This window comes from Deltaproteobacteria bacterium (genome assembly GCA_021737785.1).
GTDB lineage: Bacteria > Desulfobacterota > DSM-4660 > Desulfatiglandales > Desulfatiglandaceae > AUK324.
On sequence record JAIPDI010000032.1, the window covers coordinates 1 to 57,671 of the forward strand.

41 protein-coding genes and 1 pseudogene (1 of these 42 running past the window's edge) are annotated in these 57,671 nt (G+C 55.8%); 25 read left to right on the top strand and 17 right to left on the bottom strand.

The window, feature by feature from the left end; all coding sequences use genetic code 11:
• Positions 1-1,054: 1,054 nt before the first annotated feature.
• The 11 genes and pseudogenes from K9N21_15630 to K9N21_15680 all read right to left on the bottom strand — a co-directional run bounded on the left by K9N21_15630 (position 1,055) and on the right by K9N21_15680 (position 14,219).
• Positions 1,055-1,135 (bottom strand): annotated as a pseudogene (locus tag K9N21_15630) (SEC-C domain-containing protein).
• 180 nt (positions 1,136-1,315) lie between these two features.
• Positions 1,316-1,585 (bottom strand): hypothetical protein, encoded by a 270-nt coding sequence (locus K9N21_15635; GenBank protein ID MCF8145347.1) that lies wholly within the window; start codon positions 1,583-1,585, stop codon positions 1,316-1,318.
• Positions 1,586-1,627: 42 nt separating this feature from the next.
• The gene (locus K9N21_15640; GenBank protein MCF8145348.1) at positions 1,628-2,011 is read right to left on the bottom strand and encodes a GxxExxY protein; all 384 of its coding nucleotides are present in this window, start codon (positions 2,009-2,011) and stop codon (positions 1,628-1,630) included.
• Between the two features lie 392 nt (positions 2,012-2,403).
• Entirely contained in the window at positions 2,404-3,282 is an 879-nt protein-coding gene (locus K9N21_15645) for a CoB--CoM heterodisulfide reductase iron-sulfur subunit B family protein (protein ID MCF8145349.1), read from the bottom strand.
• Entirely contained in the window at positions 3,279-3,869 is a 591-nt protein-coding gene (locus tag K9N21_15650) for a 4Fe-4S dicluster domain-containing protein (protein MCF8145350.1), read from the bottom strand. Before K9N21_15650 ends, K9N21_15645 begins: the two co-directional genes overlap by 4 nt.
• A gap of 654 nt (positions 3,870-4,523) precedes the next feature.
• The gene (locus tag K9N21_15655; protein MCF8145351.1) at positions 4,524-6,755 is read right to left on the bottom strand and encodes a hydrogenase iron-sulfur subunit; all 2,232 of its coding nucleotides are present in this window, start codon (positions 6,753-6,755) and stop codon (positions 4,524-4,526) included.
• 4 nt (positions 6,756-6,759) lie between these two features.
• Complete coding sequence (locus tag K9N21_15660) at positions 6,760-8,028, bottom strand: CoB--CoM heterodisulfide reductase iron-sulfur subunit A family protein (protein ID MCF8145352.1); 1,269 nt, start codon at positions 8,026-8,028, stop codon at positions 6,760-6,762.
• Between the two features lie 531 nt (positions 8,029-8,559).
• Positions 8,560-10,443, bottom strand: a complete 1,884-nt coding sequence (gene aprA / locus K9N21_15665; GenBank protein MCF8145353.1) for an adenylyl-sulfate reductase subunit alpha — start codon at positions 10,441-10,443, stop codon at positions 8,560-8,562.
• 19 nt (positions 10,444-10,462) lie between these two features.
• Positions 10,463-10,897 (bottom strand): adenylyl-sulfate reductase subunit beta, encoded by a 435-nt coding sequence (gene aprB / locus K9N21_15670; protein ID MCF8145354.1) that lies wholly within the window; start codon positions 10,895-10,897, stop codon positions 10,463-10,465.
• 182 nt (positions 10,898-11,079) lie between these two features.
• Positions 11,080-12,297 carry a sulfate adenylyltransferase gene (gene sat / locus K9N21_15675; GenBank protein ID MCF8145355.1) on the bottom strand — a complete coding sequence of 406 codons (1,218 nt, stop codon included), beginning with the start codon at positions 12,295-12,297 and terminating at the stop codon, positions 11,080-11,082.
• Between the two features lie 632 nt (positions 12,298-12,929).
• On the bottom strand, positions 12,930-14,219 hold the full coding sequence (locus K9N21_15680; protein ID MCF8145356.1) for an ATP-dependent 6-phosphofructokinase: 1,290 nt from the start codon (positions 14,217-14,219) through the stop codon (positions 12,930-12,932).
• Positions 14,220-14,683: 464 nt separating this feature from the next.
• Between K9N21_15680 and K9N21_15685 the strand changes: the two genes are divergently transcribed.
• The 6 genes from K9N21_15685 to K9N21_15710 all read left to right on the top strand — a co-directional run bounded on the left by K9N21_15685 (position 14,684) and on the right by K9N21_15710 (position 18,333).
• Entirely contained in the window at positions 14,684-15,112 is a 429-nt protein-coding gene (locus K9N21_15685; protein ID MCF8145357.1) for a hypothetical protein, read from the top strand.
• A gap of 20 nt (positions 15,113-15,132) precedes the next feature.
• Positions 15,133-16,332: a YeeE/YedE family protein gene (locus tag K9N21_15690; protein ID MCF8145358.1), complete on the top strand. Its 1,200-nt coding sequence runs from the start codon at positions 15,133-15,135 to the stop codon at positions 16,330-16,332.
• 123 nt (positions 16,333-16,455) lie between these two features.
• The gene (locus K9N21_15695) at positions 16,456-16,695 is read left to right on the top strand and encodes a sulfurtransferase TusA family protein (protein MCF8145359.1); all 240 of its coding nucleotides are present in this window, start codon (positions 16,456-16,458) and stop codon (positions 16,693-16,695) included.
• Positions 16,696-16,853: 158 nt separating this feature from the next.
• Positions 16,854-17,162, top strand: coding sequence for a hypothetical protein (locus tag K9N21_15700; GenBank protein ID MCF8145360.1), 309 nt, complete (start codon positions 16,854-16,856; stop codon positions 17,160-17,162).
• Positions 17,163-17,629: 467 nt separating this feature from the next.
• Entirely contained in the window at positions 17,630-17,923 is a 294-nt protein-coding gene (locus K9N21_15705; GenBank protein ID MCF8145361.1) for a hypothetical protein, read from the top strand.
• Positions 17,924-18,159: 236 nt separating this feature from the next.
• Entirely contained in the window at positions 18,160-18,333 is a 174-nt protein-coding gene (locus tag K9N21_15710; GenBank protein MCF8145362.1) for a hypothetical protein, read from the top strand.
• A gap of 204 nt (positions 18,334-18,537) precedes the next feature.
• Here the strand turns inward: K9N21_15710 and K9N21_15715 are convergent, their stop codons facing one another.
• Together K9N21_15715 and K9N21_15720 are read right to left on the bottom strand one after the other, a co-directional pair.
• Positions 18,538-19,881: a sigma-54 dependent transcriptional regulator gene (locus tag K9N21_15715; GenBank protein ID MCF8145363.1), complete on the bottom strand. Its 1,344-nt coding sequence runs from the start codon at positions 19,879-19,881 to the stop codon at positions 18,538-18,540.
• 19 nt (positions 19,882-19,900) lie between these two features.
• A complete protein-coding gene (locus K9N21_15720; GenBank protein MCF8145364.1) occupies positions 19,901-21,457 on the bottom strand; it encodes a PAS domain-containing protein in 1,557 nt (518 codons plus the stop codon).
• Between the two features lie 321 nt (positions 21,458-21,778).
• Between K9N21_15720 and K9N21_15725 the strand changes: the two genes are divergently transcribed.
• From K9N21_15725 to K9N21_15790, 14 genes are all read left to right on the top strand, one after another.
• Positions 21,779-26,215 (top strand): FAD-dependent oxidoreductase, encoded by a 4,437-nt coding sequence (locus K9N21_15725; GenBank protein ID MCF8145365.1) that lies wholly within the window; start codon positions 21,779-21,781, stop codon positions 26,213-26,215.
• 122 nt (positions 26,216-26,337) lie between these two features.
• Complete coding sequence (locus K9N21_15730) at positions 26,338-26,538, top strand: hydrogenase iron-sulfur subunit (GenBank protein MCF8145366.1); 201 nt, start codon at positions 26,338-26,340, stop codon at positions 26,536-26,538.
• A 21-nt stretch (positions 26,539-26,559) separates the two neighbouring features.
• Entirely contained in the window at positions 26,560-26,769 is a 210-nt protein-coding gene (locus tag K9N21_15735) for a hydrogenase iron-sulfur subunit (GenBank protein MCF8145367.1), read from the top strand.
• Positions 26,769-27,719 carry a 4Fe-4S dicluster domain-containing protein gene (locus K9N21_15740; protein MCF8145368.1) on the top strand — a complete coding sequence of 317 codons (951 nt, stop codon included), beginning with the start codon at positions 26,769-26,771 and terminating at the stop codon, positions 27,717-27,719. Before K9N21_15735 ends, K9N21_15740 begins: the two co-directional genes overlap by 1 nt.
• A 142-nt stretch (positions 27,720-27,861) precedes the next feature.
• Entirely contained in the window at positions 27,862-28,899 is a 1,038-nt protein-coding gene (locus tag K9N21_15745) for a 4Fe-4S dicluster domain-containing protein (GenBank protein MCF8145369.1), read from the top strand.
• A gap of 217 nt (positions 28,900-29,116) precedes the next feature.
• The gene (locus tag K9N21_15750) at positions 29,117-29,959 is read left to right on the top strand and encodes an FAD/NAD(P)-binding protein (protein ID MCF8145370.1); all 843 of its coding nucleotides are present in this window, start codon (positions 29,117-29,119) and stop codon (positions 29,957-29,959) included.
• A 549-nt stretch (positions 29,960-30,508) separates the two neighbouring features.
• Positions 30,509-32,521, top strand: coding sequence for a PAS domain S-box protein (locus tag K9N21_15755; protein MCF8145371.1), 2,013 nt, complete (start codon positions 30,509-30,511; stop codon positions 32,519-32,521).
• A 334-nt stretch (positions 32,522-32,855) separates the two neighbouring features.
• Positions 32,856-33,449: a response regulator gene (locus K9N21_15760; protein ID MCF8145372.1), complete on the top strand. Its 594-nt coding sequence runs from the start codon at positions 32,856-32,858 to the stop codon at positions 33,447-33,449.
• Between the two features lie 60 nt (positions 33,450-33,509).
• The gene (locus tag K9N21_15765; protein MCF8145373.1) at positions 33,510-34,385 is read left to right on the top strand and encodes a methylenetetrahydrofolate reductase; all 876 of its coding nucleotides are present in this window, start codon (positions 33,510-33,512) and stop codon (positions 34,383-34,385) included.
• 130 nt (positions 34,386-34,515) lie between these two features.
• A complete protein-coding gene (locus K9N21_15770) occupies positions 34,516-37,158 on the top strand; it encodes a molybdopterin-dependent oxidoreductase (GenBank protein MCF8145374.1) in 2,643 nt (880 codons plus the stop codon).
• Positions 37,155-37,643, top strand: a complete 489-nt coding sequence (gene nuoE, locus K9N21_15775) for an NADH-quinone oxidoreductase subunit NuoE (protein ID MCF8145375.1) — start codon at positions 37,155-37,157, stop codon at positions 37,641-37,643. Before K9N21_15770 ends, nuoE begins: the two co-directional genes overlap by 4 nt.
• Before the next feature lie 3 nt (positions 37,644-37,646).
• Complete coding sequence (locus tag K9N21_15780; protein MCF8145376.1) at positions 37,647-40,778, top strand: FAD-dependent oxidoreductase; 3,132 nt, start codon at positions 37,647-37,649, stop codon at positions 40,776-40,778.
• Positions 40,775-41,425: a methylenetetrahydrofolate reductase C-terminal domain-containing protein gene (locus K9N21_15785; protein MCF8145377.1), complete on the top strand. Its 651-nt coding sequence runs from the start codon at positions 40,775-40,777 to the stop codon at positions 41,423-41,425. Before K9N21_15780 ends, K9N21_15785 begins: the two co-directional genes overlap by 4 nt.
• A 319-nt stretch (positions 41,426-41,744) precedes the next feature.
• Positions 41,745-42,632 (top strand): methylenetetrahydrofolate reductase, encoded by an 888-nt coding sequence (locus K9N21_15790; protein MCF8145378.1) that lies wholly within the window; start codon positions 41,745-41,747, stop codon positions 42,630-42,632.
• 5 nt (positions 42,633-42,637) lie between these two features.
• Here the strand turns inward: K9N21_15790 and K9N21_15795 are convergent, their stop codons facing one another.
• Together K9N21_15795 and K9N21_15800 are read right to left on the bottom strand one after the other, a co-directional pair.
• Complete coding sequence (locus K9N21_15795; protein ID MCF8145379.1) at positions 42,638-45,343, bottom strand: DEAD/DEAH box helicase; 2,706 nt, start codon at positions 45,341-45,343, stop codon at positions 42,638-42,640.
• A 237-nt stretch (positions 45,344-45,580) separates the two neighbouring features.
• Positions 45,581-47,200, bottom strand: a complete 1,620-nt coding sequence (locus K9N21_15800; protein MCF8145380.1) for an acyl-CoA dehydrogenase family protein — start codon at positions 47,198-47,200, stop codon at positions 45,581-45,583.
• Between the two features lie 304 nt (positions 47,201-47,504).
• On the opposite strand from K9N21_15800, the gene K9N21_15805 reads away from it, so the two are divergent.
• Complete coding sequence (locus K9N21_15805; GenBank protein ID MCF8145381.1) at positions 47,505-48,194, top strand: glycosyltransferase family 2 protein; 690 nt, start codon at positions 47,505-47,507, stop codon at positions 48,192-48,194.
• Between the two features lie 143 nt (positions 48,195-48,337).
• On the opposite strand, the gene K9N21_15810 is transcribed toward K9N21_15805, so the two are convergent.
• Positions 48,338-49,339, bottom strand: a complete 1,002-nt coding sequence (locus K9N21_15810) for a (Fe-S)-binding protein (protein MCF8145382.1) — start codon at positions 49,337-49,339, stop codon at positions 48,338-48,340.
• 125 nt (positions 49,340-49,464) lie between these two features.
• Here K9N21_15810 and K9N21_15815 point away from each other — a divergent pair, with 125 nt between their 5' ends.
• Positions 49,465-51,717 carry a molybdopterin-dependent oxidoreductase gene (locus K9N21_15815; GenBank protein MCF8145383.1) on the top strand — a complete coding sequence of 751 codons (2,253 nt, stop codon included), beginning with the start codon at positions 49,465-49,467 and terminating at the stop codon, positions 51,715-51,717.
• On the top strand, positions 51,714-52,187 hold the full coding sequence (locus K9N21_15820) for a 4Fe-4S binding protein (protein MCF8145384.1): 474 nt from the start codon (positions 51,714-51,716) through the stop codon (positions 52,185-52,187). The genes K9N21_15815 and K9N21_15820 overlap by 4 nt, the downstream gene beginning before the upstream one ends.
• A gap of 155 nt (positions 52,188-52,342) precedes the next feature.
• Here the strand turns inward: K9N21_15820 and cls are convergent, their stop codons facing one another.
• Complete coding sequence (cls, locus tag K9N21_15825; GenBank protein ID MCF8145385.1) at positions 52,343-53,788, bottom strand: cardiolipin synthase; 1,446 nt, start codon at positions 53,786-53,788, stop codon at positions 52,343-52,345.
• 254 nt (positions 53,789-54,042) lie between these two features.
• Between cls and K9N21_15830 the strand changes: the two genes are divergently transcribed.
• Positions 54,043-54,528, top strand: coding sequence for an NUDIX hydrolase (locus K9N21_15830; protein ID MCF8145386.1), 486 nt, complete (start codon positions 54,043-54,045; stop codon positions 54,526-54,528).
• Positions 54,510-57,671, top strand: partial view of an AsmA-like C-terminal domain-containing protein gene (locus K9N21_15835; GenBank protein MCF8145387.1) — the 5' portion only. It continues 315 nt past the right edge of the window; only the first 3,162 of its 3,477 coding nucleotides appear in the window; it begins with the start codon at positions 54,510-54,512; the stop codon falls past the right edge of the window. The genes K9N21_15830 and K9N21_15835 overlap by 19 nt, the downstream gene beginning before the upstream one ends.

A 57,671-nucleotide genomic window follows, 5' to 3' on the forward strand; every position in this document is an offset into this window, starting at 1 on the left:
ATCATGCTTTTCACCTACAATGGGTTAACAACTGGTCTATTTCTATACCAAAATGTAGGGCAAAAAGCAAGCTAAAAATGAGTCTATTTACAATTATTTCAATCGTTTAATTAACTTTTACTTTTTACGAGACCATCAAGCTTGATATTAAAAAAAATCTCTCACAGAGCCCACTGAGGCACAGAGTTTTTTGATCAGAATCCTTGAGAGGAGGATTCTGATCAAACCCTGACATGCCATGGCAAAGAAAAATTCAATCTCTGTGATCTCTGTGCGCTCAAGCGAAGCGGGTGTGAGACATAAAAATATGACCATCTACACGCATGGTCCCGTTGTACCTGCAACCATCGATTCAGCCGATAACTTATTGGCCGACTCAATCTTTTTTCACTCTGGAGCCGATATACCCCGGCCGTTCGCAGATGAGGGCGTCGATCTCGGCGCTGCGTTCGCTTAGAAACCGCATGATCCGGTCGGATTTGGACTTCACGATCACCGGGTCCTGTCGCTCGATGTCCGAACCCTTAATGAGCATCTCGTTCGCATAGAGATAAGAGACGATCGTATCATCGGCATCCAGCTCCACATCGAATTTTTGCTGAAGATAGTCCAGCCAGTAGCCGAATTCATGGGGATGCTCGATATGTTCCACCGGAACCCCCATGTCGAAACTGATGGGCTTGGCCAGGCCGGGCATCAGCTTTGAGCCCCCCAAATAGTCGAGGAGGTGGGCCAGTTGATGCACCAGAGCGCTGTCGCTGATCTCCGGGGATATGGCAATATAGAGGTTTTCGGGGTCGGTCGGCTGTGTTTTCAGGATATTGACAAAGACCCCGCCGGTCCCCCCCTCTTCTTTTCCCTCGGTCTTGTGATGAAACAGGTCCAGGGCCTTATACGCATCCAGATCAATAAATTTCACGCCTGCAGTCACCCCGGTCAGCTGCCGGATATCCAGTTCTTCCAGCATCTCCTGGGACCGGCCATACCGGACATTCGGCAGTTCCGTAATCCGGGCGCTCATTTCAGGAGAAAACTCCCCCATCCCGTCCAGGGTAAGTTCGTCTTCCCTGCCCAGATGGCAGTTTTTGAATTTCTTCCCGCTGCCGCAGGGGCAGGGATCATTTCTTCCGATTTTTTTCATGGGATTAAGGGACCCCAAAAGGACTGAAGTGACAAAAGGGACAAAAAGAAGCGGAGGGGACCCGAGGAAATGCTGCTGAGGCCCCCACCCGGGAGTGAACTCTACACGCCACATCTAATTGACAAACTTCGTTAACTTTAAACACTTTAGCTCACTTTAGGCACTGTCTTTTTGTCAATCCTCAATAATCCGGTCTTTGAGCGCATCATAGGACCAGCACGGCAAGGGACCGGCGGCCCCTGTCCTCGGGTTGAGGCTGTGCCGGTACGAGGCCTTGGCCTCCTGTGTTTCCATCATATGCTCCCATCCCCGCTTGAAATAGGGGCATTCATCATTAAAGCAGACCCACAAAAAGGTATCGGCCCACGTGGAATCGGCCGGGGGCTGCCACCTTTTCATCTCGACGTTGCAGTGCTTACACTTGGGGTTTTCCTGATCGTTCATATTTTCTCCAATCGAATTTCATATCACACAGAGAACACAGGGTCACAGAGGTTTATTTATTATTCTTGAGATACCATCCTTAAGAAGAACTTCATTGAAATTAATCAGCAGGCCGATTTCCTTTTCAGCCAGTCGCAGATACGTCAACAACTGTTTCTTGTGAACAGGTTTGACTGTCTCGACAGATTTCAGTTCAACAATTATCACGGATTCAACAAGCAAATCAATACGAAATCCAAGATCCGTGATTTTCTGATCGCGATAAAAAATAGGGAGTTCAACTTCTGATTCGACCCTTATTCCCATACGATCCAACTCTATCACCATACACTTCTGATAGACGGATTCGAGGAGTCCAGGGCCTAAAGCTTTGTGTACTGCAATTGCAGCCTGGATAATTTGCGATGTAATGAAATTCAGATCCATCGCATCCCATCTCGCACAAAACCAAAAAAAAAGAAACATCACACAGAGAACACAGGGTCACAGAGAAAAATCCTTGATTCTTTTCTGCTAATACTCTGTGCCTCTGTGGGCTCTGTATGAGAACAGGTTGTTCATTCTGATTGGACCTTTAGCCCCATACGGTCCAACTCTATCACCATACACTTCTGATAGACATCTCGCACAAAACCAAAAAAAAAGAAATATCACACGGAGAACACAGGGTCACAGATAAAATTCCTTGATTCTTTTCTGCTAATACTCTGTGCCTCTGTGGGCTCTGTGTGAGAACAGGTTTTTCATTCAAAAAAAAACCAAATCCCTTCCGCCCCGGGACAGGGATCTGGTTTTTTTTAATCCATACGCATGGCAGTTCACCCGATGGCGGCCTGTAATATGCCTTCGGGGGGGATGATATTGTAATTGAGGGCCGCATCCTTTTTAAGATCCATACCGAATGCCACGGCCATCAACTGGGTCAGGTAGACGATCGGGATATCAAAATCGGTCCCGTATGCGTCGTTGATCCGGCCCTGATACATCTCTAAATTCATGGCGCACATGGGACAGACCGTAGAGATCAGTTGTGCGCCGTGCTTGCGGGCGTCTTCCAGGATATTTTTCACCAGCTTCATGCAGTAGTCGATCTCGGGGAGAAAAATGCCCGACCCGCAACACTGGATCTTCTTTGGAAACGGCACCGCCTCTGCACCCAGGGCCTCAAGGAGGCGATCCTCCACCACCGGTTTGTTGACGCTGTCGTATTCCCCGTAGGGCCTCACCGACTGGCATCCCACATATCCGGCCACCTTAAGTCCATTGAGCGGCTTGACCACCCTTTCCCGGATCCGGTCGACCCCGATATCATTATACAGCACATCCTGGATATGCCGCACCTTGATGGTCCCTTTATACTTCAGGCCCCCCTCGGCAAGACACTCATTCACCTGCTTCAGAAGTTCCGGATCTTCCTGAATCTCATGATTCACCTTGACCATCTGTATGTAGCAGGAACTGCAGGGCGCAACAATGTCGTAACCGGCATGGGCCTCTGCCAGGGCCAGATTTCGGGCGTTCAATACCTTGATGGCCAGGTCATTGGCCCCGGCATAGGAGACGCTCGCCCCGCAGCAGTTCCAGTCCTCGATCTCCTCGAATTCCATGCCCAGGGCCGCGCAGGCGGGTTTCAGCGAGACGAGAAAATTGGCCCCGGTACCCTCTAAACTGCATCCCCAGTATAAGAAATATTTCATGCGATGGCCCCTCCTTTTCCTAACCGTTCCGCCTTGTCCAGCATCTTCCGGAGGGACTGAATCCCTTTGATCTTTGGTTCCGGGAGGAGTTTCATCCTCCGGTGAAGCATCAATTTGATGCCGATATCCATAAAATTGAGCATCCCCTTGACGCCCTCGATGAGCCCTCCGGAAAAAAAGACCCGTCTGGGCAGGTCCTTTTCGTCAATGCGGCCCAGCCTGTAGACCTGTTTCCAGAATTCCCCTCCAAAGGCGGCCGTGTCTTTCCTGGGGACATACCCCTGCTTGAGGGCATAATGGGCCAACCCGTGCATGACATCCATGACCGGGATCGCTCGCGGACACTTCACCACGCAGGTGTAACAGGAAGTACAGAGCATAATGGACTGGCTGTTTAAGACCTCTTCCCTCTTGCCCGCCCGGATGAGCCCGAAGATCTGCCTCGGGGGATAATCCATATGCTCCCTCAGGGGGCACGACCCCGCACAGACGCCGCAGTTCATGCACATCTTGATCTCATCTCCGGCATCCACATTCCGGAAGACCTCCTCGGCAAACGAGGGATCGTAGTTGACCTTGTTTTCCATAAGCAACCCCTTTTAATTGAATATTGATGATTGCTGATTGACGATTGAGGGTTCTCGGTGCAGGATGTCCCCTTTCTTACCTACACGGATCAACATAAACCTAACGCAGCACAACCACAACCAAAAAATATCTCACACCCCGGTACCATTTTCCGAAGCTACCCCAGAGCAATCGGTCCTCCGGAATTGCACAGGGCATGCGGGGTAAACAGAGACACCCCGGTGAAACAAGAGTGAAAAACGGTTTCACAGGGCACCGCTTAGCGGCATCTTCGACAGGCAGAGACACAAAGAAACATATACTCTTTTGCTTACATTCTGTTGGCGTATAGAACTCCCGTCCGCCAGGACCTGGCCTGTTTTGATCATGGGATCCTTCTTCCAGGATCAAAACAAAACAATACCCCTCTTTGCGGCCTTCGCGTACTTGGCGGTTCAATTCCTGAATTCCTGAATCCCTGCTACCATCCCTTATAAGGATTTTCTTGCTTTTTGTAATAGAAACCCAGGAAATAAGGCACTGCTAATGGGGCGTAGCCGCAACCAATCCCGCCAAGGCCGGACCTACACAAAGCCGTAAGGGCTTTAAAACAATACCCCTCTTTGCGGCCTTCGCGCACCTGGCGGTTCAACCCCATAATTCCTAAATTCCTGCTACCACCCCTTATACGGGTTGGGTCCGACCTCCTCGAGTTTGGTCATGAATTCATCGATAATGCCGGGAATCCTATGATAATCGGTGATCCCCACCTCCTCAAACCTCACCCGGTCCGACTCCAGGGCCAACCGGTCCAGGGTCTCGGACACCTTGCCCAGTCTCGTATTGGCCAGTTCGCTCCCCTTGACAAAGTGGCACTGGTAATCGTCTCCGTGGCGGCACCCGAACAGGAGGATGCCGTCAATGCCCCTGGAGAGCGAATCTGCAATCCAGACCAGGTTCATGGAACCGAGGCACCTCATGGGAATGAACCGGATATAGGGGCTCCATTTCATTCGCTTGATGCCGGCCATATCCAGGGCAGGGAGGGCGTCGTTTTCACAGACCAGGCAGAGCACCCTAGGCTTTTCTTCGTCCTCTTCAGGGACATGCACCGTCTTGATCATGTTTCCGATCATCCCCACCGAGTAGTTCTTGAACGAGATGATCCGCTCGGGGCAGGCCCCCATACAGACGCCGCACCGCCGGCAACGGGTGGGATTGGGAAGAGGGTTGCCCTTTTCGTCTTCGTTGATGGCCCCGAAGGGACATTCCTCCGTGCATCGCTTGCACTGGGTGCACCGCTGCATGTTGAACTCGGGAAAGGTCATATCCCCGGCCCTGGGATGGACCGCCTTCCCCTCGGCCGTGGCCTCGGTACACTGGATCGCCTTCATGGCCGCGCCCGCGGCATCTTCGATGGCCTTGATCGTCTCCATCGGCCGCCGAATACAACCGGCCGCATAAATGCCGGTCCGCCGGGTTTCATAGGGGAAACAGATAAAGTGGGAATCCGGGAACCCATATTTCAGGGTGGGGAGTTCAGGACCCTGGCGATAGGCCAGGTGAAGGGCGCTGTTGGCAAAAAACCCGGTGTCGGGCGCCACTTCGATCATCCCGTTTTCATCGGCCCCTTCGGTATCGGAGGGCGCCTTGATCCTGGGGGTGGTCACGGGCCTGGAGGCCGGGACCATGCCGACCGCCAGTACAACCATGTCCAGGTCTTCGATCTTGACCTTATCGCCCAACAGCTCATCATCGGCCTCCACAAAGAGCTTGCCCCCGGCCTCGCCCACCTCTGTGGCCGCGCCTCGAATAAATACATTCCCGTCGTTCTGGGCCTTTCGATAAAAATCCTCGGACTGCCCCACCGTGCGGATATCCTTATACAGGATATAGTTCACTGCCTCGGGATTCTGCTCCTTCAAATAGGTCGCCTGCTTCATGGAGACCAGACAGCAGACCGATGAGCAGTAGGGGAGGTGGTCGGGATCCCTGGATCCGGCGCACTGGATAAAGAGGACGTTTTTGACGTCGCCGCCGTCCGACGGCCGCGTAATCTTTCCTGCCGCGGCCATCTCTTCCATCTCCACATTGGTGACCACATCCTTGAACTTGCCGTACCCCAGATGCCCCAATTTGTTGGCGTCATAGGGGACCCAGCCCGTGGCCTGAACAACGGCCCCGACCCTTTCCGTGGCGCTGTTTCCGTTGGCCTTGATATCAACTGAAAAGAGGCCCGGGCCGCCGCTTATTTTTTCCACCGTCGCAGAGGTATAGACCTTGATCTTGGGCTCGTCTTCCACCGACTGGATCAACGCTGCCGCGTTGTTGTCTGAAAGCGCTTTATAGGGAGAGGTAATGGTGCTTTTCATCCTGCCCAGAAAGCCCCCCAGCTTGTCCTCTCTTTCCACCAGGATGGCCTGGTATCCCGCACTGGCCGTTTCCAGGGCCGCGGTCATTCCGGCCAGACCCCCGCCCACCACCAGGATGTCTTTGGAATATTCCTCCTCGGCCTTATACGGCTGAACCCACTGGGTGTCTTTGGCCTGAGAACAGCCCATCCGGAGATTGTCTTCAGCCAGCATCTGGGTGTCTTCCTCTCCCGGGGCCTGGCTCCAGGCCACCTGTTCCCTCAGATTGACCCGCTGAACAATCACATCGTGACCGAAATTAAACACATCATAGTTGACCCTGTAAGAACATGCGGCGATAACGACGGTGTTGACCCCCTCGTCCTGAATATCTTTTTTGATAAGGTCGACACCTTCCTGGCCGCACAGAAAAGGGTGGTCCCTGATGATATCGATACCGGAGTCCGCGGTACCCTCTTCCTTGAGCTGCTCTATATTCAGGGCATCTCCGATGCCGCAGCCGGTGCAAATATAAACTGCCGTCTTTTTGTCCATCGAGTTACCTCCTCGCGATTGATTGGATAGCCTTTAAGGCCCCTGCTGTGGCGTCCTGTACGGACGAAGCGACATCGGTGGGTCTTCTGACGCACCCCGCGCCGTAAATACCGGGCTGCTCCGGATTGTTGATAAGGAATCCGTACTCATCGTAGGAAACATCGGGAGCCGGTTCAATTTCGATCCGGTTGGGCACCATGCCGGTGGCCAATACCACCATATCGAAGTTCATGAGGATCTGCTCCCCGGTCCGGGTGTTTTCGCCTTCCAGGATCAGATTTCCGGTCTCCTCGTCCTCGGTGATATTGGCGATCTTACTCTTGATAAAGGCCACCTTTTCATCCGCCTGGACCTTGACATAGAAATCCTCCAGCCTGTCCAGGGCCCTGATGTCTATGAAGAAGATCGTGACCTCGCAGTCGGGCTGCTGTTCCCTGAGATAGGTGGTGTGCTTAAGCGACGCCAGACAGCAAATGCCCGAGCAATAGGGGAGATAGTTTTCGTCCCGGGACCCGGCGCACTGGACAAAGGCGATGGTCTTGGGTTCTTTCTTGTCGGAGGGCCGCAATATCTTCCCCTCTGTAGGTCCGTTCGGGGCCGCCATCCGCTCCATCATCACATTGGTAATCACGTTTGGGTACTCGCCGAAACCGTAATAATCGACCTTTGCGGCATCATAGGGGTTCCATCCCGCGGCCCAGACAATGGCGCCGATCTTCAGATCAAAGGTGGTCTCCTTCATATCCAGATCGATAGCGCCGTATTCACAGGCATCGAGGCATTTCTTGCCTTGGTCGGTCCCCACGATGGAGGGATCCAGGATATATCTCATGGGAAATGCAAATTCATGGGGAAGGTAGGCGGCCTTGATCTTGTCCATACCGTAATTAAACGGGTTGTCTATTTCGGCCTCGCATACCTCGGCGCATTTGCCGCAGCAGGTGCACTTCTCATTCACATACCGGGGGGCGAGTTTGACAGTGACATCGTAATCCCCTTCGCTCCCGGTAATGCCCGCGACCTCGGCCATGGTAAAAAAACGGACCTTGGGATTCTGTCTCATGCGCCGGAAATTGATCTCCAGTCCGCAGTTGGGCGGACACAGCTTTGGAAAATACTGGTATAGCTGGGTCACCCGGCCACCCAGATAGGGATTCCGCTCGACCAACACCACGTCATGACCGGCCTCAGCCGCTTCCAGTGCCGCCGTAATCCCGCTCATGCCTCCGCCGACCACCAAGATGGTCTGGCTTGTCGTTTGTACATCTGCCATTGTATCCTCCAGGGTTGTAGTTTTTTGTAAAGGTCTATTAATACAAAAAGCGTATTTCGTCAATATTCATTTTCACACCACGGCGACGCGAAAATGAACATCGACCAAATACGCTCAATGAATAACTGTCTCATGAGAGTCTCGACTTATCGAACTTTAGGCGGCATCTAAAAAAGCCTGTTTTCCGGCTCCCGGTCGAAGATCCCGCACTTGCGGGGATCGGAGTCCGGGACAAGCTTCGCCGGAATGACGGGAGTCTAAATAATTTTGAGACGGTAAATGTAAGTGTCTAAAGTGCGAAAACCCTAAAGTATACTTAAGGTACAGGATATATCAGCTCAATATTCAGCGGATAAACCCCTTGCGGGCATTCTCAGGCGGGGCGACTACGGACTGGGCCTGTCATTCAGCCACAGGATATTGAGCAATTGCATCTTAGATCACTTAAAACGCTTGCTGACGATAATTAAAGAAATACTCCAGACGCCCGTGGAAACGGCGCCTGGAGTATGTTCAGCTCAGGTTAGAGGGTTATACACCGGGGATGTTCCAGATATCCTTCTTGCTCATCTCCCATTCCCCGCTGGCAGGATCCCACCGGCAGTTGGCAAAGCAGTGCCAGTTTTCCTCGTCCATCTTGGGGGTGTCGGCCCTGAAGTAGTATCCGGGCCACCGGGTCTCTTCACGGAAGAGCATGGTCCTGACATGGGCCTCGCCCTGCCACATCCTCTGGACATTCTCCCAAACCCTTTCCAGGGAGTAGATATCCGAGGCAGCCAGCTTCTCGGCGTCCTCTCTCAGGTACACGAACAGCTCCATGGCCCTTTCAAGATTGGCCTTGCTGGTCTTGAAGGCCGCGGTCACGCCGCCGGCATACTCGTCCATGATCTTCTGGAGGCGGTCCATGAACTGGCGCCACAGAAGGTAGTTGGGGTTGATATCAGGAGCAGTGGTCAGTTTGCAGAATTCCTGATAGCGATCCAGAGGCGCCAAAAGTCTGGCCTTGATCGCATCCACCGTTGCGGCATCCACATTGGGTTCGGTATTATGATCCACAATGTATTTGATGGCCGCCTTACCCGCGATCCGGCCTTCCGCATGGGAACCGGAAGAAAACTTATGGCTGGATGCGCCCGAGGCGTCGCCGGCTGCAAAAAGTGCTTCTGTGGTGCACATATTGGGATAACCCCATTTGTAGGGGGTATCCATATCTTCGGGACCGCTCACCCAGGCGCCGGAGGCACCGGAGTGGGAGCCGATGAAGTAGGGCTCACAGGCCGCGATCTCGGAATGCTTCTCTTCGGGTTTGACATTCAGACCCGCCCAGAGATGGGCCTGGGAGATGGTCATATCCAGGAAGTCTTCCCATGCCTCGGCCTCCAGTTCCTTCATCTTCTTCTTGAATGCCTTTGGATCATCCTTGAACTGATCGGCAATCTTGTTAATGGCCTCGGAAGTCTCCATATACAGAGGCCCTAAACCGGCATCCACGTCCAGCATACCGAGATAGTTTCTCAGGTTGGCGGGAATCGGCTTGGCCAGACCGTAGGGAGCCCAGTTATTGAGTTCTTCCTTCCGGACTGCCATGTATTCGCCGCCTTCCGCGCTGATGGCCCTCGATTTGAAGAGGAGGAACCATGCACCCACCGGACCATAGGCATCCTTAAACCTTACCGGGATAAACCTGACTTCCTGACAGGTCATCTCCGCGCCGGCCTTGATGGTGAAATAGGCGCTGGAACCGGTATTAAACGGCGGATACCAGGAACGCCCAAACCCTTCACCGACCGACCTGGGCCGGAATACGTGGACCGCACCGCCCATGGTGGCAACGGTGGCCTTGGCCTTGAACACATAGATTTTTTCTTCACGGGTGCTGAATCCCACCGCGCCCACACACTTGTTGCCATCCAGGAGGGGCTCTACGATGAAGACCCTCTCAAAGATCTCGCCGCCCGCATCGGCAATGGCGTTTTTGGCTGCCTCGGCCACGATGATCTTGTAAGACTCACCGTTGATCATGAGCTGCCAGCGGCCTTCATGGACATACTTGCCCGCTTCGTCCGTCCAGATCTTGAGACCCCATTTTTCAAAGAGGTGCACCGTTGAATCCACGTGACGGGCGATGTTGTAGACCAGGTCTTCCCGCGAAACACCCATCAGGTCCTGACGCACGTAACGGACGTAATCCTCAACGGTGTTCTCCCCGTCTTTTACGCCGACATACTGATTGATGGCCGAAAGGCCCATGGCCACGGCGCCGCTTCGATCCAGGGCGGCCTTATCCACCAGGGTCACCTTCAGGCCGTTTTTCTTGGCCCAGTAAGCTGCCTCTGTGGCCACACCACATGCCGAGAATCCTCCACCGAGAATCAGGAGGTCGGTCTTTACTTCTACTGTTTCAAAATTTGCCATATCTACATACCTCCTTTCTTTATAGTGAGGGAACCGCATCGAGTCCTAAAGAAGCAGGCTCGGTGGCTAAGGCCGGGCTGTTCAGGTCGTCATGGGTGGGATATCCGCCCGACGGATCGGCGGTACCCTCTTCCGTGGTCCGGATGGGGAACTTGAACCGCTTGATGCTCCCATCACGGAACTTGATGGTCCACATGATGTCCTGAGAACCCCGCAAAGGAGTACAGCTGGCGCCCAGGGGAATGAAGTCTGCATAGCCGCGGACATCCATGGCCTGCTGGGGGCAAATCTTGACACAACACTGGCATTCCCAGCACATGGAGGGATCCCGGTTGTATGCCTTCATCTTTTCTTTATCCAGCACCATCAGGTCGTTGGGGCAAATGTACATACACGCTGTTTTGTCCTGCCCTTTACAACCATCGCACTTTTCTGTAAATACGAAACTTGGCATTATTACACCTCCTACAACAATTAACGGTTTTAAGGCTTTGAACGATTGCACCAATCAATGGAAACTCTGCGCTCTTGCACCTCCTTTCTCTATGATACTCTTTATACTCTGTGCTATCCAATAATCCAGCGACATTAGAACTGAAAAGGCCACCTTCCCGGGTGGAGAAGGTGGCCTTCCGTTTATTTCTTCACATCACCTGTGGCCGCGCCGTGCAGCTTGATCTCGACCTTTTCCTCCAGATTCTGATAGTAATCCTGAAGTATGGCCGCAACCTCCGGCCGGGAGAATCTCGGATCCAGCTCTCCACCCTCGGAGAGGGTCTTTCGGACCACCGTACCGGAGAGAAGGATTCTGTCTTCCTTGCCGTGGGGGCATGTCTTCATGGAGGCCATTCCACCGCACTTGTTACAAAAGAATGTCCAGTCAATATTGAGATTCTGGCACTTGAGCGCGCCTTCCGGAATCTGCTCAAAGATCTTCTGCGCATCAAAAGGACCGTAGTAGTCACCTACGCCCGCATGGTCACGCCCGATGATCATGTGGCTGCACCCGTAATTCTGGCGAAAGACGGCATGGAGCAATCCTTCCCTGGGCCCTGCATACCGCATCTCCATGGGATATCCGCCCTGGACCACGGTGCCTTTGACAAAGTAGTTGTCCACCAGGGCCTGGATGGCCTTGACGCGGACCTCTGCAGGAATATCGCCGGCCTTCAGTTTGCCCACCAGCTGATGAATATAAACGCCGTCCATGACCTCGACAGCGATCTTGGCCAGAAATTCATGGGAACGGTGCATGGGATTGCGGAGCTGCAGGGCCGCGACCTTGCTCCATCCCAGGTCCTCAAAAATCTTCCTGGATTCGGCCGGCCGCTGATAAAGGCCCTTAAAGTGCTCGGGATAATAGCTTTCGCTCAGGACCTTAACCGGTCCCGCAAGGTTGTATTTGCCCTGGGCCATGACCTTTGCCACCCCGGGATGTTCCATATCCGTCGTGGTAAACACGGCCTTGCACTCATACTCCTTATCAATAGTATATTTTTCGGTGACCTTCATGGTGGCAATGGTGGTGCCGGTTTCTACGTCCACCAGGGCCAGTTCATCCCCTTCTTTTACATCCTCGTCATTAGTTGAAACGGTTATGGGGATAGGCCAGAAGGTCCCATCCGCCATGAGGAAGTTGTCACATACGCCCTTCCAATCGGCCTTGGTCATAAAACCGGTTAAGGGCGTAAAGGCGCCGATCCCCAACATGATAAGGTCGGAGGTCTCTCTTGAGGTGATTGGAATCTGCTTAAGTGTCTTGGCCCTTTCGGTCTCGGCCTGGAGTTCGCTTCCCTCCAATAATAGCGGAATCAACTTTTCTTCTTTGCCATGCGGTGCGATGAGATTTGACATACAACATCCTCCTCTTCTTGGGATATGGTTCTGGCCCGGGATGGGCGGAACTTTCACCTAAATTCTTCTCGCGGACAAGCCTTGTGCATTTTGTAACAAGGTCCTTTATATATGATTTTTGGGGGGTGTCAAGAAAAAATCAACATTAAATTCCGAACGTCTTTTAAAAAGCCTTCCGGGTCGCTGCGATCCTTTGCCCCAAATATCGCTCTTGTGTATAACATGTTGCCATTATTAGTGAATTCCTAAAACATCCAATTCTCCTGTCGGGGTCTTTTGGTTGCACCCGTACATTTGGCGTATAGGGTGGCATACCGGACCGCTGCATTTTTGGACGGGACACCGACAGTTGAACACGAAATACAGAACACGCATGCCACGGGCTGTTCTTGACCGTGCGCGCCCACTTCTCGCTTATCCGGGTTTGTGTGGACCTCAGAGGGACAGAAATCCAAGCTGGTTTTTGCAACGGCTATGCCAGTCGCGCGACATGCATTATGTCCCTTAAACACCTCTGGGACACAAGAGAATAGGGGTTCTTCGGGGTACAAAACCTTGAGGGCGGAGCATGTACCTGTCCATATTTTTTACACAGTGTAAAAGGGCGCCGTCGGCCGCAGGCATACACAATATCAGGCCATCTCCCTCTGTTGTCCCGTGGATTCCAATACACTGCTCCACAACCGGCCCTCCGGATTCACGTGCTTTCGCTTTGAAACGGCCAGAGGTATGGGCACGTGAACAAATTCGCCGTTCCAGTAACTCACGACCATATTGGTCCGGCCGCTCATCCCCGCATGCACCGCGCAGTGGCCTAAAAGGAGGCAGAATACCGAATCATGAGGATTGGCCGGCCTGCTCCGGATGGTGTAACTGGGATCGATGTATTTCAGGGTGATCTTAACCCCTTTCTCTTTGAAATAGGTCCTGATCCGATCTCTCAAAAAGATCCCGATATCCGTGAGGCGGACATTGCCGGATGCATCCCGCTCGCCGGTCTTCTCCAGGAGGCCCTGCCCCGCACCTTCGGCCACCACAATGACGGCATGGCGCCTCTTTTCAAGTCTCTCACTAAGAGCGGATAAAAATGCGTCCAGTCCGAAAGGAACCTCCGGCACCAGGCAGAAGTTGACGTCGCTGTTGGCCAGTGTGGCATGGGCCGCGATAAACCCGGACTCTCTCCCCATGAGTTTCACCAGTCCGATGCCGTTCCGGGCGCCTTCGGCCTCCACATGGGCCGAGTAGATGGAAGTCCGCGTCTCGGCGACTGCGGTCTCGAACCCGAATGATTTTTCCACATAGGAGATATCATTATCAATGGTCTTGGGGATGCCGATCACGCTGATCTTGAGGCCGCGTCGATAGATCTCCTCGGAAATGGCCTCCCCTCCCCGCAGGGTGCCGTCCCCCCCGATGGTGAACAGAATGCCGATGTTCATCCGTTCGAGGGTGTCCACCATGTCCACCACATCCTGAGGCCCCCGGGATGAACCCAGGATCGTCCCCCCTTTCAAGTGGATATCGTACACCTTCTCGATATCCAGTTCCATAGGGGGATGCCGATATGACGGCGAGAGGCCTTCGTATCCGTACCGGAAACCGAATGCCGATGGAACGCCGTAATGATGATAAAGACTCAGTACAATGGCGCGGATCACGTCGTTCAACCCCGGACAGATGCCCCCGCACGTGACGATGCCGCACTTGAGCTTCGAGGGATCGAAATAGATCTTCTTTCTGGGTCCGGCCATTTCAAACGAAAGAAGGGATTTGCCCGCCTTGAGGATGGCCTCCGCTTCCGTGAGGGTGGAGTGAAACGGGACCCGTTCCTCATCGTTGAGGAAATCGGGCGAACCCATGGGAGATGCAATCCGGCATTCCCCGAGGTTCGACACTTCCATGTCCAGTTCATTCAGTTCCATTTAATCTCTCTTTTCGCGGGTGGCGACGGCGTTAAGATTTCAAACGCCGGGGACCCCATCTCGGTTGGGTGGTGCTGCAAGCGTGAAGATACGTAAAAGAGGAATGGGTGTCAACAACATAAACTGCATCCCCTATCCATGCAAGGAGTCCACATTTTGTGGTAAAACCTCTTGACATGCGGGACCGGTGCGCTATATTATCTCCCCTCAAGTTCATAAAAAAGCAAGCAATTCCGGCTCAACATGAATGTAATTTCTCCATTCAGTCAGCCGGCAGCGGTTGTTTACGGCAAATGAATCGGGGAGGTTCGGTTGCGTCATACCTGAGACGTTTTGCTGCACGTATCCTTTACGTTTCTCAGAAAACCCTTAGACTTATTTGTATTCGTTTTCAGCCGGTCCCGGCGTTTATTGACCCGGGGAAGGCTGTCGACAAACAGCAACCCCAAGCAAGAGGAGTGGCTATGAAGTTCCCGTTCATATCCCGTCAATTCCATTTCTTTCTCTTATTTGCCGTTGCCCTCTGCTTTCCTTCGCCATACGTCTCAGCCGAATCACAGATACCGCCGGCGCCTGACAAGGCCCTTTCCGTCAAGATGCTCCGCTTTGGTCAACAGTCCTATGAGAGGGGAAAATACCTGGATGCCAAGGAGTATTTTCGAAAGGCCATCCAGGCGGATCCTACCTTCACGATCGCGTGGAGATATTATGACCTGGCGACACTGTTCGCCCTGGCCGGCAAGGTGGAAAAAAATGCCGATCTGATCGCGCCCGATGTCTCACCGAGGCAGGAAGCGGGCCGAGGCAAGAGCGCGCCACCCACTCCTTCGCCTCCCCGGGCGGCTCCTGCCAAGAAGAAGACATTTGTGATTGAACAAGACGAAGGCTGTTAACCCCATCAGGAATAATTATCATGAATGATGAACGTAACGACAGTGTAATGGCCGGTCTTTTGAGGCAGGCCTATCAGAAAATCTTTTTTGAAAACTGGCCCATATGGTTCGGCGGTGTCCTGATCGGCATCATGAGTGTGATCACCTTTGCCTGGGCCAGACCATGGGGCGTGGCCGGCGGGCTCAGGAACTGGGGGGACTGGTTCTTCAGCCTGGTGGGGATTTACCAGGTTCCGCCGCTTTCCCCGCTCATTTCCACCAATTCAATCCTGACCCTGGGACTTCTCTGGGGCGCCTTTGGCGCAGCGCTGATGTCCAAACAATTTGCCATTCGAATGGCGCCCCCCCTGGAACTCCTCAAGGGCGTCGTGGGCGGAACCCTGATGGGCATCGGGGCGGCCATGGCCGGCGGCTGCAATGTGGGTGGTTTTTATACGGCCTTCAGCGCCCTCTCTCTTGGCGGGCTTGCCATGATGGTGGGGCTATTCGTCGGCGCTTATCTGGGGCTCCGATATATATACTGGGAGCTGGAGCACCTGCCGTCAGGGGCCTCCGGCGCGGGTCAGTCCAAGAAAAGGGAAAACGCCTTTAATTGGCTTCGCATTGAGCCTTATATGGGTGCGGCCGTATTTATCTTTGCCGTATTTTGCGCCTGGCTTTATACCCGCCAGGCCCTTACCCGGGTTGGGGGACTCCTCCTGTGCGGCATTGCCTTCGGAGTGATCATTCAAAGATGCCGGTTCTGTTTTGTCCGGGGGTTCAGGGATCCCTTCATGACCGGCGAGGGGGAGGTGCCCAGGGGTATCGCCATCAGCCTCATGATAAGCGTCCTGGGCTTTGCGGTCCTGAAATGGACCGGCCTCAGGGGGGAAGCGGTCTACGTGACCCAGACCTTCTGGTTCGGGAGCCTGGTGGGCGGCATTGTCTTCGGCTTCGGCATGGTAGTGGCAGGAGGCTGTGGAAGCGGTTCGGTCTGGAGGGCCGGGGAAGGTCAGATCAAGCTCATCATCGCCGTGATCTGTTTTTCCCTGTCCACATCCCTTTTCAAGACCCTGATCAATTCCTCCGAAGGATTCACGGCCCTGATCGGCACCAGGGCGTTTATGCCGCATTATTTCACTTACATGTGGACCCTGGTGATCCTGTTCCTGATCCTTTGCGCCTATTATCTCCTTGCCACGTGGAATGAGGAAACCGACAAGTTCACTGTTGAAATGTAACCGCGTTAAAAGGCAAACCAGGCGGATATTCCGCTGATGGATCCATCCGAATAATAGATGAGGGTGCCATCTTATATCTTGAAGTGTTTGCAATAAAATAACTCATATGAGGAGGGGGGTATCATGACCACCGACATTACACCGGATGAAACCTTGGACTGCAGAGGGCTGAGCTGCCCCATGCCGCTGCTTAAGACAAAAAAAACCGTGGGCAAGATGAAGTCGGGTCAAGTCCTTGAGATATTGGGCACGGACCCCGGCACGAAAAACGACCTTCCCGGCTTTGCCAAAAAGGCCGGGCACGAATACCTCGGCGAAAAGGATGATGATGGATTCACCCACTTTTATCTCAAGGTGAAATAGATCCTTGGATTAACTTCTCTGCATGATGCGGAGAAGTCTTGAGGGGCCATTATCCGGTCATAGCCTTTAGACAAATAAATCTCTGTGTCTTAGCGGCTTTGTGTGAGTCCCGCATGGCGGGATTGGTTGCGGCCGTCAGGCCGCCTTAGGAGTAGGATATGTCCAAAAAACTGGGAATTCTTGTCAGTTCCAATAAACACCTGGATAAGTTGATTGCGCTATGCGGGGCGGCAAAAAATATGGGGGACGTGGAAGTCATCCTGTTTTTTACCCATCTGGGGACCTTGTTGACCCAGGACCCCCGTTTCGGAGAACTGGAAGGTCTGGCCAAGATGTCCCTCTGCAATGTGGGGTTTGAAAGTCATAATCTCAAACCGCCGGTGGTGGGAATCGGTGAAAAGGATTATGGGACCCAGGCCAGGCATGGCGAATTGATTGAAGAGTGTGACCGGTACGTGGCATTTTAGCTTCTTTGTTTGCAATCCCGCCCTGCGGGACACCATGCGGAGAAGTTCTGTTGAACCGCCCCGGTTAACTACGCTATCGCTGTCACTCCGGTCCCAGTTAAACGAGACATGGTTTGACGGGATAAAAAGTTAACGGGGCCAAGGCGCCCCAGTGAAATCCTCCTTCGGAGGCTGCATAGCAGCATTTCACGGGGTAAACAAAGGACCCCAGTACCATCTGCCAGACTCACGGCGGATAAATCTGCCGGAGCTACGGGGCGGGCGCGAAGAGGTTTTGCTCCTTATTCTTTAATAGCCTTTAGACAAAAAAATCTCTGTGTCTTGGTGGCTTTGTTTACCCCGCATGCCCTGTGCAATTCCGGAGGACCGATTGCTCTGGGGTAGCTTCGGAAAATGGTACTGGGGTGTGAGTCCCGCATGGCGGGATTGGTTGCGGCCGTCAGGCCGCCTTAGGAGGAGTCATACAGATGGAAGACGTCAAACATGTGGCCTTTTTGGTGCGAAGGAAAGAAGATCTTTGGGAAGGATCCCGCTCCACCCTCGGCCTGGCGGTTGAGAATTTCTACGCATATATGTTCGTCATCGACGTGGAAGTGGATATGACCGAGGAGTACAAGGAAAACCTGGAATGGCTGGAGGATATGGAATGTGAGTACTTCTCCAACAACAGGATAAACGCGGACGAGCACGGCTTTCAGTACCTGAGTCTGGAAGAAATCGGGCGGAAGCTGAAAGAAATGGATCTCATCATACCCTTTTAGGCCCTTATTCCGAGGTTTTCTGTAACAAAAAACAAGCAGATGATTGTGGGAGGGTGACGTCTTGAATTTGGAATAATGGAAGTATGGAATGATGGAATAATGGGTTTAAGGAAAAAAACCTTTCCTGGGTGATCCAGGTTCCTTTCCCAACCTTCCATTATTCCAACATTCCAGATGTCTGGAGACAATCACTCGAGAGCCACTTTGGTTGCGGTTACCCGCTTTAGGAGCCTGATATGAAACTGCTGCACATATTGAAGTCAGAGCCGGATGACACCACCAAGACCCTGATGGCCATCCTGTCGGAAGGAAACGAGGCCTCCGAGTTTCCGCTTTATGACGGCCCGGTGGATTATGAGAGGCTTATCAATACGATCTTTGCCAATGATAAGGTCGTCTCCTGGTGGTAGCCGCGGAAAAAGACCTCATAGGATTTATGCGTGTCGATTTCTGATTGTCGATTGGATAGCGGCTTGCATCCAAGGTGGTCCACAAGCGGAACCGTAAAGCCTTTTGGTGAAGGCTGTAAGACTTGAAAATATCATCTGAAGCTTCGTGAAAAACGGCTGGGAGGATGGGTCGAAGGCAGGTGATGAGGCTCAGGCAGAGCGCCTTTAGTCCGCCCTCTCTATGCCGTAGCGCCGGATCTTGTTATACAGGGTGGTCCGGTCAATGCCCAGGATCTCTGCGCTTTTGGAGATGTTCCATCCGTTCTTTTTGAGTACATGGGCGATATGCTCCCGCTCCACTGATTTCAGGGATTGATCCTCGACAGACTCAATATATTCCTGGCGGAAGATGGGGAGGTCCTCGGGCATAATCTTTCTTTCCTTGCCGATAACCACCGCCCTCTCAATGGCGTTTTCCAGCTCCCGCACGTTCCCCGGCCATTCATACAGCATCATTTCGTCCATGGCCTCACGGCTGATCTGGTCGATATCCTTGTTGGTCTCCTGGGCAAAACGCCTGAGAAAATGTTCCGCCAGGAGAGGGATATCCTCTTTCCGTTCCCTCAGCGGCGGCATGGCAAAAGCGATCACATTCAACCGATAATAGAGATCTTCCCGAAAGGTTCGTTCCTTGATCGCCTCCTCCAGGTTCTTGTTGGTGGCGGCGATGACCCGAAAGTCCGCCTCTATCGGCTGTGTGCCCCCCACCCGGTAAAACACCCTGTCCTCCAGGACTCGCAAGAGGTCGATCTGCATCCGCATGCTGATCTCGCCGATCTCATCCAGGAAGAGGGTCCCCTGGTGGGCCAGTTCCAGCCGGCCCTTCTTGGTGGTCTTGGCATCGGTAAAGGCCCCTTTCTGATATCCGAATAACTCGCTTTCCAGAAGATGCTCTGGAAAGGCGCCGCAGTTGACCACCACAAAAGGTCCCTCTGAACGGGGGCTCTGGGTATGGATCGCCCTCGCCGCAAGACCCTTGCCCGTTCCGGTCTCGCCCAGGATCAACACCGTCGCATCGTTGGGGGCCACGTCCTGCACCAAATCAAATACCTTCTGCATAGAAGGAGCCTGCCCGATCATATTTTCGAACCGGGTCCTCTCCCTGTACTCCTCTTTAAGAAAGAGGGTTTCCCGCTCCCTGGCCTGACGCTGCACGATTTTCTCAATGAGCATCCCCAGTTCATTGGGATCAAAGGGTTTCAGAAGATAGTCATAGGCCCCCTGTTTCATGGCATCGATGGCCGTGGAGATGGAACCGAACGCCGTAATGATCACCACGGCCACGTCCGGATCGCTCTCCCGGACACTCCGCAGTACGTCCAGGCCGCTCATCCCTTCCATCTTCATGTCCACCAGGAGGATGTCGAACTTGACGCCCTTCAGCATTTCCAGGGCTTCTTCTCCACTGGCCGCCTTCTCCACATGGTACCCGTCCCGTTGAAGCCATCCGGCCAGGGATTCCCGCATGATCAATTCATCATCCACAATAAGGATCTTGGTATGCTCCATCGGCAGGTGTCTTCTCCTTTTATGATCCCTCTTTGTCCCTGTCCCCGGTTTGACCCAGAGGAATTTCCACCCTAAAGGTGGTTCCCCTGCCCACCTCGGAGGACACGGCGATGCTGCCCCCATACTCCTCGATGATTCCATAAACCACGGAAAGCCCCAGGCCCACCCCTTTCCCTTTTTTCTTGGTGGTGAAAAAGGGCTCAAAAAGGCGCTTCTGGTTTTCCCTGGAAATGCCCACCCCGCTGTCCTGAATGCAGACCACCACGCTGTTATGTCTCAGGGAATGCACGGTGGCGATGTTCAGGATGCCGCCGTCAGTTTCCATGGCCTCGGCGGCATTGGATATCAGGTTCATCATAATCTGCTGAAACTGATCTTCCGATCCCAATACATCCGGGAGATTCTGATCCAGATTGGTGGTGACCTTGATGCGGTTTATCTTCAGGAGATTGGCGTTCAGAAAGAGGGTCTTTTCAATGATCCGGTTGATACTGACCTCCCCGACAGTCAATTTTGACTGTCTGGAAAAGGCCAGCAGATTGGAGACGATCCGGCTGATCCGCCGGGTTTCGGTCTCCATGAGATGGACATATTCCCTGAACTGCCCGATCTCCTTCTCTCCCACAGATCCCTCATCAATGATGCGCTGGATCAGTACGAGGAGATTGAGCATCCCGGCAATGGGATTGTTGATTTCATGGACCACCGACGCAGACAGTTTTCCCAAAGACGCCATCTTGTCCTGATGAAGGAGTTTTTCGTGGGTCTCTTCCAGTTGTCGCGTCCGTTCTTCAACCATCTGTTCGAGTCGCTGGGTAATCTCCTCTTCTTCCCGCTTCCGGTCGGTGATGTCCCGGCTGATTTCGACAAACCGTGAGATCTTTCCATCGCTCTCCCATATGGGGAAGAGGGTCACTTCGATATACCGGAGTTCACCGTTATGGCCCACCCGGGTCAGGACCTGCTGATCCGGCCGTCTGTTCCGGATCACCTCGTTCAGCGGACACACAATATCTCCCTGGGCACAGGGCTCGCTGGTATTCTGAAAGATCTCGTGACATGTCCGGCCGATGACCTCATCCCGGGAATACCCCATATGGTCCAGGAAGGCCCGGTTCGCCTCGACGATCTTTCTCTCCGGTGTGATCACTACGATAAAATCCTGGATCCCATCCAGGATGGTCATGAGTTCTTTGGTGCGGTCTCTCAGCTCCTTTTCCTGCCAGGTTACCGTGTTCCACAGCAATCTGAACACGCGGTTGGAAAGGAGACGGATATGGATCGGCTTGGTGGCCAGAATATCGCTGAAAACCGCCTCTTCGGGCACCAGGTCGATGATGAGATCGATCCGATGCTCCGGGCTGTAGAATTCATGATAGTCGGAAACGGCGATCAGCCCCATTTCGCGGGCCAGGACGATTCCCGGGGCCTTTGGATCCGGGTCGGCCACCGCAACGATCCGGGCCCCGTTAACAAAGTTCTTGCCGTATATCATCGTCTTTTCGATGAATTCCCTGCAAAACCCGCCACCGCCGACAATGCCGATTCTGGTGGTGGGCATCTCTTTTTCAGACATGGACGACGCTCCGATTCAGGCATGATATCCCCTCGCCGGGCAAAACCCTTGCGTTTTTGCAGCCGAGGCAGGGTCTACACGCATTCGCGATGGTATTGATCAACCGCAGGGATGGATGGGATCTATTTGGCGACAATGTATCATGGCCATGCCCCCGCTTCAAGGGGTTATTTTTCCAATTTCAATCAGGGGGTCCCCTTGCGGCCGCTTGGAAAACCCTGGGAGTTTTTTTATTGACAGCCTTCAGGAATCATGAGAAAAAGACTGAACCCCAAATTCCGGCCAAGCGCCGTTTCAAGAAAATCCCATAAGGAGTACTTCATGCCCGGAAAAACCGTTGGATCCGTCATGGTGGTAGGTGGTGGAATTGCAGGAATGCAGGCCGCTCTGGATCTGGCCGATTCAGGATATCTGGTTCACCTGGTGGAGAAATCGCCCGCCATTGGCGGGGTCATGAGCGAGTTGGACAAGACCTTTCCCACCAATGACTGCGCCATGTGAATTATCTCACCCAAACTGGTCGAGGTCGGCCGGCATCTGAACATCAATCTGATCACATGTGCGGAAGTGGCGGAGGTTGAGGGGACCCAGGGGAACTTTCAGGTGACCTTGCACAAAACCCCCCGTTTTATCGATGAGAACAAGTGTACGGCCTGCGGCGATTGCGCCGAGGCATGCCCCGTGAGTCTTCCCAATGAATATGACCAGGGCCTGAACCAACGTAAGGCCGCATTCAAGAAATATGCTCAGGCCATTCCCGGGGCGTTTTCCATCCAGAAAACAGACAAGGCCCCCTGCCGGCTGGCCTGCCCGGCCGGGCTGAACGTGCAGGGGTATGTACAGATGGTACGCCAGGGCAAATATAAGGAAGCCCTCAAGATCATCATGGAAGACCTTCCCCTGCCCGGTGTCCTGGGCCGCATCTGCCCCCACGGCTGCGAAGACGCGTGCCGGCGGTGCGAGGTGGATGACCCGGTGGCCATACGGGACCTTAAGCGGCTGGCCGCGGATCAGTTTGATCCCAGAGACATCGAAATCGCGTGTGCCCCCCCCAGGACGGAAAAGGTGGCCATTATCGGCTCGGGTCCTGCCGGGCTTTCGGCAGCCTATCACCTGGCGCGGAAAGGCATCCTCTCCACCATTTTTGAGGCCCTGCCGGAACCCGGGGGCATGCTGCGGGTGGGGATCCCGGATCATCGTCTTCCGAGGGAGATCCTGGACAACGAGATCGAGGTGATCACCAACCTGGGTGTTGAGATCAAGACCGACACGCCGTTGGGCCGGGATCTGACCGTGGATCATCTCTTGGACAACGGATACAGCGCCGTATACCTGGCCCTCGGCGCCCATAAGGGGATCGAGCTGGGAATCCCCGGGGAAAAGGCCCGGGGGGTCCGCCAGGGGGTGGACTTTTTGAGAGAGATGAACCTCAAGGGAACCGCGGCGGTCGGAAAGAGAGTGGCCATCGTCGGCGGGGGCAATGTGGCCATAGACGTCTCCCGCTCCGCTATCCGTCTTGGGGCGGAAGAGGTCACCATCCTTTACCGTCGGACCCGTGCCGAGATGCCTGCCTGGGAAGAAGAGATCCGGGCCGCGGAGGCGGAAGGGGTTCAAATCAGCTACCTGTCGGCCCCCCAGGAGGCCCTGGTCGAAGATGGAAAAATTGTGGGACTCCGGTGTATCCGAATGGAACTGGGCGATGCCGATTCCTCAGGCAGAAGACGTCCTGTTCCGATCCCGGGAAGCGAGTACGATATCAAGATCGATCACCTCATTCCGGCCATCGGGCAGCGTCCCGATCTGTCGGCATTAGAGGACATTTCAGATATCGGATTCTCCAAGTGGGGGACTACAGAAGCAGACCCGGTGACCTACGAGACCGGACGCAAAGGCGTCTTTGCCGGGGGCGATCTTCAAACCGGGCCCTGGGTGGCCATCGGCGCCATTGCGGCAGGACGGGAGGCGGCCGAATCCATTGTCCGTTATCTGGACGGCCGTGACATGGCCGAAGGCCGGACTCCCCTTGCCGTTGAAAACCCGGCATACCGTCCAATCCCCGAGAACCAGCCCATACAGTCCCGGGCCCGAATGCCGGAGAGGCCTCTTGATCAGCGGGCAGGCAACTTTTTTGAAGTTGAACTGGGATATGACGAGGAGACCGGAAAAGGGGAGGCCGGCCGGTGTCTCAACTGCGGATACTGCTGCGAATGCTATCAATGTGTGGAGGCCTGCGGGGCCGGAGCAGTCACCCTGGAATCCCATGCCCAGAAGCCCGAGGCCCTTGCCCTTGATGTGGGATCCATCATACTGGCCCCGGGTTTCCAGCCGTTTGATCCATCACGATTTGAGACCTACAATTACGCGGCGCATCCGAATATCATCACTTCCATGGAATTTGAAAGAATCCTGTCCGCGTCCGGACCCACCATGGGGCACCTGGCCAGGATATCCGATCACAAGGAACCCAAAAAGATTGCATGGCTCCAATGCATCGGCTCAAGGGACATCAACCGGTGCGACAACGGCTTCTGTTCTTCCGCCTGCTGCATGTATGCCATCAAGGAAGCGGTCATCGCCAAAGAACACGCGGGCGGTGCCCTGGATTGCGCCATCTTCTACATGGATATGCGGACCCATGGAAAAGACTTTGAACGCTATTACGACACTGCCAGGGAAAAACACGGCGTTCGCTTTATCCGTTCCAGGGTCCACACCATCGATCCTGTCGATGGAAGCGATGATGTCCTGCTGAAATACGCTACCGAAGCCGGAGAGATCGTTGAAGAGCACTTCGATATGGTGGTCCTTTCGGTGGGGCTTGAAACCTCGCCCGAGACCGTCACCCTGGCCCAGGAACTGCGAATCGATCTGACCGAAGGCCGGTTCTGCCGGACCCCTTCATTTCATCCTGTGGCCACATCCAGGGAGGGGATTTATGTGTGCGGGGCCTTTGCCGGACCCAAAGACATCCCTCAGTCCGTGATCGAGGCCAGCTCTGCAGCCGCCGAGGCAGGGGCCCTTCTGCGGGACGCGCGAAATACCCTGACCCGGACCCGTGAGGTCCCCCAAGAGCGGAACATTATGGGTGAACGCCCCCGTATCGGCGTTTTTGTATGCCAGTGCGGCATCAATATCGGTTCGGTCGTGGATGTGCCGGCAGTGCGGGATTATGCCGCATCCCTCCCCTTTGTGGAATATGTGACGGACAATCTCTACACCTGCTCGCAGGATACCCAGGAGGCCATGACCCGGGTGATCACGGAGAATGATCTCAACCGTATCGTGGTGGCCGCCTGTACCCCCAAGACCCATGAGCCCCTGTTCCAGGAAACGCTCATCAACGCAGGTCTGAACAAATATCTCTTTGAGATGACCAACATCCGGAACCAGGACTCCTGGGTCCACAAGGACGATCCGATCATGGCCACGGAAAAGGCCAAGGATCTCGTTCGCATGGCCGTGGCCAAGGCGGCCATGGTGGAGCCTCTCCTGGAAGTCGAAGTGGATGTGGATCAGAAGGCCCTGGTGGTGGGGGGGGGGATCTCGGGGATGTCCGCGGCAAAGAGCCTCTCCGATCAAGGCTATGAGGTGTGCCTGGTAGAGCGGTCATCCGCACTGGGCGGGCAGGCCCTCAACCTCTTCAGGACCTGGAAGGCCGAGGATATTCAGCAGAATCTCTCCCAGCTGATCGCGTCAATAACCTCCGACAGCAACATCCATGTGCGTCTGGGGACGGAACTGACGAACGTTGACGGATTTGTCGGGAGCTTTAAGACGACCCTGGGCGCTGACGGAAAGGAAGACCTCTTTGAACATGGTGTGGCCGTCATCGCAACCGGGGCCTCTGAATTCAAACCGGATGAATATCTTTACGGCCAAGATCCCAGGGTGGTCACCCATCTGGAACTGGACCGTAAATTGATGGATCCGGACCCCTCTCTGAAATCCCTCGGAACCGCCGTGTTTATTCAATGCGTCGGGTCGCGCGAGCCTCAAAGGCCCTACTGCTCGAGGGTATGCTGTACCCACTCCATGGAGAGCGCCATTCATCTCAAGGAGATGAATCCGGATATGAATGTATACATCCTGTATCGTGATATCCGGACATACGGGGAGCGGGAATATCTCTATCGCAAGGCAAGGGCTGCCGGCATCCTCTTTTTCCGGTTTTCATTAGATCAGAAGCCCCGGGTCACCGCCGGTCAGGAGACCCTGGAGGTGGAGGTCATGGATCAAATCCTCGGAAGGCCCGTCCTCATAAAGGCCGACCTGGTTTCCCTGGCCACGGCCATCGTCCCCTACAGGGATGAAAAACTGGCCCAGTTTTTCAAGGTGCCGATAAATGAAGACGGGTTTTTTGTCGAGGCCCACGCCAAGTTGGGACCCTCCCAGTTTGCCACGGATGGGGTCTTTCTCTGCGGCATGGCCCACTATCCCAAGCCGATCGATGAATCGGTGGCCCAGGCACAGGCCGCGGCATCCAGGGCCGTCACCCTCCTGGCCAGGAAGAAGATCCAGGTCAGCGGCACCATCGCCCATGTCAATCCGCTGCTTTGCAGTAGTTGCGGCGTATGTGTGGACGTCTGCCCCTATTCCGCGCCCTCCTTTGTCTTGGAAGGCCGTTTTGCAGGGAAGGCGGAGATCAATCCGGTACTGTGCAAGGGATGCGGCCTGTGCGTGGCATCGTGCCGGTCCGGGGCCCTGAATCTCAGGGGATTCGGGGAAGACCAGATCATGGCCATGATCAATGAGATATAGGGGTGAATTGAGGAATTGAGGAATGAGGGATTGAGTGATTCGGGATTCCGTCTCCACTATCCGGTAACCAGTATCCAGTATCCAGTATCCAGTAACCAGCAATCAGCAACCAGGAGAAGATCATGAGTGACTGGGAAGCAAAAATAACAACATTTCTCTGCAACTGGTGCAGCTACGGGGCGGCCGATCTGGCGGGGGTAAGCCGGTTTCAGTATCCCCCCGACTTCCGGATTATCCGGGTCCCCTGCTCGGCCAGGGTCAGTCCCAAGTTTGTGCTGGCCGCCTTTCGACACGGGGCCGACGGCGTCTGGGTGTCCGGGTGACACCCCGGAGACTGCCATTACCTGGAAGGTAATTACTATGCGAGAAGAAAATTTGCGCTCTTAAAAGGCCTGTTGGAACATGTGGGCATTGAACCGGGGAGGCTCCATTTTTCGTGGATATCTTCGGCCGAGGCCACCAAATTCGTGGATGTGGCCAATACCGTGGCAAAGGAAGTGAAGGACCTGGGCCCGGCCCGGTATTTTATCAAAAAGAGAGCTGAGGTGGCATAATGCTCAAGTATACTGAAAAAATCCAGGAGATCGCCAAGCGGCTGCTTCAGGAGAAAAAAATAGACGTATTCATCGGGTACAAGAAAGGATCCGTCCCCATGATGAACGAACCCCTCCTGATCACCGATCCGGATAAGGCGGACCGGCTTTACTGGGACAACTTCTGCGGTCTGAACCTGTGCAATTATCTGACCCGGCGAACCGACAAAATCGGAATCGTGGCCAACGGGTGCAATTCCCGGAACATCGTCACCCACATCATCGAAAACCAGATCCAGCGGGATCAGCTCTATATCGTGGGGATTCCGTGCGAGGGGATGATCGATCACCGGGCCGTCATGCGAGCGGTAAAGCAGAAAGAGATATCGGATATAGAACAGCATGGCAACACCTTTACCGTAAAGGGCGCCGACTTTGAAGAGACCTTTGAAAAGGAGAAATTTCTGCAAACCAACTGCGCCGTCTGCATTCACCGCAATCCGGTGATCTACGATGAGCTCTTAGGCGATCTGGTGGAAGAGCAGACCGATGTGTCGCCGTATCAGGATGTGGAAAAGGTGGAGGAGATGGACCCGGAAAAGAAACAGGGGTTCTTCACCCGGCTGATCTCCCGGTGCATCCGCTGTTATGCCTGCCGCAACGCCTGTCCCTTGTGTTACTGTCCCACCTGTTTTGTGGATGAATCAAAACCCCAGTGGGTGGGGAAGAGCAGCGATCCGACCGACACCATGACCTTCCATCTTCTGAGGGCGTATCACTGCGCAGGGAGGTGCACGGACTGCGGGGCGTGCGAACGGGTCTGTCCCATGGGGATCTCCATGCGGCAGTTTACCAAGAAACTCAACAAAGACTGCCAGGACCTCTTCTCGTGGGAGGCGGGGCTGACCGTTGACCAGCGACCGCCCCTGGATGTATACCGGCCGGACGACTATAACGAGTTTATAAAATAGGTGACTAAAGTGAACTAAAATGGTCTCACACAAAGCCACAGAGAGATACGATATTGGTTTAACATGTCCCGGCTTTTATTTTTCTTTGTGCCTTTGTGTCTCCGTGTGAGCCATCTACCGAAATGTTTCATAGAGGTCAATCATGACAGATAAGATATTCACCAAGGAAGAATGGATAAAGGCGCTGGAAGGGCTGAAGGATGCCTACACCCTTTTGGTGCCTGTGAAGGACGGGGATTTTCACACCTTCATGCCCCTGAGTGAGGGGAAGACCGCTGATTTTGATTTTCAAAACAGCAGGCTTTCCCCTAAATCGGTGATCTATCCCCAATCGGAACGGCTGTTTGAATACACCCTGGACAGCGCTGACCCTGAGGCCAACATCCTGAAGGAATCTCCAAAAGACTATTCCCCGAGAGCCGTTGTGGGAATACGGCCCTGTGACGCCCATGCATTCCAGATTGTGAAGCGCAACTTTGATAATCCCGAGTACCGCGATCCCTGGTGGGTGCGGCATTTTGAATCGACCACCCTGATCGGCCTGGGCTGCAGCGATCCCTGTTCGACCTGCTTCTGTACCGCAGTGGGCGGGGGCCCGTTTCATGAAGAGGGCCTGGATGCCGTTATCTTCGATCTGGGGGATCGTTACCTGATCAAGGGCATTACCGACAAAGGAGAGGCGTTTCTGGCCAAGATGACCGGGGGAAGGGCCGCGGACCAGGACGATTTGAAAGCCGCGGAAGGACTGGCCGCCTCCGCCTCTAAAAAGATCACCGCATCCGTTCCCACGGACAAATTGAAGGCAAAGAAAACCAACGATCTCTTCAATGCCCCCTTCTGGGAAGAGGTCGCCTTTGGGTGTCTCAATTGCGGGACCTGCACCTATCTCTGTCCCACCTGCTGGTGTTTTGACATCCAGGACGAGGTCTCGGGAAAAGAGGGCGACAGGATGAGGAACTGGGATTCCTGCATGTTCCCCCTCTTTACCCTTCACGGCTCCGGGCACAACCCGAGAGACGTCAAAGTCCAACGCGTTCGCCAGCGGTTCATGCACAAGCTGAAGTACTATGTGGACAAATATGACAACGGCGTTCAATGTTCCGGCTGCGGTCGCTGCGTCCGCTACTGCCCGGTCAACATCGATATACGGGATGTCTGCGAGCGGATGAACACCTATTAGGCCCTTAGGGCGTCTATATTTATAGATCGTCTCAGAGCTTCTGTGGTCAGACGCATCTAAAGCGAATTGAGGAATTGCGAATTAAGGAATTGACGAATTGGCACGATGGAAGAACATTTGTCAAAATTCCTGAATTCCTGAATCCTGAATTCCTGAATTTCAAATATCTTTGGTTGCGGCCGTTAGGCCGCCTTGGATGTTTAAGGAGGTCACCCCCTTGGAAAATCCGTATTTGCCCTATCCGGTCCGAATCGATCGGATCACCACCGAAACCGAGGACAGGAATCTGAAGACCTTCAGATTTGTTTTTCTGAATCCCGAACATGAGGAGAAATTTGCCTATACGCCGGGGCAGTTTGCGGAATTATCCGTGGCGGGTAAGGGTGAAATCCCCATCGGTATCGCATCCTCGCCCACGGAAAAGGGATTTGTCGCTTTTACGGTCAACAAGGTCGGGCTCGTCACCACCCATCTCCACAATATGAAAGAGGGGGATGTAATGGGACTCCGGGGGCCGATGGGCAACTGGTATCCGTGGGACGAGATGGAGGGAAAAAATGTGGTCATCGTCGGCGGCGGGTTTGCCTTCACCACCCTGAGATCCAGCATCGTCTATATGCTGCACCCCGAAAACCGACCCAGATTCAAGGACATCACCGTGGTGTACGGGGCCAGAAGCCCGGGCATGCTGCTGTACAAGGATGAACTGGCGGCATGGGAGCAGCGGGATGACATCCATATGCATATCACGGTGGATGGTACCGATGACCCTGACTGGAAATACAATGTCGGGTTTGTCCCCACCATCACCGAACAAAAGATCAAGAGTGCGGACAACGCCATTGCCATCGTGTGCGGCCCGCCCATCATGATCCGGTTCACCCAGCCGGTCCTGGAAAAGCTGGGATTCCCGCCGGAACGGATTATCCTCTCTCTGGAAATGCGGATGAAATGCGGCATCGGGATCTGCGGCCGGTGCAATATCGGGGACAAATACGTGTGCAAGGACGGTCCTGTCTTCTCGCTCGCTCAACTCAAGGAAATGCCCCCGGAATATTAGCCACACACACCGGTTCCTCTTCCTAAATCCTTCTTTCCGGGCCTGGCCTGATGTCTCCTGCACTCCCTGAAGGGTCGGGCTCGGTCTTTTTCGAGTTACCACCAAAGCGTCTAATTCCGACAATCATTGGGGGGATGTGTCTCTCCGCTTCCGGGTGAGATATTTTCGGTTGCGGTTATGCCGGCCGAGGACTATCCTCTTGTGGAGTGACACTGGAACCATCTGATCAATCTCGAATACGGGGAGAGGGAGATGAATGGAAACCATCAGTTGATCAAGAGGGGCGCGCAATCACGGATAACGCTGAAGGCCGCCATCATCGGAGGAGGAAATGCCTGCCATAACCTCCTGATGCTCCTTAGCGACGAACGTCTGACACGGTTAAGACTGGAAATCGTGGGCGTAGCAGATCCTGATCCGGAGGCCCCCGGTATGGTCCGGGCCATGGAGATGGGAATCTTCACCACCTCTGATTTCACCGATCTTTATCCCCTTCCGGGTCTGAATCTTCTCATTGAATTGACCGGTTCCATGGATATCAGGGAACGAATGATCCGCACCAAGCCCCTTCACATCAGTTCTATCGACCATCGGGGGGCCCGTCTATTCTGGGACCTGATCCAGATAGAAGTGGAAACGCAGCAACTTCAACAGGCCTCGAAAGAGGCCATCCGAAAGGAACGGGACTGGTCCCAGAAGTTTATTGATTCCCTTGCCGACAAGATCATGGTGCTGAACAGGGACCGCACCATCCATCGGGTCAACAGGACCTTTCTGAGGGAAAGCGGGGTCACCGAAGAGACCGTACTGGGGAAACCCTGTTATGAGATCACCCGCCACTCCTCCGAAGTATGCAGCGGCGATGCCTTTGTCTGTCCGTTTGACAAGGTCTTGGAAACCGGTACCAGCTATTCTGCCATCCATGAGCATATGACAGGCGACGGAAACAGGATCTTTGAAGAGATCATGGCCACCCCTATCCTGAATGATGGGGCCGAGATCGTCCAGGTCATCGAAGGGATCCGGGATGTGACCCGGCGGGTCGGCCTGCAGGAAGAGGTGCGCCGGAACAAGGAATACCTGGAAAACATCATCGTCAATTCCTCGGACATGATCATCACCACCAACCTCCAGGGGAAGGTGGTTACCTTTAATCCGGGGGCCGAACATATGCTGGGCTATACGCAGGAAGAGGTCCTGGGAACGGATATCGAAGCCCTGTGGAAGGCGCCGGAAGAGCGGCGCCGGCTCATGGCCGAGGTAAAGGCAAGAGGATTTGTGAATAATTACCCGACTACCCTCATCGGCAAAGACGATCAGGAGGTGGAGATCAGCCTCTCTTTGGCCGAACTGCGCGACAGCGAGGGGCATGTCCTGGGCACGGTGGGGATCAGCAAGGATGTCACTGAAGAGAACCGCCTTCGCCGAAAGCTCATCGAGCGGGAAATGGAGTTGCGTAAGGCCAATGATTTCATGAACAAGATCATTCAGAGTTCGCCCGATGCCATCATGGCCACAGATATGAAAGGAAACATCATCATCTGGAATCAGGCCGCAGAGGAAACCCTCGGTTACCGGGCGACGGACGTCATCGGCAAGATGAATATTGACAGGATCTATCCCCAGGGAACAGCCAAAAGGGTCATGCAGATGATGCGAAGCCCTGAGCACGGCCCGGTCGGCAAACTGAGATCCTACCCGATGGTCTATGTCCGTCAGGACGGCGAGGTGGTGGAAGGAAACCTCTCCTCCGCTATTATTTATGACGCCGACGGCGCTGAAACGGCCTCTGTGGGCATTTTTGTGGACCTGGAAGAACGCTTGAACATGGAACGGAAGCTCCGGCAGACCCAGGAACAGCTATTGCAATCCGAAAAGCTGGCTGCCATGGGACGATTGACCTCTCAGATCGCCCACGAGCTGAACAACCCCCTTTACGGCATCATGAATACCCTGGAACTGCTGAAAACCGAGATCTCCCCCCAGAACAAGCGTCGAAAGATCCTGGAGATGGCCCTGTCGGAAACGGAAAGGCTCTCTGAAATGCTCCGGAAAATGTTGTCGTTCTCCAAACCCGATGAAGAAACCAAACAGCCTTCAGACATCAACAATATCCTGGACGAAATCCTCCTCCTCCACGAAAAACAGCTCCGGGAACACAGCATTACCCTGTCAATATCCCTGGGGAAAAATCTCGGAGCGGTGTATGCTTCTAAGAATCAGCTCAGGCAGGTCTTTCTCAATATGATCGCCAACGCCAGGGATGCCATGCCGGACGGGGGGACCTTGACGGTGGCCACCAGGGTGGTGGAGGATATGCTCCATATAGAATTCTCGGATACCGGGACCGGCATCAGAAAAGAGGACCTCAGCAAAATCTTCGATGCATTTTTTACGACCAAAGACAGCATCAAGGGCGTAGGTCTCGGCCTGTCTGTCTGCTACGGGTTCATCAAAGATCACGGCGGCGATATCCGGGTGGAAAGCCATCCCGATTCCGGCACCACCTTTACCATTACCCTTCCAGTACACAAAGAAACTGCGGATCCGCCGGAGTCCTGATCGTCCTCCTTGGGCACCGACCGGATAGCATCTGCTTACCCGATGCCCATCCCCCCATTCTGAAGTATCCTCGCTGCAATCCGAAAACATCGCCAAGGCCCAATCGACGCTTCGCCCTGTACAGACGGCACGGGGAAATCCCGAAACCGTCCGAGAATCGCAGGTTACCTTCGAGCAAAAGAAAACAATGCCATGATACTGATACAGTTATTATAGACTTTATTGTTTTTATCGTAATTTTTTTTCATAAAAACTCGTTTTTTTTCTTGACATACTATAAATTCTATAATAAGTGTAAAATCAACTCAACCCGCACACGGAGGATCCTTGCGTCATGGAAGGCATATTGACAGTTTATAAGGCGAGCGAATACTGCAACGTCTCGCCCAAGACCATTATCAACTGGATAGAGTCGGGGCACATCCAGGCCTATAAGACCGTCGGGGGGCACCGCCGGATCAAACAGACGGATCTTATCGCATTCATGAATCGACAGGGGATTCCTGTCCCCGAGGGGGATTCGCCGGTTGACGAACGGAAGCGGGTTCTGGTGGTGGACGACGATCCCATTATTGTGGAGACCATTGTCCAGGCCCTGGAAGAAGACGAACACGATTATGAGGTGGTCTCTGCGTCGGACGGCTTTGAGGCGGGACTGCAGGTCAACCACTTCAAGCCCCACCTGATGATCCTGGATATCATGATGCCGGATATCAAAGGGTATGAGGTGTGCCGCAAGATCAAGAGCGATGAAGCAACAAAAGAAACCCAGATTATTGTCCTGTCCGCCTATCTGGATGATGAGAAATTCAAGAAGATGAAAGAATACGGGGCCGACGTCTGCTTCTCAAAACCCTTCCCCCTGCCCCAATTAAAAAAAGAGGTGGCCAGGCTGTTGGGATTGACCACGGACGGTGAGCTGCCGTAACAAGACATTGTGGCCTGAACAACCCACAATTCCTATCTGGCTGCCATAAGGAGAAAGCGGATGAAGCTAAAGGACTCCCTCGATAAAAAACGATTTGTCGTGACCTCGGAAATCCAGTCCCCTGTCGATGGGGGCCCGGAGGCGCTCATCAAGAGCCTGGAACTGGTCAGGGGCCGCGTTGACGGCGTGGCTGTTCCGGAGTTGGATATAGAGGGGGTGGTGGGAGACAGCGTCAGGACCTGCCATCTTCTGAATCAGAACCGGTTCGAGTCCATTTATCAGACCACCACCCGGGACAAGAGCCGGCCCCAATTACAGAAGGACCTCCTGCTGGCCCATGACGCAGGGGTTGAAAATCTCCTTGTCTTTACCGAAGACTACCGGATCACCGGAGACAGCCTCCAGGAGATGATGTTTTTCCATGTGGATGCCGGGAAACTGGCCTCTGTGTTGGACCATATGCGCCAAGGGAGCACTGTGGATGGGAAGGAACTTCCGTCCAAGGCCGATTTTGTATTGGGTTCGGGGGTCGAATCTGCGTGGGGAAAGAACGTTCCCGATCTGGAGATGAAGGAGTTGGAAGAGATGACACGGATCGGGACGGGATATTTTCTGACCACCCCGGTATTCGACCTGGGCCGGTTTGAAAAATTCATGAAACAGGTCAAGACGTTCGGGATACCGGTCATTGCGGAGGTAATGATCCTGAGGACCGCCGGCATGGCGCAGTTTTTGAACCGCCATTTCAAATCGGGGTTGATCCCTGACTGGATGATCAAGCGGTTGGCCAGGGCCCCGGATCGACAGAAGGCCAGTATCGACATCTTTGCGGAGACGGTCCAGGGCCTCAAAGACCTCTGCCAGGGGATCCACATCATCACCATCGGGGGTGAAGAAAAGCTGAGGCACTATCTGGATGCGGCCAAATTAAGGTAGGCCCAGCAGTATGCAGTAGGGAGTAGCAGTATGCAGTAGGGAGTAAGGAGCAGGCAGTAAGCAAGAACGAGCATCCAGTATCCAGCATCCAGTATCCAGTGACCAGTATCCAGGACCAGGAGAAACGCTCGTGGAAGAGATCTCCCTCACCATCAATGGGACGCGGATGAGCTGCCCGCCCGGGACCACCGTCCTGGAGGCGGCAGAGGAGCACGGGATTCCAATACCCAAACTCTGTCACCATCCCGACCTCAAGCCGGTCGGGGCCTGTCGCCTATGCCTGGTGGAGGATGAAAAGAGCGGCCGGATCATGGCATCCTGCGTCACTCCGGTGGCCCCGGACATGGAGATCCGGACAGACTCCTCCCGTGTGATGCGACACCGGAGAAACATCCTTCGTCTGATGATGGCCGAACATCCCGAGTCGTGCCTGGTCTGCAGCAAGGGAAACCGATGTCAGTTGCGCGAGCTTGCCGGTCAGATGGGACTGGGGGAGACCGGGCTTTATCCCACCCCCAATTACAAGGCGATCGAGCTGGCCAACCCGTTCATCATTCGGGACCTGAGCAAGTGTATCCTGTGCGGAAGATGTATCCGTGCAGACCATGAACTGGTGGTGGCCGGGGCCATCGACTATCATATGAGGGGCTTTGCTTCGCGACCGGCCACCCTCTACGATCTTCCCCTGGAATCCTCTTCCTGCACGTTCTGCGGAACCTGTGTATCCATCTGTCCCACCGGGGCACTGACGCCCAGGATGGGCGGCCATGTGGGGACGCCCGAGCGAGAGGCGTTGACCACCTGCGGTTTCTGTGGGGTGGGCTGTTCCATCCGCATCGGGGTGGCCGGGCAAAAGGCCGTAGAAATAAATCCCTCCGGTCTTCCCGGTTCCGTAAACGCCGCCACCCTTTGTGTTCGAGGGCATTTTGCACACGACTTCCTCAACAGCCGCGAGCGGTTGACGCAGCCCCTGATCCGCAGGGACAACGACCTCACCCCGGTATCCTGGGATGAGGCCCTCGATTATGTTGCCGGCCGCCTCCTGGATATCAAGAAAGAGGACGGCCCTCAAAGTATCGGCTTTTTCGGGTCTTCAAAATGCACCAATGAGGAAAACTACCTCTTCCAGAAGCTGGCCAGGGTCCTGGTGGGTACAAATAACGTGGACAATGGCGGATTCATGGCCGGAAGGGAGGCCCTCCAGGTGGTGGAAGAGAAGACAGGCGGCAGGCGGCGCCCCACCCGGCTCGCGCATCTCGAGAAGGCCGAAATTATTGTCGTGTTGGGGGCCGACCCGGGGCACTCCGCCCCGGTAGTCGCCTATCACCTCAAAAGGGCCGCCCAAAAAGGTATTCCCATTATAGGGGTGGACCCTCGAAAAACAGACCTCTTCCCCTTCTCTGCACTCTGGTTGACCGTTGTCCCGGATAAGGACGCCGAACTGATCACCTGCCTCGCCGCCCTCATGTGGAAGACATTTGCCCATGATCCCGGATTTATTGAACGATCTACAGAAGGCTTCGGTCCATACAGCGAGGCCCTTTCCTCCTTCAATCCTGAACGGCTCTGCATGGCGAGCGGATCGGAGATGGGAGCTCTGACAAAGGCGGCAGACCTCTTGAAGGGGAAAAAGATCAGCTTTGTGGTAGGTCATGGGATCACCCAGCACCGCCATGGGGTCCAGGCAATGGAGGCCGTTTTAAATCTGGCCATGATGACGGGGAGTCTGGCCCGTGAACCGGCGGGGCTCTATCTGTTGGCAAGGGAAAACAATCAGGTGGGGGCATGGGATATGGGGACCGTGCCCGATACCCTTCCGGGCCGTACGCCCCTTCACGAGGACTCGCGGAGAAGGGAGTGGGAACGGGCATGGGGGGTGCGGATCTCGCCGGATCAGGGATTAAATGGGGTGCGGATGATAGAGGCGACTGAAAAGGGAATTCTCAGGGCCATGGTGATCATGGGAGAAAATCCGGTGCGAGGCCTCCCTCAACAGGAACGGGTAGCGGCGGCATTGAAGGGCCTGGATCTCCTGGTGGTGCAGGATATCCTCCACACCGAAACCAGCCGGTTGGCGGATGTGGTTCTCCCGGGCGCCCCCTTTTCCGAGAAGGGGGGCTCCTTTACCAATATGGAGGGCAGAATCTCCTGCTTCACTCCGGTGGTACCTCCGCCCGGAGACGCCAGACCCGATTGGGAGATCCTGGACCGTTTAGGGGTGAAGATGGGATATCCCAAGGCCTATGGCTCCCTTGATGCCATACGGGCTGAAATCGCACGCCTGATTCCGATGTACGCCGGTCTCAGGGAAGACTCCGGAAAGGCCTGGACCTGGATCCGTGAAACCCAAACCAGGAGACCTTTTCGGTTTTCTCCCCTCCCGGCCGGCGATCGGGAGGAGATGGACGACGACTATCCCCTGACCGCCATTCTGGGATCACAACGCCTTCACCTGGGAAGCGGGACCCGTACCGGCCGTTCCAAACGGATCGCCGATTTTGGGCTGAACAACGAGGTGGTCTTATCGCCGGCTGACGGGGACCGGCTGAACCTCCATACCGGGGACCGGGCTCGTGTGCAATCCCGCTTGGGCGCCCTGATCCGGGAAGTCCGCATAGACGACACCTTACAAGCCGGACAGGTCTTCATCCCCACGGGCTTTCATGAAAACGATGCCATGAATCTGATTGAATTGACAGCACCGGGGACCGGGTCATGGCAAGGATTCAAGACCTGTCAGGTCCGGCTTGAGACACCGGGGGTGGGAACATGATGCCGCAAGAGATCGACTGGACCCGGATTTCATCCATCATCGAAAAACACAAGGGCGAGCCATGGGGCCTTATCCCCCTCCTGCAGGATATCCAGGAGGCCATCGGATACATCCCGCCCAAAGCCATAGAACCGATCAGTGAGGCCCTTCATCTTTTTCCCGCCCAGGTCCAGGGCGTGGTCACCTTTTATGCCGGGTTCAGCACCACGCCCAAAGGGAAATACGTGGTCAGGGTCTGCCGGGGAACCGCCTGCCATGTAAAGGGCGGAAAGAGCATCCTGCGGGTCATGAAAAAGGAGTTGGGCCTCGAGGAAGGGGAGACCAGTCCCGATTATCAGTTCACCCTGGAGACCGTCGCCTGCCTGGGCGCCTGCTTTCTGGCCCCCACCATGATGGTCAATCGGACCTATTACGGAAGGCTTTCCCCTCCCAAGGTGAGCACCATATTGGCCCAGTTCCGCAAACAGGAAAGAGAGTCGGAATAAGGCATGGAAAAGCTATCATCCGTTGGACAACTGGAATGGCTCCGCAACCGGATCCTGGCTCAGATGGACGATCGGAAGACCGTGGTCCAGGTCTGCATGACCGGGTGCCGGGCCTACGGGTCTGCAGATGTCAAATCCTCGCTGGAAGCCGAGGTCGAGCGACAGGGCCTTTCAGACCGGGTGGAGATACGGGCCACCGGGTGTCATGGATTCTGCGCCAAGGCCCCGGTGATCGCCATTGAGCCGATGGGGATTCAGTATCAGGAGGTGGGGCCTGAAGATGCGGCGGAGATCATCGACCGGACGGTGAAACAGCGTGGTTTGATCGACCGTCTCGCCTATCACGATCCGAAGACGGGAAATCCCATCTTCTACAGGAATCAGATTCCCTTTTACAGCAAACAGGAGAGACGGATTTTGGCCAACTGCGGCCGCATCGACCCCACCCGGATCGAGGATTATATCGCGGCGGGCGGCTACCAGGCCATTATCAAGGCATTGACCCGAATGACCCCTGAAGAGGTGATCCAGGAGGTGATCACCGCGCAATTGAGAGGGAGGGGCGGCGCCGGCTTTTCCACCGGACTCAAATGGCGGTTTGCACGCCAGGCCCCGGGCCGGCCCAAGTACATCATCTGCAACGCGGACGAAGGCGATCCAGGGGCGTTCATGGACAGGGCCATCCTGGAAGGGGATCCTCACGCCGTCCTGGAAGGGATGCTCATCGGGGCCTACGCCATCGGCGCCGAACACGGGTATGTATATGTGCGTGAGGAATATCCGATTGCAGTGGAACATCTGACCATCGCCCTCGAGCAGATGACCGAACTTGGGCTCCTGGGCCGGAATATCCTGGGAACCGGATTCCATTTCGATCTCAGATTAAAGATGGGGGCCGGGGCCTTTGTCTGCGGCGAGGAGACCGCCCTCATGGCCTCTATTGAAGGAAAACGGGGAATGCCCCGGGCCAGGCCGCCCTTTCCCGCCCAGGCAGGGTTAGGGGGAAAGCCCACCAACATCAATAATGTGGAGACCTGGGCCAATATCCCCCCGCTCATCCGGAGGGGGGCCGGATGGTACAGCGAGGTGGGAACCGAGAAAAGCAAGGGGACCAAGATCTTCTCCCTGGCCGGAAAGGTCAACAACACGGGCCTGGTGGAGGTGCCCATCGGCGTGACGGTGAGAGAGGTGGTCTTCGACATCGGGGGCGGCATCCCCAAGGGGAGACAGTTCAAGGCCGTGCAGATGGGGGGCCCCTCGGGCGGGTGCGTGCCGCCTCAGCATCTCAATCTCCCGATCGACTACGACACCCTGCAACGTATCGGCGCCATCATGGGTTCCGGCGGCATGGTGGTCATGGACGAAAACAACTGCATGGTGGAGATCGCCCGGTTTTTCCTGAGCTTCACCCAGTCGGAATCGTGCGGCAAGTGTGCGCCCTGCCGGCTGGGCACCACCCAGCTCCTGGAGATCCTGACCCGGATTACCCAGGGCCGGGGGAAGATCACGGATATCCAGACCATCCGGGACCTGGGGGAGACCATCACCGAGACGGCCCTCTGCGGCCTGGGCCAGACCTGCGCCAAGCCGGCCCTTTCCACGCTCAGGTACTTTTCAAAGGAGTATGAAGACCATATCCTGGAACAGCGCTGCGCAGGGGCCGCCTGTGACGCCATGGTCATCTCGGCGTGCCAGCATGCCTGCCCTGCCGGGATCGATGTCCCCAATTACGTTGCGGCCATTGCCAGGGGAAACAATGAAAAGGCGGTCGAGATTATTCGGGAACGGAACCCTTTCCCGGCCGTGTGCGGACGCATCTGCATTCACCCCTGTGAATTCAAATGCCGGCGCGGCGAACTGGATGATCCCGTTGCCATCCGGTCCCTCAAGCGCTTTGCCTCGGACTGGTACTTTCGGAACATCGGGAGGCGGGAGGCCCCGTTTCCCGTGACCAGGTCCGGGAAGGTCGCCGTGGTCGGGGCGGGTCCCGCCGGTCTGACCTGCGCCTATTTCCTGGCCGAGATGGGGTATCGGGTCATCGTGTATGAAGCCCAGCCCGTTGCCGGCGGCATGCTGGGCCTGGCGATCCCTGAATTCCGGCTTCCCCGGGACGTTATTCAGGAGGAGATCGCCTATATCGAAAGCTGCGGGGTAGAGATCCGCTACAACTCGCCCATAGATGCCAAACACACGGTCAACGACCTCATGAACGAAGGCCACGACGCCGTGTTTATCGCGGCCGGGGCCCAGGCCAGCAGACGGATCGGGATACCCGGCGAGGAAGAGGGCCTGGAAGGATTGGCCTACGGTCTGGCGTTCCTCACGGATGTGAGAATGGGAAGGCCGATGGAACTGAAAGGAAAAACCGTGGTGGTGGGAGGGGGGAATGTGGCCATCGATGTGGCCAGGACCGCCCTCCGGACAGGGGCCGGGGACGTACAGATATTCTGCCTCGAATCCCGCCAGGAAATGCCGGCATGGGAAAAAGAGATCGAAGAGGCCCTCGAGGAAGGAATCGTCATTAACGCGTCGTGGGGGCCTCGCCGCATCCTCAGCGCGGAGGGTCGCGTAACCGGCATTGAATTTGTCCGATGCATCTCGGTGTTCGATGAAGAGGGAAAATTCAATCCCCGTTTCGATGAGTCCGCCACCCAGATCGTTGAGGCCGATCACGTGTTCATCTCCATCGGCCAGGCCCCGGATCCTTCCTTCCTCTCGGAAGACGGGCAGTTGGAAAGGGCCCTGTGGGGAACCCTGGCGGTAAATGAGAACACCCTTTCCACCAACATCAAGGGGGTCTTTGCCGGCGGCGATTTTACCACCGGACCCACGTACCTCATCAGGGCCATTGCCTCGGGGAGAAGGGCGGCCTTGGCCATCCATCAGTATCTGGAAGGGGATACCGGGAGGATCCGGATCCCGGATGAAAAGACGGCCCTGGCCGAGGACGCGGGCCTGGCCCTTGAACAGGAAACCGTTGAAGATCGGCCCAGGATTCAGGTGGCGCTCGAAACCCCGGACGACAGGGTGAAGGACTTCAGGGAAATAGAGAGGGGATTCACGGCAGAACAGGCCATCTGGGAAGCCGGTCGGTGTCTCAGGTGCGATCTGGAAAAGGAGAGGAGTCGCTCATGATCAGATCCATTACCCAGCAAAAAACCGAAGCGGAGCTGGATCAACTCCTGGACGGCCTGGCAAGGGTCTTTATCATCGGATGCGGGACCTGCCCCACCATGACCCATACGGGGGGCCTTCAAGAGGTGGAGGCCATGAGGAAACAGCTCTCGGAAAAAGGGAAGATGGTGACCGGAGACACGGTCCTGGCCGTGGCCTGCGACAACCTGACGCAGGAGGCCCTCGACCAGTACGGCACCCGCATAGACCAGGCGGATGTTCTCCTGATCATGGCCTGCGCCTTCGGCGTTCAGAATATCGCCAGGCAGTCCAAAAAAATGGTCGTCCCTGCCCTGGATACCCTCTTCATCGGAAAGGAGACCCAATCAGGACAATTTGACGAGGTCTGTACCCAGTGCGGGGACTGCATCCTGGGCGAGACCGGCGGGATCTGCCCGGTCACCTCCTGTCACAAGGGCCTGGTAAACGGGCCGTGCGGAGGCACCAACAACGGGAAGTGCGAGATCGACAGCGACAAGGACTGCGCCTGGACCCTCATCTATAACCGGCTGAAGGACCTGAACCGGCTCGACGCCATGCGGAGGCTTCAGAAACCCCGAAATCATCAGGCAGCGCTGCGGCCGGGGAAGTGGAGGCTGGATACTTGATACTTGATACTTGATACTTGATACTGGATACTGGATGCCGGATACTGGATGCCGGTCGTAGCGAAGCGGAGATCCCGCTGAAAAGCGGGACTGGATGCTCGTTTCCGGGTACTGCCTACTGCCTACTCCCTACTGCATACTGCTACCGGCCTTTCCGTCCGCTGGTTTCAGATACTTGGGTCCGGCGAACAGCTGATGGGTCATAGCTGATAGCTGATGGCTAACGGCTTAACAGCTTAGCGGCTCAACCGCTTCATCACCCTGCGCCTGGCGCCTGACGCCTTGCGCCTTAACCTTTACCTGCCACACGAGGTCTGTCATGGTTTCCGCATTTAAGAAGGCCCTCGACTCGGGGAAATTCGTTGTCACCTCCGAGGTAGCGCCCCCAAAGGGAACGAACCTGGACAAGATGGCCCACCACATTGAACTCCTCAAAGACCGGGTGGATGCCATGAATGTGACCGATCATCAGAGTTCGGTCATGCGATTTCCTTCGCTGGGGGGGGCGCTCCTGGTGAGGGAAATGGGCGGGGAACCCATCTTGCAGATGACGTGCCGGGACCGCAACCGGCTGGCCCTCCAGGCCGACCTCCTTTTTGCGCATCAGCGGGGTATCCATAATGTCCTCTGCCTGACCGGGGATGCGGTCATCTTCGGCGACCACAAGGAGGCCAAAGGGGTCTTTGACCTCGATTCCAGCCAACTGCTCGCCGCCATTCGAAGGCTGGAGAAGGGAGAGGACCTTGGCGGAAATAAGCTGGAGGGGGACCTCTCCTTCTGTGCCGGGGCCATTGTCACCCCCGAGGCCAACCCCCTGGAACCCCAGCTCGTCAAGTTTGAAAAAAAGATCGAGGCAGGGGCCGAGTACATACAGACCCAGGCGGTCTACGATCTGGACCACTTCAAGGGGTTCATGGACTATGCCCGGCAATTCCCGGTCAAGGTCCTGGCAGGCATCATCCTACTTACCTCCGCCCCCATGGCCCGCTTCATGAACAAGAACGTGGCCGGGGTGAACGTTCCCCAGGCCCTCATCGACGAGATGGCCGCAGCGCCCAAGGGGAGGGCACTGGACAAGGGAATCGAGATCGCCGGCCGTATGATCAAACGGGTCAAAGACGAAAAGATGTGCCACGGCGTGCACATCATGGCCATCGGCAAGGAAGAGCTGGTCCCCGACATCATGTCCGCTGCAGGCCTGGGCTAGGCGGGTCAGAGGATATACACCGGTTCGCGTAAGATGAGATCGATCGCCTCGCCGGCCACGGATGCCAGTCGGGGGTGGGTCTCACGGAGATCCGCCACCTGCCTGAGATGGTCTGCGGTCCTCATGATGAGCGATGCCATGTCGCCTTCGTCCGCGGACACGAAGCAAAGGAGTTCCTCCCACGCCATCCCCCTTGCCCACATGAAGAGGGCGGCCGCGGGCCAGAACATGATGGGAGGGTTTTGGAAGCCCCGCGACGCCTTCAAGACCCGTATCTCTTCGATATGGTCCAGCAACCGATTGAAAATTGTCTCGATCTTGCTCAGATCCACCACGCCTTTTATCTTCAGTTCCATTTCCTGACCCCGGTCCCATACAAACGGCGCCAGCCCGCCGGCCAATTCCGCGGGCGAGATCTCATTATACGCCCCTTTTCGTATGGCTTCGGCAATCAGGAGCGGCTGATCCAGCCTGAGGTTGGAGGCCCACTGACCGTCAGGGGTCAGCCGGTCCGTCTCATCCACAAAGCCGGTCTCCTTCAGGAATCGGAGCTGGCGCTTGAAACTGAGCCACAACCCGCCCCAGGCCGTCTCCGGACGCTCCGTTGAGGCACGAAATTCAGCCAGGAGTTTCTGAAGCCGCCCACCCCTTATCCGGTGGCAGAGCCTGGAATGGGGGCATCCCTGACATGGCAGCGATTCCAGCTTTTCCCGCGCCTTCCGGATGGATTCACTCTCCCGCCCTTCCCTCCCGTCAGGAACCTCTATCGCGGTCAATCTGTCCCTCGGAACCGCGTCCAACAGGAGGTCCAGCTTTTCCCGGGAATAGTCTTCGGGCAGATCCACCCGATAATCGTACACCGCCTCGATCTGACTCAGATCGACCCGCCGCAGTTTGAGCTGTCGTTTTCCCTTTGGATCCTGGCGTCTGATATTATGAGAGGCGCAGATAAATCTTCCCTCGTCGGAATAGGTCTTGAACACCACGTAGATATTCCCGTTTTTGTGGAGAAACAGCCTCCCCGGCGTCAGCAGATCCTTGTAGGCCTGGACAGACCTGTCATGGGGCCGGGTCCGGGTCGACTTCCTGAGAGTCCTCTGCAGATCGGACTGCGTCCGGATATATTCCATGATCCCGAACGGGTCGGTAATGTCGCATTTGGCCTCCGGAAGGATCCTGGCCAATTCCGACACCATCTCCGCCTGCCGTCTTTTCTGGGCGTCTCCGGACTGATTCTCCTGATACGCGGCAAAGGAACGATCCAGGAGGTCCTTGACTTCAAGCGGGGTATGGGAGAGGAGGAGGTTGAGGGTCATGGAAAAGTTGATCCGAATCTGGCTCTGGAGGGGATCGGGTGAAGAATCCAGCAATTCATGGATGAGTTGCGGGTCCTGATAGGGGCCGGGAATGATCAGGGCAAATCCGATATTGTCCTTCCCTCTCCGACCTGCCCGTCCGATCATCTGATGGAGATCCGTTGGGGTCAGATCAGCAAATTCCCGCCCGTTATAACGGTCACTCTGAAGGATAACAACGGTTCTGGCAGGGAAATTAACACCGGCCGCCACCGTGGAGGTGGAAAAAATGGCCTCCAGCAGACCCTTGTTCATCATCCCCTCGATCACCATCTTCCAGTATGGGAGCTGTCCGCCGTGATGTGATCCCACCATGGCACCCAGAAGCGGTTTTATCTGGCGGTGGTTTTTCAGGTGAGGATAGTCTTTTAGAAATCCTTTCAGTATCCCTTTCATCCGCCGCGCCACGGCATCCGGTTTATCCACGGCCGGGCAGGTCAGGAGGGCATGGTCGCAATCGGCCCTCGACTTGAGAAAAAAGATGGCCGGCAGGAGGTCTATCTCCCTCAGATAACGGACAATCTTTCCGAAATCAATCCTCTCATGCCGTCCCCGCCCGAATTTTTTCTTTGACCCCAAAAACCCTTTCACCTTTGGGTTCAATCCTTTGCGGGTGCCTAAAGGGGTGATCAGCCCGTCAGGAAAGAGAAACAACGTCTCCAGCGGAACCGGGCGCTCCTCTGCCCGCACCACCCGGTTAGGGGCCTTTCGAATGGTCCGCAACCAATCGCAGACCTCTTCCGGGTTGGATACGGTGGCGGACAGGAGGAGGAGCCTGACCCTCGACGGGAGATAGATAAGCACCTCTTCCCACACCACCCCCCGATCCGGATCGCTCAGATAGTGGGCCTCATCCAGGATCACCAGATCCGACTGGATGCTGAATCCCTTGTGCATGGCATCGTAGAGCTGGTTCCGGAGAATCTCCGTGGTCCCCACCACGATGGGGGCGTCGGCATTCTCTTTTCGATCTCCGGTAAGGATACCGCAGTAAGGGGGCCCGAACCCCTGGCAGAACTGCTGGTAAATGGAGTTGGAGAGGGCCTTCAGGGGGGAGGCATACCAGACCCTCCGGTCTTCTGAGAGAAACGAACGGATGACTTCTGAGGCAATCCAGGTCTTTCCTGAACCGGTAGGCGCGCTGACCAGGACATCGTACTCCCTGACCAGTTCAATGGCCTCCACCTGAAAGGGATCGGGTGAGAACGGTTCCTCCTTAGGGATCCCGATCTTCTGAAACGATGCCTTCAGGGCGGGGTCTATCTTGGGCTTTGAATAATCGGCCTCGTCCTTCTCCCGATGTCTCTTGCCTGAAACCGGGCGTTTGGGTCTGTAATAATGTTTTTTTAATGCCACAAGGCCACACGGGTCAGCTGGGGGTTTATCGGGCTTATTGAGTTCATCAGGTTTGTTGAGTTCATCGGTTTTTTTACGGAGGCGCAAGGCCTGTTAGCTGTTGGGCTCATTAGCTGCTGAGCTGATAAGGAGAGAGACTTCGCGCCAGAACTAAAGGCTTAACAGCTTATCAGCTATCAGCCATGAACCAGTATCCAGAATCCAGCATCCAGTATCCAGTATCCAGCATCCAGTCCCTCACGCCACCAGCTCGGCAGCAAGCATGTCCATGTCTTTGAGGTTCCCTTTCATGGCCTCCCCCGCCTGAACGGACTCCAGCACCTCCGTCATCCCCTCAACCATGGGCTCACAGCCCCGGGTGATCCGGAGGCTGTTGATATAGACCTTCTCCATTGCTTCCCTGGCAAAGATTCTTGCCGCGGCCTTGATGAACGCCGGGGTGCAGGTCCGGCCCCCTTCATAGACCGCAGCCTTGCGGCAGAGGGCGTTCCCGACCTCGGTCCAGGTCATCATATCGGCCAGGAGGAACATCACAAATTGGGATTTGGTGAGCTTCTCTTTCCTGGCGGCCAGGACTACCGCATTCATGGCATCTATTGCCCTGGCCAGGATGGGGCCCCCGGTCTCTTCGGGCAATCCTGCCAGCCGTTCGGCCATCTCCCGGTAAAACCCGCCCTTGGAGCGCACCGTGCTTCGGAGACGAAACATGGAGATAATATTGCGCTGGATCTCGCTGGTCCCTTCATAGATGGGGAGTATTTTGACGTCCCGCTTGATCTTTTCCACCTCATACTCCCGCATGTACCCGTACCCGCCAAAGGCCTGAATCCCGTCATTGGCCATGGCGTCGCCCGCCTCGGTGGCGAAATATTTGGCAATGGATCCCTCCACCTGAAGGTCTTCCTCGTCCGTATCCAGCCTGCGGGCCACCTCCTCGATGTATGCCCGGGCCGCCTCCAGCTGGACCGCATGGGGGACCAGGAGCCGGTGGGTGTATCCCTGCTTGGAGGCGAGGGGGGTGCCGAACTGGATGCGCTCCTTGGAATACCGTACCGTCCTTTCCAGGGAGGCCATGCCCCCGCCCAGGCCGAATGTGGCCACCATGAGCCGGGTATATCCGAAGACCTTGTTGGCCTCTTTCAGACCCTGGCCTTCCACGCCCCCGATCAGGTCCTCCACGGGCAAATACAGGTCTTCCAGGGTCAGGGCGCAGGTGTCCGAGGCCCTGATGCCGTGTTTGTCCTCGTGTTTTCCGGGGATGAGACCTTGGGCCCCGGCCTCCACAATAAAAAAGGACGGACCGTCCGGGGTATCCGCAAGGATGGTGTAGAGCTGGGCCACGCCGCCGTTGGTGATGAACTGCTTCTGGCCGTTGATCCGGTATCCCTTGATCCGGCCCTGGTCGTCCAGGACCCGGTCGGCCCGGGTCTTGAGGGACTGGACATTGGAACCGGCCTCGGGTTCGGTGACGCCGTAGGCCACAATAAGGCCCTTCTCGGCAATCTTTGTGATATATTTTTCCTTCTGGGCGGTGGTTCCGCCCACCCGGATAGGGTCCATTCCCAGGCATATGGCCAAAAACGACGTGGCGATGGCGAGATCCATCTTGGCCATCCGTTCAGATACCAGGGCGATCTCCGTGGCGCCGGCGCCCAGGCCGCCATAGGCCTCCGGAATAAAGATCAGATGCAGGGCGATATCCGGGCCCAGCATGAACCGGATCAACTCAGTGGGAAACTCCCCTGCCCGGTCCATCTCCAGCTTTGTCTCCAACGGGAGTCTCTCTCTCTCGAGTTTGTCAATGGTATCAAAGACCATGGATAACACATCCGGATCCATTTTCGTCGCTTGCGTCATGAACACTCCTCCAGCCAATGATTTTATGCACCATGTGCGTCGGCCGGACTGGGGACCGGCCTCATGTGAAAGGATTTCCATGTATTATTGAACTAAATAGGGCGATCGTCAAGGTCAAAAAGGATCGTTGCGCTGTAACCGCCGCATCCATTGTTATTCCGGAACCCGTGCAGAGATCTCTTAATTGATTGACAAGGGACCCAGGATCTGGAATTCTTGTCCGGTCCTTACAGGAACGCCGTTGTTCCTGCCCGCCCGGAGATGCGGGCACCCTCCCCTTGGACGCTTTTTAAGAGAGCAGGCCATGAAGTTATCCATCATTATACCGTGCTACAATGAAAAACCGCATCTTCCCGAGTTGATCTCCCTTGTCAAATCCTCCCCTGTACCTGAAAAGGAAATCATCCTGGTGGATGACTGTTCCACGGATGGGACCACGGAGCTCATCAGGACCCGGATAGAGGCGACTGTGGACAGGGTCGTCTTTCATCCCGAGAACAGGGGAAAAGGGGCGGCCATACGGTCCGGGCTCGATTGCGTGACGGGCGATATCGTCATTATCCAGGATGCCGACCTGGAATACGACCCCATGGAATATCCCAAGCTGATGGGGCCCATTGTCGAAGGGAGGGCCGATGTGGTCTATGGATCCCGCTTTATGGGCGGCGATCCCCACCGGGTCCATCTCTTCTGGCATTATGTGGGGAACAGAATCCTCACCCTCCTCTCCAATATGTTCACCAACCTGAATCTCACCGACATGGAGACCTGCTACAAGGTCTTCAGAACAGAGGTTATCAAGGCACTGACCATCCAACAGGACCGATTCGGCATCGAGCCGGAGATCACGGCCAAGGTCGCCAGGGCCAGGTGCCGCATCTATGAAGTGGGGATCTCTTATTACGGGAGGTCATACGGGGAAGGGAAAAAGATCGGATGGAAAGACGGGGTAAAGGCCGTCTATGTCATCCTGAGATACGGCCTCTTCAGGTAAGGCCGAAGGGAGCAGGGAGCAAGGGGTAAGGGGCGGAGAGCTCGACCATCCGGTATCAAGTAGGCAGAGACTGTACACAGTAGGCAGTGGGCAATAACCGGAAACGAGCATCCAGTCCCGCTTTTCAGCGGGGCTCATCGCGATCACTCCGGAAACGGCAATTCGCCAAGGGCCATCCGGACGAGCTGGGTGATGAAGATCGGTTTCAGATTCTGCGCGTCGGCCCCTTTCGCCAGGGTCGCCATGCAGAGGGGGCAAAGAAAGACCATGGCCTCTGCCTGGTGTTCGGTCGCGTCCTTGAGATTTCCCGCCATCAGGGGCTTGATCCGATCCGGATAGATCCGCGAGAACAACCCTCCGCAGCACAGGGCGGATTCTCGATCATACGTCCTTTCCACCCGTTCCACGCCGATACGCTCAAACAGGTCGTCCAAGACCGGCTCTATCTCGGGGGAATACCGCGACGCGCACGGCCGCTGATAGGCGATCCTTCGATTCAAGGGCGACACCTGATCCGGGTGGGCCTTAACATAGTCCCTCATATATTCGATGAGATGCGTGGCCTTGAAAGGAACGTCGATGCCGTATTCCGGCACCTTGTTGAGCATGGCATGGCAGTCTGCATGGAGAAACACGATCTCCCGGGCCCCGAGGCCGGCCAGCCGATCGATGAATTCTTGTGCATGCGCCTTTAGAGGGCTGTCCATGCCGATATGGACATACCCTAAATAGCAGAAATATTCACCTCCCTTGGCAACGGTCATACCGTCGAACATCCGGCCTTCCACGGATCCGGGAGGGAGGGCAGGGTCCATGACGCAGAGGGACAGCACAGGTTTGGATGCATCGCCCCCGATCACCGCGGAAGGCATGGTTCCGCCGGCATCCATAAACTTCCGCATCTTTTCGGGTATGGGGAGGGATTGATGCACCTCCTGGAGTCTGTTGATCAGATCGAACGGATTGGCGCCCGTGGGGCAGTATTCGTTACAGGCACAGCAGGTCACGCATTCCTTCAGAATCTCGGCCGGTCTTCCGGCCATCAGTTCCCGGATCTCTGAAACGGCCCTGTCCTGATCAAAGTCCACATATTGACACCGAACCAGACACTCCCCGCAAAGATTGCATTTTTCCGCTTCCCACATCTTAAGATCTCCTTTTTTAGAGCCGTTTGCCCGTTGGTCAGAGCGCCATCTCTGACAGTTCCTTTTACTTCTCTGATGTGCTATGTTCCCCGGGTACTCATTCAATCGCCGGAAAACAGGGCATCATGGACATATCAGAAGCCCGCGGGCTTGTCAAACAGATAACCGGTCCGGGGTTGCCCTGCCATCCGGCCGGACAAGAGGAGGAAAAGAGGATGGCCCGATGGGCGCACGCCGATATGGCAAAAGAGATGGAGACCTATGGATACGATGCCGTGGTCAAGAGCCACTGCCGCATGTGTCACGGCGGCTGCGGGGTCCTGGTCTATACCAAGAATAACAGGGTAGCCAAGATCGCCGGAGACCCCGACTGCCCCATCAACCACGGGACCCTCTGCAGCAAAGGGCTTGCATCCGCCCAGTTGGCCTACCACCCGGATCGACTGACCCACCCGGTCAGGAGAGTGGGCCCCAAGGGGAGCGGCAAATGGGAACGGATCTCCTGGGATGAGGCCCTGGATGCCATTGCCGAACGGATGCTCTCTTATAAGAAAGATTTCGGGGCTGAATCCATCGTCATGGGATATGGCACCGGCAGGGAAAACGAGGCGGTGATCTATCGGTTCGCCAACCTGTTAGGCTCGCCCAATGTCCTCACGGCCGGTCATTTCTGCTACGGCCCCCGCATCGCCACGAGCATCATTACCTGCGGCACCAATCCGATTGCGGACTATGAGAACCATCCCCACTGCATCATGGTGTGGGGCAACAATCTGGTGATCAGCAATCCGGATTGCTACAAGGGCGAACCCTTCTCCGTCAGTCTCAACAAGGGGGCCAGGCTCATTGCCGTGGACCCGAGACTTACCCGTATTGCGGCCCGGGCGGATATCTGGCTTCAACTGAGGCCCGGGACCGATACGGCCCTGGCCCTCGGGATGCTCCATGTGATCGTCCATGAAGGGCTCTACGACAAGGCGTTTGTTGAAAACCATGTGTATGGGTGGGAGCCCTTTGTCCGGAGGGTTGATGAATATCCCCCCCACAAGGTGGCGGAGATCACATGGGTCCCAGAAGACAAGATCCGGGAGGCCGCGAGGCTGTTCGCCACCACCAAGCCCGCGGTCATCCAGTGGGGCGTGGCCATCGAGCAGCAGATCAACTGCGCGGACAATAACCGGGCCCTGATGGCCCTCATGGGCATCACCGGCAACATCGACGTCCCCGGCGGACAGATGCTGTTCCAGCAGCCGCGGATCCGAAACGTGGGGCACTTCGGGGCCCATAGGTCGCTTCCCGATACGCAGCGAGAAAAGCGGCTGGGAGGCGACCGGTTCCGTCTGGGCGGCAACTTCGCCATCATCAACCCCAAGTGCGTGTGGGACGCCATCCTTACGGAGACGCCCTACCCCGTCAAGATGCTGTTTTTTATCAGTTCCAATCCGGTCATGACCCGGGCCAATGCCCGGGAGGTCTACCGGGCCCTTGAACAGGTGGAGTTCATGGCGGTGTCCGACTTTTTCATGACGCCGACCGCGGCCCTGGCCGATATCGTCCTGCCGGCCGCCACCTGGCTGGAGATGGATTATATCGGGGACTTCTGGAAACGGCACGGCTACCTCCTCCCCCGCCGAAAGGTCATCCAGGTGGGGGAATGCCGATCGGATCACGAGATGCTCAATGACCTGGCCCATCGCGTGGGCCAGGGCGAGCACTGGTGGGACAGCTTTGAACAGGCCCTCGACTGGATCCTGGAGCCGATGGGAATGACCTGGCAGGAGTTCAAGAAGATGGACTACCTCAGGGGGGAGGTGCAATATCAAAAATACAGGACCCGGGGATTCTCAACCCCCACGCGGAAATTCGAGCTCTATTCCACCCTTCTCGAAAGCTGGGGGTACGACCCCCTCCCCCGGTTTAGGGAGCCCCCCGAGAGTCCTTACAGCACCCCGGAACTCTATACCGCCTATCCCTACATCCTCATTACCGGGGCCAGATCCCCGGGCTTTTTCCACTCGGAAAACCGTCAGGTCCCCTGGCTCAGGGAGCTTCATCCCGATCCGGTGGTGGAGATCCATCCCGATACCGCGGCAAAGGAAGGGATTGAAGAAGGAGACTGGGTGATCATCGAATCCCCCCGGGGGAGAGTGAGACAGCGGGCAAAACTCTTTGCCGGCATGGATCCGAGGGTGGTATCGGCCCAGCACGCCTGGTGGTTCCCGGAAAAAGAAGGCCCCGGGTACGGCTGGGATGAATCCAACATCAATATATTGACGGACAACGCCTATGCATCCTGCGATCCTGCCATGGGCGCCACCCACGTGCGGACCCTTTTGTGCAGGATAACCCCTGAAAAAGACAGCGGAGGCCCTCTATGAAACCCTATGCCCTCATCATCAATCATGACCTCTGCTGGGGATGCCGGACCTGCGAGGTGGCCTGCAAGCAGGAAAACAGGGCCCCGGACGGCATCCGGCTCATCTCCGTATGGGAGGACGGCCCCACAATGGCGGACGGCAGAATGGATATGACCTTCAGGGTCTCGATCTGCCGGCACTGCGACGATCCCCCCTGTGCGGATGCCTGCCCCGAGGAGGCCCTCATCCGGAGGGAAGACGGCATTGTGGTCCTGGATGATCATTGCTGTTCGGGATGCGGCGCGTGTGTCGAGGCCTGCCCGTATGACGCCATCACCTTTGACGACGTCGATGGCGTGGCCCGGAAGTGCAACCTCTGTCATCACCGGGTGGACCGGGGGCTGGTGCCTGCCTGCGCGGACAACGTCTGCCCGGCCCACTGCATCTACTTCGGGGACCCCAAGGAATCCCCATGGGGCCTTCCTCGATAGACCGGATCTGGGCAAGGCGTCTTCTGCTTTTGCCCAGCCGATCCTCAACCCACAGGACCCATGCCCCCACGGGCACACTACAAACATGAGGTACAAATCCTCTCCGGATGCTTTTTGTCGGTAGTGACGTGTAAGGCGTTTGGCGGCATGGGGTATTACTGGATCGGGGCCAGCAGCCGCGCTACGCGTACCGCCAGCCGAAACCAGAGGCGCCGTCCGGTCAGTTCCCCCGGATCGATCTGACGGGACTGTGCCAGGTCGTCCCGGAACATGGCCTCCACCTCCCCGGCAAAATCCGTGTCGTTTACCACAATGGTAATCTCAAAACTGAGCCGGAAAGAACGGTTGTCGAGATTGGCCGTCCCCACTGCGGCCAGTTCATCATCCACCAGCAACACCTTGTGATGGAGAAACCCGGGCTGATAACGATAGATCTTCACACCGGCCTTTTCAGCCTCCTCGATATAGGAAAAGGACGACAGATAGACAAGGAGATGGTCGGCCTTTTCCGGGAGCATCAATCGAACATCCACTCCCCGCAGGGCGGCCAGCTGAAGGGCGCTCACAATCGGAGCGTCGGGCACAAAATAGGGGCTCGCAATCCAGAGCCGTTCCCGCGCCCCGTTGATGGCTTCGAGGAAAAAAAGGCCGCACGTTTCCAGCTCGTCTGCCGGTCCGGTGGGGAGGACCAGGATGTTCTGGTTTTTTTCCGGGGCAGGCTTCGGTTCCCAGTCGAGGTCCGGGACCTCATGAACCGCCCAGTACCAGTCCTCCACAAACACCAGTTGGATGCCCTGGACGCAGGGGCCGAAAAGTTCCAGGTGCGTATCCCGCCACAACCCCAGCTTGGGGGTCCCCTCGATGTATTCGTCCCCCACATTCAAGCCGCCTACGAATGCCGTCCGGCCGTCGATGACCACGATCTTCCGGTGATTTCTGAAATTGAGCTGAAACCGGTTGGCCTTGCCCTTTGTGGAATGAAACGGGCTGACCTTGACGCCGCCATTGCGGAGCGTTTCGATATAGGTCCTCGGCAGGGCAAAGCTGCCGATTTCATCGTAGAGAAGGTAGACACGGACCCCGCTCCGGGCCTTCTTGATGAGCCGGGACTGTAATTCCCGGCCGGCAATGTCGTCTTCCAGGATGTAGAACTGGACCAGGATGTAGGACCTGGCCGAGTCGATGCCCCTGAAAATGGCCTCGAAGGTCCGTGGTCCGTTGATGAGAAGCGTGGCCCGGTTGGAGTGGGTAAAGGGCATCAGGGCCAGCATCTCAAGGGCCCGCCAGCTCTCGCGACCCGATGCCATGGACGCCTGGAAAGTGGGGCCGAATACGGCCATCCGGTCCACGATCAGTTTCAGATCGCGGTTGTTGCTCCGGCGGGCCGCCACATATCCGTTGAACCGGCTTCTCCCGAAGACGATATAAAGCGGAAGGGCCACCAGAGGGAGGGTGATCAGGGCTACGGCCCAGGCAATGGCCCCCTGGGCCGTGCGGTTCCTCATGACCGCATCGAGTGCCATGACCACGGCCGCTATATAAACCGCCCCGGCCAGAAGTCCGAGTTCGGCCGCCAAATGTTCCGCCAGAAAGGATGTCATCGGTGTAACCCCTCTTTTTCAGATAAGAACTCTACCGGCATGCCACGTGAGGGTCAAGACAAAAGAAAGCCGAGAAGCATATCCAATGCCCGCTCATCCGGACCGCCGTTCAGAACTGCAGGCCGAAAAATTCAACTTTCCTTTTGAACCGATACATACTATAAACAAAAGGGACCATGCGACGGCAACGCCATGGGCGGCGCCTCGGCGATGGGCGACTAAGCCCATTGATTCAAGGAGCGGCAGAAGAACGGATAATGAAAGATCACCTTGTCTGCCCCAACTGCGGGAAAATCGTGGAGAGATACCGGAATCCCTTTCCCACGGTGGACATTATTATCGAGATGGACCCGGGCCGTTCAGCAACCCGGGCCCCCGGTTCAGGACCTTTCATTGTCCTGATACTGCGCAAAAATCCGCCTCCGGGCTGGGCCATTCCGGGCGGCTTTGTGGATTACGGAGAAAGTCTCGAGTCAGCGGCCATAAGAGAAGCAGCGGAAGAGACATCCCTTGAGGTGGAGCTGTTGTATCAATTGGGGGCCTACTCTGACCCGTCACGGGACCCGCGGCATCATACCATTTCAGTGGTCTTTGTCGCCAGGGCCACCGGGACCCCCAGATCGGCTGACGATGCAGCGGATATCGGCATCTTTGATCGGGAATCACTTCCTGAATCTCTTGCCTTTGATCACAAAAAGATTTTGAGCGATTATTTCAAGCAATGGCATTCAGACGGCTGAGATCCTTCCTTTTCCTGACATTACTCCTCTTCCTATTGTTCGCCGGATCAGTACTTCTTGCCCATTCCCTCATCCAGAGACCGTCGGTTCAGGAGTATCTGCTGAATCAACTCTCGAAGGCCGTGGGATACGACATCCGGGCGAATCGGATGCAACTCCTCTTGTGGAAAGGGGTGGGGATCCGGGCCCATGATGTTGAGATAGGGCCGCCCGAAGGCCCCAAAATATTCGCCGCATCCAGGGTCATCATCACCCTTTCCCTCCAAAAGCTGGTCAGGGGTCGGATTGTGCCCACCGGGCTCACCCTTGAGGGGCCTCAGATAGATCTGGCCATGCCTGGTAGCTGGGAGTTTACGCCATCCGGCGACAGTGCGTTTCCGGGGGACGCACTCCTGGAGGCATGGGTCGCATTTCCCTATGTTACCCTGGAACAGGCGCGTGTTACGATAAAAGGGATGCCCTTACAGACCAAGGCCCTCTTCATCCGTCTATCCCGGAAATCCAAGAGTCCCGTTGCATTCGATGTGAAGCTGAACGGCATTATTGAGTACGACGGGGAGCCGGTTTCCCTCGTTGCGAAAGGGACCATTACTGCCGACAACACCGTTGGAATGTCAGCCCGGATAACGCTGAAAGCGACCGGAATCCCCCTGTCACCGATCCGGTTGCCTGATCTCCCGGTGAAGAGAGGGACAGCGGACATAGAGGCAACCGCGGCAGGGTCCCTTAAGGGTGCATCCTGGGCAAAAGGAAAAATCACCTTCAATGATCTCGACTTCATGATTATTGACGACGGAGACAAAAAGGCCTTTTCTTTTGACAGACTCCTTCTCCCTTTTGAGGCCTCCTATGCAGACGGCACCCTGCAAATCCCATCCTTCCGTGTAGAAGGTTTCGGCTTCACCCTGGATGCCGGCTCCAGACTCGATCTCACGGACCGATCGAATCCTCATCTGGACCTCAGCGTCCAAAGCCGGAGCATGCCGGTTGAGACGTTTCAAAGGATCTTCCCCTCATCGCTCCTTCCCCAGTGGGTGGATGTCCGGCTTTTCCCCATATTTTCAGGCGGCCAGGTCCGGGTGGACCGCTTTTCCCTCAATGGAGATCTTCATCAGATCGCGGATCTCGATCTTCCGAAAAACGCCGGGGCCCTCCTGTTGCGGCTTGCCTGCAGCGACCTCACCGCATTCAAGGATGCAGGGGGCATACCGGTGGAGGGGGTCTCGGGAAATCTGGAAATAAAAAATGGCGCGATCCGCGCATCCGGCATCAAGGGCCGCTTCGGAAATTCGCACATACAGAAAGGCGCCCTGAACGTGGACAGCCTTTATGACGATGCCCCCAGCATCCACGTGTCCGCGGCCGGATCGGTTGATATTGTTGACCTATTGCAGCAAAAGGACCTGCCCCTTATTCCCGATGAGGTGCGCCGGCATCTTGAGGGATTCTCCTCCACCACCGGAAAAATCGCCGGAAATATCGAGGTAGGCTATGAGAAAGGCTGGCCGTATCCCAAGATGCTGAATGGGCACCTCTCATTCAGAGAGTGTGCCGTGGCCAGCAGTGCCGGAGTCATTTTTCCGGTGTTCCTGAAAGAGGGGGAACTGATCGTTGAAGGAACAGAGAAAAGGCGATTTTCGGTAAGGGGTCGGTGGGGCAGATCTGCCGTAGACGCCTCCGGCCGGATCGGGGGGTCCTGGGAGACCGGAAACGCCGACATCGTTGCACAGGCAGACCTGGTGGAGTTGATCGGGCATTTTCACCCGGATCTTCATTCGACGATCTTTTTCAGAAGACCGGTACCGTGCCGATTGACCCTTGTCAAAGAGGAGAAGGACTGGCGCTTCAATGGAAGCCTCGACCTGAAAGACATCTCCCTTGAAACAGATTCGATGATTATCCAACCTTTCGGGGTCGAGGGGGACCTGGGGTTCAGCGGAAGTCTTGATCCGGGGAAGACCTTCCGTATCTCGAATCTGACATGCACGGCAGGGGAATCGTCTTTTGGATTGAGCGGCACCTATGACCTGGCGCAAGAAGGCCGGTTCGATCTCAATCTATCCACCGAGACACTCCGATTGGAGGACCTGGGCGTTCATTTCAAGAAGGGAAACCTGCGGGGAAAGGGGACGCTCGCCTTTGATGCGGCCATCAAGGGAACCCGGTCCCAACCGAGGATGGCAATCGTAACCGGAGAGGCAAGGGCAAACGACCTTTCTTTTGCCGCCAAAGATTTCCCCCACCCGGTGGAAGAGTGCAATTTTGTCTTGAAATTTCATGAAAAGGGCCTTGCCATTGAATCGCTTGATCTGAAATTGGGGAAAACCCCGTTCCACGTCGAGGGGGAGCTCCAGGGGTGGGACGGGATGAGGGGCGATCTGACGATCCGATCTCATTTTCTGGATTTCTCCGATCTGATTTCCCCTGAGGTGATCGCCCATTTTAAGCAAAAACCCGAGGCGACTCGAGATGGCATGGTCTCCGGCCAGGGTCCGGCCCCCTCTGCGTGGCGGAAAGGCGCGGGTCGGTTCATGGAAAAGTCGGACATCCATCTGGATATTACGGCATCCAACGGACAATGGGAGGGATTTCCCTGCGGTCCGCTCAGGATGGAGTGCGCCCTCCGGTCGGGGGATCTCTATCTCAGCCGATCCAACGCGGAATGGGAGCATGGAAAACTCCTCCTGAGAGGACACGTAAAAAGAGGAATATCGCCTGAAATGCTCTTTTCCGGATACATCGATATGATCCGGCAGCCCTTGGGAGAACTCCCCCGGTCCCTTGATTTCATTGCCTCCCGTGCCGATGGCCTGTTGAGCGTGGAGGCACTCCTGTTCGCAAAAGGGAGCACCATAAAAGACCTCCGTTCACAACTCAGCGGCAGTGTCAATGTCCTGGTCGATCAGGGCGTGTTGAAGAAATCCCATATCTTTATCAAGATCCTGGATTTTCTGAGCCTGCAGCGGATATTTGAGGTAAGGCCGGCCGACCTGTCAAAGGGAGGAATCTATTTCGAGAGCATCGGCGCGCACATCGATCTGGTTAAAGGGATTGCAAAGTCAGAGGACGTTGTTATGCGGAGTCCGGTGTTTAACGCGGTGGTTACGGGGGAAGCCGACCTGCGTACGGCCAGGGTAAATGCG

Coding starts and splice junctions, on each gene's coding strand:
- cls (MCF8145385.1), bottom strand. CDS start 53,788: ATGACATCCTTTCTGGCGGAACATTTGGCGGCCGAACTCGGACTTCTG.
- sat (MCF8145355.1), bottom strand. CDS start 12,297: ATGTCAAATCTCATCGCACCGCATGGCAAAGAAGAAAAGTTGATTCCG.
- K9N21_15740 (MCF8145368.1), top strand. CDS start 26,769: ATGCTCAAGTATACTGAAAAAATCCAGGAGATCGCCAAGCGGCTGCTT.
- K9N21_15715 (MCF8145363.1), bottom strand. CDS start 19,881: ATGGAGCATACCAAGATCCTTATTGTGGATGATGAATTGATCATGCGG.
- K9N21_15660 (MCF8145352.1), bottom strand. CDS start 8,028: ATGGCAGATGTACAAACGACAAGCCAGACCATCTTGGTGGTCGGCGGA.
- K9N21_15690 (MCF8145358.1), top strand. CDS start 15,133: ATGAATGATGAACGTAACGACAGTGTAATGGCCGGTCTTTTGAGGCAG.
- K9N21_15650 (MCF8145350.1), bottom strand. CDS start 3,869: ATGGAAAACAAGGTCAACTACGATCCCTCGTTTGCCGAGGAGGTCTTC.
- K9N21_15645 (MCF8145349.1), bottom strand. CDS start 3,282: ATGAAATATTTCTTATACTGGGGATGCAGTTTAGAGGGTACCGGGGCC.
- K9N21_15680 (MCF8145356.1), bottom strand. CDS start 14,219: ATGGAACTGAATGAACTGGACATGGAAGTGTCGAACCTCGGGGAATGC.
- K9N21_15705 (MCF8145361.1), top strand. CDS start 17,630: ATGGAAGACGTCAAACATGTGGCCTTTTTGGTGCGAAGGAAAGAAGAT.
- K9N21_15640 (MCF8145348.1), bottom strand. CDS start 2,011: ATGGATCTGAATTTCATTACATCGCAAATTATCCAGGCTGCAATTGCA.
- K9N21_15745 (MCF8145369.1), top strand. CDS start 27,862: ATGACAGATAAGATATTCACCAAGGAAGAATGGATAAAGGCGCTGGAA.
- K9N21_15685 (MCF8145357.1), top strand. CDS start 14,684: ATGAAGTTCCCGTTCATATCCCGTCAATTCCATTTCTTTCTCTTATTT.
- aprB (MCF8145354.1), bottom strand. CDS start 10,897: ATGCCAAGTTTCGTATTTACAGAAAAGTGCGATGGTTGTAAAGGGCAG.
- K9N21_15730 (MCF8145366.1), top strand. CDS start 26,338: ATGAGTGACTGGGAAGCAAAAATAACAACATTTCTCTGCAACTGGTGC.
- K9N21_15655 (MCF8145351.1), bottom strand. CDS start 6,755: ATGGACAAAAAGACGGCAGTTTATATTTGCACCGGCTGCGGCATCGGA.
- K9N21_15720 (MCF8145364.1), bottom strand. CDS start 21,457: ATGTCTGAAAAAGAGATGCCCACCACCAGAATCGGCATTGTCGGCGGT.
- aprA (MCF8145353.1), bottom strand. CDS start 10,443: ATGGCAAATTTTGAAACAGTAGAAGTAAAGACCGACCTCCTGATTCTC.
- K9N21_15785 (MCF8145377.1), top strand. CDS start 40,775: ATGATCAGATCCATTACCCAGCAAAAAACCGAAGCGGAGCTGGATCAA.
- K9N21_15765 (MCF8145373.1), top strand. CDS start 33,510: ATGAAGCTAAAGGACTCCCTCGATAAAAAACGATTTGTCGTGACCTCG.
- K9N21_15635 (MCF8145347.1), bottom strand. CDS start 1,585: ATGAACGATCAGGAAAACCCCAAGTGTAAGCACTGCAACGTCGAGATG.
- K9N21_15695 (MCF8145359.1), top strand. CDS start 16,456: ATGACCACCGACATTACACCGGATGAAACCTTGGACTGCAGAGGGCTG.
- K9N21_15820 (MCF8145384.1), top strand. CDS start 51,714: ATGAAACCCTATGCCCTCATCATCAATCATGACCTCTGCTGGGGATGC.
- K9N21_15755 (MCF8145371.1), top strand. CDS start 30,509: ATGATCCGCACCAAGCCCCTTCACATCAGTTCTATCGACCATCGGGGG.
- K9N21_15790 (MCF8145378.1), top strand. CDS start 41,745: ATGGTTTCCGCATTTAAGAAGGCCCTCGACTCGGGGAAATTCGTTGTC.
- K9N21_15780 (MCF8145376.1), top strand. CDS start 37,647: ATGGAAAAGCTATCATCCGTTGGACAACTGGAATGGCTCCGCAACCGG.
- K9N21_15800 (MCF8145380.1), bottom strand. CDS start 47,200: ATGACGCAAGCGACGAAAATGGATCCGGATGTGTTATCCATGGTCTTT.
- K9N21_15710 (MCF8145362.1), top strand. CDS start 18,160: ATGAAACTGCTGCACATATTGAAGTCAGAGCCGGATGACACCACCAAG.
- K9N21_15815 (MCF8145383.1), top strand. CDS start 49,465: ATGGACATATCAGAAGCCCGCGGGCTTGTCAAACAGATAACCGGTCCG.
- K9N21_15700 (MCF8145360.1), top strand. CDS start 16,854: ATGTCCAAAAAACTGGGAATTCTTGTCAGTTCCAATAAACACCTGGAT.
- K9N21_15810 (MCF8145382.1), bottom strand. CDS start 49,339: ATGTGGGAAGCGGAAAAATGCAATCTTTGCGGGGAGTGTCTGGTTCGG.
- K9N21_15760 (MCF8145372.1), top strand. CDS start 32,856: ATGGAAGGCATATTGACAGTTTATAAGGCGAGCGAATACTGCAACGTC.
- K9N21_15805 (MCF8145381.1), top strand. CDS start 47,505: ATGAAGTTATCCATCATTATACCGTGCTACAATGAAAAACCGCATCTT.
- nuoE (MCF8145375.1), top strand. CDS start 37,155: ATGATGCCGCAAGAGATCGACTGGACCCGGATTTCATCCATCATCGAA.